Annotated in this window: 45 protein-coding genes (1 of these 45 only partly in view); 18 read left to right on the top strand and 27 right to left on the bottom strand. The window is 31.2% G+C overall.

The window, feature by feature from the left end:
• From V9L05_RS04390 to tpiA, 5 genes are all read right to left on the bottom strand, one after another.
• A protein-coding gene (locus V9L05_RS04390; protein ID WP_338814524.1) for a BspA family leucine-rich repeat surface protein crosses the window boundary here: on the bottom strand, positions 1-5,922 show its 5' portion. It extends 2,295 nt beyond the left edge of the window; the window shows 5,922 of its 8,217 coding nt (coding positions 1-5,922); its start codon is at positions 5,920-5,922; the stop codon falls past the left edge of the window.
• Between the two features lie 379 nt (positions 5,923-6,301).
• The gene (locus V9L05_RS04385; RefSeq protein WP_338814523.1) at positions 6,302-7,036 is read right to left on the bottom strand and encodes a YebC/PmpR family DNA-binding transcriptional regulator; all 735 of its coding nucleotides are present in this window, start codon (positions 7,034-7,036) and stop codon (positions 6,302-6,304) included.
• A 121-nt stretch (positions 7,037-7,157) separates the two neighbouring features.
• Entirely contained in the window at positions 7,158-9,443 is a 2,286-nt protein-coding gene (locus V9L05_RS04380) for a UvrD-helicase domain-containing protein (RefSeq protein WP_338814522.1), read from the bottom strand.
• 133 nt (positions 9,444-9,576) lie between these two features.
• Positions 9,577-9,927, bottom strand: a complete 351-nt coding sequence (locus V9L05_RS04375; protein ID WP_338814521.1) for a hypothetical protein — start codon at positions 9,925-9,927, stop codon at positions 9,577-9,579.
• A 245-nt stretch (positions 9,928-10,172) separates the two neighbouring features.
• Positions 10,173-10,943: a triose-phosphate isomerase gene (tpiA, locus tag V9L05_RS04370; RefSeq protein ID WP_338790143.1), complete on the bottom strand. Its 771-nt coding sequence runs from the start codon at positions 10,941-10,943 to the stop codon at positions 10,173-10,175.
• Between the two features lie 193 nt (positions 10,944-11,136).
• On the opposite strand from tpiA, the gene yaaA reads away from it, so the two are divergent.
• Complete coding sequence (gene yaaA, locus V9L05_RS04365; RefSeq protein WP_338790144.1) at positions 11,137-11,985, top strand: peroxide stress protein YaaA; 849 nt, start codon at positions 11,137-11,139, stop codon at positions 11,983-11,985.
• 228 nt (positions 11,986-12,213) lie between these two features.
• Positions 12,214-12,759 (top strand): hypothetical protein, encoded by a 546-nt coding sequence (locus tag V9L05_RS04360; protein ID WP_338814520.1) that lies wholly within the window; start codon positions 12,214-12,216, stop codon positions 12,757-12,759.
• A gap of 138 nt (positions 12,760-12,897) precedes the next feature.
• Here V9L05_RS04360 and V9L05_RS04355 read toward each other — a convergent pair whose 3' ends face one another.
• Both V9L05_RS04355 and V9L05_RS04350 read right to left on the bottom strand, forming a co-directional pair.
• Positions 12,898-13,401 (bottom strand): HNH endonuclease, encoded by a 504-nt coding sequence (locus tag V9L05_RS04355; protein ID WP_338814519.1) that lies wholly within the window; start codon positions 13,399-13,401, stop codon positions 12,898-12,900.
• A 307-nt stretch (positions 13,402-13,708) separates the two neighbouring features.
• Entirely contained in the window at positions 13,709-14,089 is a 381-nt protein-coding gene (locus V9L05_RS04350) for a DUF1573 domain-containing protein (RefSeq protein WP_338814518.1), read from the bottom strand.
• Between the two features lie 263 nt (positions 14,090-14,352).
• Here V9L05_RS04350 and V9L05_RS04345 point away from each other — a divergent pair, with 263 nt between their 5' ends.
• The gene (locus V9L05_RS04345) at positions 14,353-15,669 is read left to right on the top strand and encodes a HAMP domain-containing sensor histidine kinase (RefSeq protein WP_338814517.1); all 1,317 of its coding nucleotides are present in this window, start codon (positions 14,353-14,355) and stop codon (positions 15,667-15,669) included.
• A 102-nt stretch (positions 15,670-15,771) separates the two neighbouring features.
• Here the strand turns inward: V9L05_RS04345 and V9L05_RS04340 are convergent, their stop codons facing one another.
• Positions 15,772-17,103, bottom strand: a complete 1,332-nt coding sequence (locus tag V9L05_RS04340) for a citrate synthase (RefSeq protein WP_338790148.1) — start codon at positions 17,101-17,103, stop codon at positions 15,772-15,774.
• Between the two features lie 419 nt (positions 17,104-17,522).
• On the opposite strand from V9L05_RS04340, the gene rplU reads away from it, so the two are divergent.
• Together rplU and rpmA are read left to right on the top strand one after the other, a co-directional pair.
• Positions 17,523-17,834: a 50S ribosomal protein L21 gene (gene rplU / locus V9L05_RS04335; RefSeq protein ID WP_338763361.1), complete on the top strand. Its 312-nt coding sequence runs from the start codon at positions 17,523-17,525 to the stop codon at positions 17,832-17,834.
• Between the two features lie 107 nt (positions 17,835-17,941).
• Positions 17,942-18,214, top strand: coding sequence for a 50S ribosomal protein L27 (gene rpmA / locus V9L05_RS04330; RefSeq protein ID WP_338790149.1), 273 nt, complete (start codon positions 17,942-17,944; stop codon positions 18,212-18,214).
• Positions 18,215-18,347: 133 nt separating this feature from the next.
• Here the strand turns inward: rpmA and V9L05_RS04325 are convergent, their stop codons facing one another.
• From V9L05_RS04325 to V9L05_RS04310, 4 genes are all read right to left on the bottom strand, one after another.
• A complete protein-coding gene (locus tag V9L05_RS04325) occupies positions 18,348-20,063 on the bottom strand; it encodes a S8 family peptidase (RefSeq protein WP_338814516.1) in 1,716 nt (571 codons plus the stop codon).
• Positions 20,064-20,348: 285 nt separating this feature from the next.
• Complete coding sequence (locus tag V9L05_RS04320; RefSeq protein ID WP_338814515.1) at positions 20,349-21,497, bottom strand: glycosyltransferase; 1,149 nt, start codon at positions 21,495-21,497, stop codon at positions 20,349-20,351.
• Between the two features lie 189 nt (positions 21,498-21,686).
• Positions 21,687-21,836, bottom strand: coding sequence for a hypothetical protein (locus V9L05_RS04315; RefSeq protein WP_338790155.1), 150 nt, complete (start codon positions 21,834-21,836; stop codon positions 21,687-21,689).
• A gap of 352 nt (positions 21,837-22,188) precedes the next feature.
• Entirely contained in the window at positions 22,189-23,865 is a 1,677-nt protein-coding gene (locus V9L05_RS04310) for a formate--tetrahydrofolate ligase (protein ID WP_338814514.1), read from the bottom strand.
• Positions 23,866-23,982: 117 nt separating this feature from the next.
• Here V9L05_RS04310 and V9L05_RS04305 point away from each other — a divergent pair, with 117 nt between their 5' ends.
• Both V9L05_RS04305 and V9L05_RS04300 read left to right on the top strand, forming a co-directional pair.
• Positions 23,983-24,393, top strand: coding sequence for a sigma factor-like helix-turn-helix DNA-binding protein (locus V9L05_RS04305; protein WP_338814513.1), 411 nt, complete (start codon positions 23,983-23,985; stop codon positions 24,391-24,393).
• 206 nt (positions 24,394-24,599) lie between these two features.
• Positions 24,600-25,877, top strand: a complete 1,278-nt coding sequence (locus tag V9L05_RS04300) for a hypothetical protein (protein ID WP_338812774.1) — start codon at positions 24,600-24,602, stop codon at positions 25,875-25,877.
• 22 nt (positions 25,878-25,899) lie between these two features.
• Here V9L05_RS04300 and V9L05_RS04295 read toward each other — a convergent pair whose 3' ends face one another.
• Entirely contained in the window at positions 25,900-26,436 is a 537-nt protein-coding gene (locus V9L05_RS04295) for a hypothetical protein (protein WP_338814512.1), read from the bottom strand.
• 9 nt (positions 26,437-26,445) lie between these two features.
• Positions 26,446-27,369 (bottom strand): DUF58 domain-containing protein, encoded by a 924-nt coding sequence (locus V9L05_RS04290; RefSeq protein ID WP_338815410.1) that lies wholly within the window; start codon positions 27,367-27,369, stop codon positions 26,446-26,448.
• Between the two features lie 113 nt (positions 27,370-27,482).
• Between V9L05_RS04290 and V9L05_RS04285 the strand changes: the two genes are divergently transcribed.
• The 3 genes from V9L05_RS04285 (at position 27,483) to V9L05_RS04275 (ending at position 32,175) form a co-directional block, all read left to right on the top strand.
• Entirely contained in the window at positions 27,483-29,039 is a 1,557-nt protein-coding gene (locus V9L05_RS04285; protein WP_338814511.1) for a hypothetical protein, read from the top strand.
• Between the two features lie 99 nt (positions 29,040-29,138).
• Positions 29,139-30,698 (top strand): aldehyde dehydrogenase family protein, encoded by a 1,560-nt coding sequence (locus V9L05_RS04280; RefSeq protein ID WP_338790160.1) that lies wholly within the window; start codon positions 29,139-29,141, stop codon positions 30,696-30,698.
• A 343-nt stretch (positions 30,699-31,041) separates the two neighbouring features.
• Positions 31,042-32,175 (top strand): Fic/DOC family N-terminal domain-containing protein, encoded by a 1,134-nt coding sequence (locus tag V9L05_RS04275; RefSeq protein WP_338790161.1) that lies wholly within the window; start codon positions 31,042-31,044, stop codon positions 32,173-32,175.
• Positions 32,176-32,414: 239 nt separating this feature from the next.
• On the opposite strand, the gene V9L05_RS04270 is transcribed toward V9L05_RS04275, so the two are convergent.
• On the bottom strand, positions 32,415-32,765 hold the full coding sequence (locus tag V9L05_RS04270) for a translation initiation factor (RefSeq protein WP_338790162.1): 351 nt from the start codon (positions 32,763-32,765) through the stop codon (positions 32,415-32,417).
• A gap of 445 nt (positions 32,766-33,210) precedes the next feature.
• On the opposite strand from V9L05_RS04270, the gene V9L05_RS04265 reads away from it, so the two are divergent.
• The 4 genes from V9L05_RS04265 (at position 33,211) to V9L05_RS04250 (ending at position 38,138) form a co-directional block, all read left to right on the top strand.
• Positions 33,211-33,786: a YceI family protein gene (locus tag V9L05_RS04265; protein WP_338814510.1), complete on the top strand. Its 576-nt coding sequence runs from the start codon at positions 33,211-33,213 to the stop codon at positions 33,784-33,786.
• A 257-nt stretch (positions 33,787-34,043) separates the two neighbouring features.
• The gene (locus V9L05_RS04260; RefSeq protein ID WP_338790165.1) at positions 34,044-34,538 is read left to right on the top strand and encodes a DinB family protein; all 495 of its coding nucleotides are present in this window, start codon (positions 34,044-34,046) and stop codon (positions 34,536-34,538) included.
• 110 nt (positions 34,539-34,648) lie between these two features.
• On the top strand, positions 34,649-35,752 hold the full coding sequence (locus V9L05_RS04255; protein WP_338814509.1) for a hypothetical protein: 1,104 nt from the start codon (positions 34,649-34,651) through the stop codon (positions 35,750-35,752).
• A gap of 211 nt (positions 35,753-35,963) precedes the next feature.
• On the top strand, positions 35,964-38,138 hold the full coding sequence (locus V9L05_RS04250) for a TonB-dependent receptor (protein WP_338814508.1): 2,175 nt from the start codon (positions 35,964-35,966) through the stop codon (positions 38,136-38,138).
• 45 nt (positions 38,139-38,183) lie between these two features.
• On the opposite strand, the gene V9L05_RS04245 is transcribed toward V9L05_RS04250, so the two are convergent.
• The 3 genes from V9L05_RS04245 to V9L05_RS04235 all read right to left on the bottom strand — a co-directional run bounded on the left by V9L05_RS04245 (position 38,184) and on the right by V9L05_RS04235 (position 41,710).
• Positions 38,184-39,605 (bottom strand): Hpt domain-containing protein, encoded by a 1,422-nt coding sequence (locus V9L05_RS04245; protein WP_338814507.1) that lies wholly within the window; start codon positions 39,603-39,605, stop codon positions 38,184-38,186.
• Between the two features lie 67 nt (positions 39,606-39,672).
• Positions 39,673-40,713 carry a DUF4178 domain-containing protein gene (locus tag V9L05_RS04240; protein WP_338814506.1) on the bottom strand — a complete coding sequence of 347 codons (1,041 nt, stop codon included), beginning with the start codon at positions 40,711-40,713 and terminating at the stop codon, positions 39,673-39,675.
• A 178-nt stretch (positions 40,714-40,891) separates the two neighbouring features.
• Positions 40,892-41,710: an iron-sulfur cluster repair di-iron protein gene (locus V9L05_RS04235; RefSeq protein WP_338814505.1), complete on the bottom strand. Its 819-nt coding sequence runs from the start codon at positions 41,708-41,710 to the stop codon at positions 40,892-40,894.
• 587 nt (positions 41,711-42,297) lie between these two features.
• On the opposite strand from V9L05_RS04235, the gene V9L05_RS04230 reads away from it, so the two are divergent.
• Positions 42,298-43,785, top strand: coding sequence for a M23 family metallopeptidase (locus tag V9L05_RS04230; RefSeq protein WP_338814504.1), 1,488 nt, complete (start codon positions 42,298-42,300; stop codon positions 43,783-43,785).
• 400 nt (positions 43,786-44,185) lie between these two features.
• Here V9L05_RS04230 and hisS read toward each other — a convergent pair whose 3' ends face one another.
• A complete protein-coding gene (gene hisS / locus V9L05_RS04225; RefSeq protein WP_338814503.1) occupies positions 44,186-45,574 on the bottom strand; it encodes a histidine--tRNA ligase in 1,389 nt (462 codons plus the stop codon).
• Positions 45,575-45,861: 287 nt separating this feature from the next.
• Here hisS and V9L05_RS04220 point away from each other — a divergent pair, with 287 nt between their 5' ends.
• A complete protein-coding gene (locus V9L05_RS04220) occupies positions 45,862-46,428 on the top strand; it encodes a nitroreductase family protein (RefSeq protein WP_338814502.1) in 567 nt (188 codons plus the stop codon).
• 217 nt (positions 46,429-46,645) lie between these two features.
• On the opposite strand, the gene V9L05_RS04215 is transcribed toward V9L05_RS04220, so the two are convergent.
• From V9L05_RS04215 to smc, 3 genes are all read right to left on the bottom strand, one after another.
• Positions 46,646-47,428 (bottom strand): hypothetical protein, encoded by a 783-nt coding sequence (locus tag V9L05_RS04215; protein WP_338814501.1) that lies wholly within the window; start codon positions 47,426-47,428, stop codon positions 46,646-46,648.
• Complete coding sequence (locus tag V9L05_RS04210) at positions 47,421-48,617, bottom strand: AAA family ATPase (RefSeq protein WP_338814500.1); 1,197 nt, start codon at positions 48,615-48,617, stop codon at positions 47,421-47,423. The genes V9L05_RS04215 and V9L05_RS04210 overlap by 8 nt, the downstream gene beginning before the upstream one ends.
• Positions 48,618-48,686: 69 nt before the next feature.
• Entirely contained in the window at positions 48,687-52,223 is a 3,537-nt protein-coding gene (gene smc, locus V9L05_RS04205; protein ID WP_338814499.1) for a chromosome segregation protein SMC, read from the bottom strand.
• 329 nt (positions 52,224-52,552) lie between these two features.
• On the opposite strand from smc, the gene V9L05_RS04200 reads away from it, so the two are divergent.
• Both V9L05_RS04200 and V9L05_RS04195 read left to right on the top strand, forming a co-directional pair.
• Positions 52,553-53,080, top strand: coding sequence for a YsnF/AvaK domain-containing protein (locus V9L05_RS04200; protein ID WP_338814498.1), 528 nt, complete (start codon positions 52,553-52,555; stop codon positions 53,078-53,080).
• 131 nt (positions 53,081-53,211) lie between these two features.
• A complete protein-coding gene (locus V9L05_RS04195) occupies positions 53,212-54,033 on the top strand; it encodes a YsnF/AvaK domain-containing protein (protein WP_338814497.1) in 822 nt (273 codons plus the stop codon).
• 113 nt (positions 54,034-54,146) lie between these two features.
• On the opposite strand, the gene V9L05_RS04190 is transcribed toward V9L05_RS04195, so the two are convergent.
• The 5 genes from V9L05_RS04190 to V9L05_RS04170 all read right to left on the bottom strand — a co-directional run bounded on the left by V9L05_RS04190 (position 54,147) and on the right by V9L05_RS04170 (position 57,079).
• On the bottom strand, positions 54,147-54,374 hold the full coding sequence (locus tag V9L05_RS04190) for a 4a-hydroxytetrahydrobiopterin dehydratase (protein WP_338814496.1): 228 nt from the start codon (positions 54,372-54,374) through the stop codon (positions 54,147-54,149).
• A 65-nt stretch (positions 54,375-54,439) separates the two neighbouring features.
• Positions 54,440-55,228 carry an enoyl-CoA hydratase/isomerase family protein gene (locus V9L05_RS04185; protein ID WP_338814495.1) on the bottom strand — a complete coding sequence of 263 codons (789 nt, stop codon included), beginning with the start codon at positions 55,226-55,228 and terminating at the stop codon, positions 54,440-54,442.
• A 174-nt stretch (positions 55,229-55,402) separates the two neighbouring features.
• On the bottom strand, positions 55,403-55,657 hold the full coding sequence (locus tag V9L05_RS04180; protein ID WP_338790181.1) for a hypothetical protein: 255 nt from the start codon (positions 55,655-55,657) through the stop codon (positions 55,403-55,405).
• Between the two features lie 3 nt (positions 55,658-55,660).
• Complete coding sequence (locus V9L05_RS04175; RefSeq protein ID WP_338790182.1) at positions 55,661-56,158, bottom strand: YqiA/YcfP family alpha/beta fold hydrolase; 498 nt, start codon at positions 56,156-56,158, stop codon at positions 55,661-55,663.
• A gap of 21 nt (positions 56,159-56,179) precedes the next feature.
• Positions 56,180-57,079: an ATP-grasp domain-containing protein gene (locus V9L05_RS04170; protein ID WP_338814493.1), complete on the bottom strand. Its 900-nt coding sequence runs from the start codon at positions 57,077-57,079 to the stop codon at positions 56,180-56,182.
• Between the last annotated feature and the right edge of the window lie 592 nt (positions 57,080-57,671).

Below are 57,671 nucleotides of genomic sequence, written 5' to 3'. Positions count from 1 at the left end.
AATGTTTGAAGGTACTGTAATTGTTGGATTTTGAGTATCAGAAACCGTTACCGTTTGATTTGCTGTTGTTGTATTTCCGTTTCCATCGTCTGCTGTCCAAATTACGGTCGTTGTTCCAATAGGAAAAACAGAAGGCGCATTATTTGAAAAAGTTACTGTTCCACAATTATCTGTTCCTGTTGGTGTTCCTAAAGTAATGTTTGAAGCCGTACAAATTCCTATATCTGTATTTGCCGTAACATTTGTAGGTGTTGTAATTGTTGGGTTTTGTGTATCTGCTGTTCCTGTTGCTTTTATGGAAAAAATATAAGGATTTTCATCAGCATCATTATTTGTAATTTCGATGTTTGCTGTGCGAGTTCCTGTTACAGAATTAAATGTAATTGTAAAAGTTTGACTATTATTTGCTGCAATATCAAAAGGAAAAGAAGGCAATCCACTTAAAGCAAAATCAGAAGCATTTGTTCCAGTAATAATTAAGTTGCTAACTGTTAAAGGAGCAGTTCCTGTATTTTGGATAGTAAATGTTTTGACTATTGTATTTGAATTACAAGCTAGAATATTTCCAAAATCTGTATTGTCATTGATATTTGGTGTAATATCATTATTTGCAATATCAATTCCGTTTCCTTGTAGATTTATTTCTGATAAATTTATGGCTTTTTCATACGCTCCCATATCTACAGTAGTACCTTGAATACGAGCATTTCCAGCCAAATCTATAGTAACACCAGTAGAGTTTATAGCTGCATTACTTCCCATATCAAGAGCAGGAGAACCATCTTGAAGACGCAAATCTCCAGTAGTTGTATTTACAAATAGTGGGTTTTGGTTTATATTTCCTATACCTGTGTAAGTATTATTTTCTATAATGCTGTATGTTACTGCTAATGTAGCTGTTCCTCCTCCTCCAATTTTCATAGCTGTATTATTCCAAAAAATACAGTTACTAAAATTAATAGGTATATTGCTTGAACTCCATCGATCAATTTCTATAGCAGCTTCTGTTGCTCCTGTAAAAGTACAGTTAATAAATTTAATATCTTGATTTGCATCTACACCATCATATGCTATGTGTACATCGTTTTTATCAAAAATAGTATTTATTATTTGAGCAAACGTATTTCCTTCTGTTGCAGCAAAGAAAATTGCTCCTTTACGGTATTCCCCATGATTTTGAGAGAATGAACAGTTTGTTAGATTTACACCACTAGTACCATCAGAATATCCATCATTATATATTGCACTTCCAGAATGTGATGCGTAATTTTGAGAGAATGAACAGTTTGTTAGAGTTGGGATACTGACACTACCAATAAATGACCCATTATTATGCATTGCTCCTCCAACAGAAGACTTATTTTGAAAGAAAAAGCAGTTGGTTAGATGTGGACTACTAACACCTTGATATCCATGGTTATACATTGCTCCTCCTACTGCTATACTATTATTTTGAGAAAAAATAATATTCTTTAATGTTGGGTTAGAGCTATTTCCTAAACCACTTCCATCATTGTACCAGCCTGTACCACTTATCCCATTCCCACCTTTAACAGTAAATCCATCTACTTTTGTGGCAGAAGAAACATTTTTTGTATAAACTATGTGGTAAGCATTATCTGTATAGTTTTCATATACCAAATTAGGAAAAGTACCTGTAACAGCATCATTTCCACTTAAATCTCCACTCAAAATAGTAGTATTGGTAATGAAGTTACGAGCATCTAAAACAGTTTGTGTAATTTCTATTTCATTACCTGCAAAACCTCCATAGACTTCTACTCCATCTGGAATTTGAAAGGTAACTTTATGAATATCTGCCCCAGCGACCATGTTAACATCAACCTGCCTAGTAGGGTTATAAATACCTTTTGCGACATAGATTTTATCTCCAAAATTAGCTATTGATAATGCTTTTTCTAGGGTAGCATACGCATCGGTAAAACTCGTTCCTCCATTTGTATCATCTCCTCCTGTAGTTTTTACAAAAAAATCATTTGGTACACTAGTAGGACTTATTCCTTTAATAGCAAAGTTATAAGTACCTTCATCAGAATCAGTATTATTAACAGTAATAGTTGCAGTTTTTGTTCCTGAACCAGTAGGGGTAAAAATAATATCAAAATTAGCTGTATTTCCTACTACAATGGTAAGAGGAAAAGTAAGAGGATTTAGTACAAATTCACTAGCATTTGCACCACTTATAACAATAGAAGAAATGGTTAAGTCTCCTGTTCCTGTATTCTGAATGGTATAAGTAATAAGTCTAGAAGTAGCTACATTTCCAAAATCTGTATTGTCATTGATATTTGGTGTAATATCATTACTTGCAATATCAATTCCGTTTCCTTGTAGATTTATTTCTGGCGTAGGACATATAAGGGCATCTCCTGTTATAGTCCAGTTATTTGGTGCAGAAGTAAGTGTATTTCTTGCTGCTTGTCCTGCACAATAGGTAAGTCCTGCTGCTCCTAAGTTTATGTTTGGTTTTACATTTTGAGCTGCCCATCCTATAAGTGTTGCATCGTAATTGGCTGTGTTTAGACCTGAATTGTTGAGCATTGTACCCATTCCGTCAGAAAGAAAAACAATAACATTGCTTATATTCCAGTTGCCTAGAGTTTGATTAAAATTAGTAGCATTTCGAAACATGCCATACATATTTTTTACGTTCTGTGTATTCCAACCACTAATATTTTGATTGAATTCTCTAGCTTCTAAAAACATTGCGCTCATATCGGTTACATTTTGTGTATTCCATGAGCTAATATCTTGATTGAAAAGACGTGCGCCACGAAACATCGCATTCATATTAGTTACATTTTGTGTATTCCAATTATCAAGAGGTTGATTAAAGATAAATGTACCTAAAAATACAGCATACATATTTGTTACATTTTGCGTATTCCAGTTATTGAGAGGTTGATTAAAAACGAGATTATTATGAAATAAAGCACTCATATCGGTTACATGTTCTATGTTCCAGTTATTCATAGTCGCATTACCATCAAAGACATCACAGTCTTTAAACATTCTTGCCATACTTGTTACTGAAGATAAATCTGGACTATCAGTAGCATTGTAAGTGAGTTGAGAACAGTTTAAAAACGCATTTTCCATAGAAGACCAAACAATATCTCCCCATTCTTCAATAGTTCTAATTTTTGTTCTTTCTGTCGTATTACTATTCATATAAAAACGAGGGAAATCTCCAGTAATAGCGATTTCATACGTGCTATTATTTTCTAATCCTGTAATGGTATAATTTCCTGTCTGTGCTGTTGCAGAGCCATTTCCAACTCCTGTATTGGTTAAGTTTGTCCAAGTAATATCATAGTTGTAGCCTGTTCCATTTGTAGGAATTGTAATTGTTCCATCATCAGTTACCCAAGTGGTACGGAAAGGTCTAGTCGAACAAACAAAATTATCTCCTGTAATAGTCCAGTTATTTGATGCAGACGTAAGTGTATTTCTAGCTGCTTGTGCTGTACAATACGTAAGTCCAGTTGCTCCTAATACTATTCCTTGATTTATGTTTTGTGCTGCCCAGCCTATTAGAGTTGCATCGTAATTAGCTGTGTTTAGACCAGAATTATTGAGCATTTCTGTCATTCCATTACCACCAAAAGTTTGGACTATATTAGTAATATCCCAATTTCCAAGATTCTGATTGAATGCAGTAGCATTACTAAACATCTGATCCATACGAGTTACATTGCGTGTATTCCAATTTCCAATAGGTTGATTAAATGTAGTAGCATTCCTAAACATATGACTCATACTGTTTATATTCTGTGTATCCCAGTTGCTAATATCTTGGTTGAATGCAGTAGCATTATCAAACATACCATCTGTGTTTATTACATTTTGCATATTCCAGTTACCGATATTCTGATTAAATGTAGTAGCATAAGCAAATAGGTTATTCATACTAACTACATTTGGAGTATCCCAATTTCCGATATTTCCATTGAAAAGTGTGCAAAATTTAAACATGTTAAGCATATTTGTTACTAAGCTCAAATTAGGAATATCTGTAGCATTGTAAGTAAGGTTCTCACAGTTATAAAAAGCCCCTCCCATACTTGTCCAAGCTTGATTGCCCCATTCTTCTATTGTTCTTAGCTTCAATCTCTCACTATTTCTAGATTCCATGTGAAAACGAGGAAATATTCCTGTAATAGCAACTTCATACGTACTTCCATTTTCTAAGCCATTTATGGTATAAATACCTGTTCTATTTGTTCTAGAACCATCTCCTACACCTGCGTTGGTTAAGTTTGTCCAAGTAACAGTATAATTATATGATTCACCAAAAAAGGTTGGAATTATTATTCTATTATTATTGGTTACCCACGTAGTACGAAAAGGTATTGTTGCTGGATTATCTCTATAAATTCCTAAATCAAAATTAGAATCATTTCCTCTATAACGCATGTATAAAGTAGAACCTAAAACATAAGGGTCTTCATAATACCCACTATTATTTCCTGTATATCTTGAAGGACTAGGAATAGAAGTAAGTGTAGTTTCGTCATATTTGAACAAGTCATAGTTTCCAGTTCCATTATTGTCAATATACTGCATATATAATTTTCCATTCATAACAACAGGCTTTCCATTATATCCTCTTTCACTTCCTGTGTATCCTGACGGACTATTGATTATTGAAAGTGTAGTACCATCGTATTTTGCTAAATCATAATTGTTATCGTTTCCTTTGTACTGCATATAGAGATTATTTCCTATTGCAATAGGATTTCCCATATATCCTTTTGTTCCGTTTGCATGACTTGAAGGACTAGGGATAATTGAAAGCGTAGTGCCATCATATTTTGCCAAAACATAATTCAAATCATTTCCTCTATATCGTATGTACAAAGTAGAACCTATCACTAAAGGACTATCCGTATAACCCATAGCTCCATTTTCATATCCTGCTGGACTCTCAATAATAGTAAGTGTAGTACCGTCGTATTTTGCTAAGTCATAATTTCCATCATTTCCTGTATATTCCATGTAAATAACGTTATCCATCACAACGGCACTACCTGAATAACCTGCTGCATTTCCGTTGTGTCCTACTGGATTTGGAATAGCAGTAAGAGTAAGCGTAGCCTCATCAAATTTGAATAGATTCGTATTTCCTGTATTACTTGTATAACTCAAATATACATCTGTACCTATTGAAGCCACAACGCCATTATAACCTCTAAAATTATTTTCATATCCTGCTGGGCTAGGCACAAGTGTAATTGTATTTCCGTCGTAGATGGCTAAATCATCATTGCCATCATCTCCCAAATAACTCATATAAAGTTTGTTTCCTACAATTTGTCCTCCTTCATATCCTTTGGAATGACCTGAATAACCTGCTGGATTTGGAACAATAGTGAGCGTATTATTTTCATATTTTGCTAAATGATAATTGAAGTTATTCTCTTGATAGCGCATATAAAGCGTTGTACCTATAACAAGATTATTGTCTAATAGACCTTTTCCATCTGCATCAAAACCAGTCGGACTATCAATAATGGTAAGTGTAGTACCATCATATTTAGCTAAATCTCGGTTTCCATTATTTCCTATATATTTGGCGTATAAAGTACTTCCTACGACAACAGATTCTCCACTATAACCATTTAAAATACCATTATAACCAACTGGATTAGGTATTATATCTAATAAAGCACCATTAAACTTGGCTAATTGGTAATTAAAATTTGCATCTTGATATCTTGTATATAAAATATTATCCATACTTGTAGCACTCGGATAATACCCTCTACCACCTCCAGTATAACCTGTAGGACTAGGAAAAATACTTAGTTGTGCTACTGAATTAACAATAAAAATGAAGAAAAAGGAAATAACTAAAGTAGTTTTTTTCTTACCCAAAAATGAGAGCAGTAAATTATTCATGAAATAAATATATGAGAATGATGAAAGAAAATATCTTCTAATAAATAATGTGTAGTAGATTGAAAACGAACTTTTTACGGATATGCAAAGGTAAGATTATACTTTTTATCAAACAAACCTATTTATATTTATTCGCTTAAATAGTACGTCTTTAAATAAAGAGATTCGTTATTAAATTTTGATGTAAAAATGCTTTTTTGAGCTTTTATAGCCTTTTTTTAACAAGAGAGTGTAAATTATATTACATCAATACAGAATAATAAAAATAAATTATATCATAGTCTATAAAAAACCTCTCTAAAATATACTATTTTTAGAGAGGTTTGAGTTTTTATTCTTTGTGCTTAATTTTATACGAATAAAAATTATTATTCTTGCTTTATTCCAAATTATGATATACTTCTTGAATATCATCTTCTTCTTCTAATCTGTCGATGAGTTTCATTACTTCTTCTTCTTGCTCGTCAGTAAGTTTTTGAGTTGTTTTTGGAATACGCTGAATATTTGATTTTTTTGGTTCAATGCCTTTTTCATCTAAGAATTTTTGCATCTGTCCAAAGTCTTCAAATTTGGTATGAATGACAATTATTTCTTGTTCTACACCTTCTTCTATTTCAATAGTTTCTGTTGAGATGTCTTCTGCACCTGCATCAATGAAGTCAAGTTCTAGCTCATCCATATCTACTTTGTCGGCTTCAATTTCGAAAACTCCAGTTCTATCGAACATAAATTCTAATGAGCCTGTTTTTCCTAAAGCTCCTCCACAACGATTGAAGTGCATTCTTACCATAGCAACTGTTCTGTTTGAGTTGTTGGTAGCACATTCTACCACTACAGGAATTCCGTGCATAGCATAACCTTCATATACAATTTCTTCAAAATCGCCATCTTCTTTTGAGGAAGCTCTTTTAATAGCAGCTTCTACTCTATCTTTTGGCATATTGAAGCCTTTTGCATTTTGCATTGCCGTTCTTAGGCGTGGATTTGTGTCTGGGTCTGCTCCTCCCTCTTTTACTGCAATAGCAATTTCTCTTCCTACTTTTGTAAAGTTACGAGCCATTGCGCCCCAACGTGCAAATTTGGCTTTCTTACGATATTCAAATGCTCTTCCCATTTCTCTATTTTTTTATAAAAGTGTGTTCTAACTGATTAATCAAAATTATTTGCAAAATTAAAAAAAAATAGTTGAAGGCTGCTTATTTCTTATAAATCTTTGTTGTAGAAAAAAATATAAATTATTCCTCAACCACTCTCAACTTAGCAAAACTCAAAATAAGCGTTTTATCGCCTTCGGTATCAAAACCAATAATGGCACGTTTTCCACTTGTTGAAGAATCAATTTTTTTGACTGTTCCAAAACCAAATTTTGGGTGTTCTACTCGTATTCCTTCTACAATATCTTCTGATTTACTGGAAACAAAAGGTGTATTTTTGACTGAGCTAATCGGTTTTAAATTACTGCCTGTTTTTGTTGTCTCTGTGTCTTTTTCCTTCTCTTTTGCAGCACGATGACGCATAAAATTGGTCATGTGATTTGGGTTATTTCGTTGAATGGAACGAGAACGAGCATTGAATAATTCTTGGTCAATCTCAAACAAAAAACGTGAAGGTTCACACGAATTAAAACTACCAAAACGATAACGCTGTAAAGCATACGAAAGTGTCAAGCGTTCTTTTGCACGAGTAACAGCAACATAAAACAAACGACGTTCTTCCTCCAAATCTTGCTGCGAAGTTATCATTCTTGATGAAGGAAAAAGCTCTTCCTCCATTCCGACCAAATAAACATATTCAAATTCTAGTCCTTTGGCTGCGTGAATAGTCATCATCGTAACAGCATCTTCATCTTCACTGGCTTGATCGACAGAAGATAAAAGTGCAACTTCTTGTAAAAAAAGTGAAAGTGAAGTATCAGGTTCTTCTGTTGTAGCTTCACTGAGTTTGTTTTGTACAAATTCTTGTGTTGCATTCAAAAGCTCTTGAATATTTTCATATCTTGCTCTTCCTTCTAAGGTTTCATCATCAAAAAGTGCTTTTACAATTCCTGAATGTTGAGCTATATATTTTGCTGCTGTGAAAGCATCATTTTCAGAGGCAATAATTCGGAATGCTTCGGCAAGTTCTCCAAATTTTTCTACACTTGTTCCTGCTCGTCCTTTTCCTAAATAAGCTGATGCGTGGCGAGCTACTTTCGAAAGAGGAACATTATTTTCTCTTGATGCCAAAAAGACTTTCAAAACGGTTGTGTTTCCGATTCCTCTTTTTGGATTGTTGATTGACCTTCTCAAGGCTTCTTCGTCTTCTGGATTGACAGCCAAACGAAAATACGCCAACATATCTTTGATTTCTTTTCGTTGATAAAATGAAAGTCCACCAATGATTCTGTATTTTATATTTAGTCTTCGTAATGCTTCTTCCATTGTTCTGGACTGTGCATTGGTACGGTACAGAATAGCAAAATCGTTTAGTCTAGCATTTTTTTGCGCTCTCGTTTCAAAAATATTTCCTGCTATTATTCGTCCTTCTTCTTGGTCTGATGTAGCTCTAATTAATTCTATTTTTTCTCCTGCAATATTTTCTGTCCAAACATTTTTTGGAATCTGATTTTTATTGTTTTTTATAATCTTGTTGGCAGCTTCTACAATTGTTTTGGTAGAACGGTAATTTTGCTCTAATTTAATAATTTCTAAGTCTGGATAATCTCTTTCAAAATTCAAAATATTACGAATATCTGCGCCACGAAACGCATAAATACTCTGTGCATCATCTCCCACAACGCAAATATTGAGGTTTACGGCAGCTAATTTTTTGATAATTTTGTATTGAGCAATATTTGTATCTTGAAACTCATCAATCAAAATATATTTAAAACGATGCTGATATTTGTGTAGAATATCTTTATGGTCACGAAAAAGTACAAAGGTTTGATACAATAAATCATCAAAATCCATTGCATTGGCTTTAAAACAACGAGCTGCGTACGTTTGATAAATTTTTCCAAAATGTGGACGTTTTGCCATCGCATCTTCTGACAAAAATTCTGCATTCTGATTGTATTCTTGGGGAGAAATAAGTGAGTTTTTCAAACTACTAATTCGATTATACATCGCTGCTGCTGCATAAATCTTGTCATCTACTCCCATTTCTTTGACGATATTTTTTATCAAAGACTTCGAATCATCTGTATCATAAATACTAAAACCTTGACGGTAGCCTAATCTATCGCCATCATGACGCAAAATACGAGCAAACATAGAGTGAAAAGTTCCCATCCACAAATCTCTGCCTGTCGTTCCTACCAAATTTTCGATACGCTCACGCATTTCTTTGGCTGCTTTGTTGGTAAAAGTAAGAGCCAAGATTTGCCAAGGAGCAGTTCCGTTTTCTAATAAATTAGCTATTCTATACGTCAAGACACGAGTTTTGCCCGAACCTGCTCCTGCAATCAATAAACATGCGCCTTCGGTTTTGAGTACACCTAATTGCTGTTTTTCATTTAAGTCTTTTATAAAATCTATCATTTTCTGTATATTTTGTTTAACCGTCGTTGAGGTTCAAATGAAACCGTCAAACGAGGTTTTTTTTCGTTTCTATTCTACTAAGCAAAGTTACAGAAAAATTAGCAAGTCTTAGCAAGTCAAGATTTTATCCTTTCTATTTCTTGTACTTATCGATTAGATTTTCTTTGGTTATAAAATATTTTCCTTTAAACCAATCCCCTTGCATCTGATATGCTTTTCCATTTGTGTATAATGTATCAATTGTATTATCTGTTTTGTAAATCAAAAATTGATGTGTTTTCATAAATTTCACAACTTTTGCTTTTTTTGCTTTCTTTACTTCTACCATAAACTTCTCTTTGAAATCATCTTGCATTTCAATTTTAGTAGATGATTGATAAACTTCTATCTTTTCAATTTTATCTAATCTAGAAATAATTTGTTTATTTTTAGAAGAGCAAGAAAACATAAAAAAGGACAGAAGTACGACAATAATGGATTTCATAGTTTTTTTAGAAAATGAATATGTTTTTGATTGGATATTTTGTGGATGTGCATTTTTTACCAATTAAATCAAGTAGAAATAGTTAGGATAGGCTATTATTGATACTATAAACAACCAGTTTATGCTGTGTTTTAGTGTAGTTTATTTTTCTATAAAGTAGGATTTATAAAACCCTACTTTATAAAAAAAAGGTCTTTATTGGTGCTTTAACATGCCAGTAAACAATTATATCAATTACTTACTACTTAAAAAGACTTAGCAATCTCTACAAAATCTCTTGATGCTAGTGCAGCACCTCCAATAAGTCCACCATCTACATCAGGACAAGCAAAAAGTTCTTTTGCATTACTTGGTTTGCAACTTCCACCATATAAAATTGGGGTTTTGTCAGCAATTTCTTTTCCGTATTTTGTCGAAATATGTTTTCTTATTTCTGCGTGAATTTCTTGTGCTTGTTCACTAGAAGCAGTCTTGCCTGTTCCGATTGCCCAAATAGGCTCATAAGCAACTACTACCTTTTCAAAATCAGAAGACGATAAATGGAAAAGACTTTCTGAAATTTGTTTTTTTATAAAATCAATATGATTTCCTTCTTCTCTAAGTTCTAGTGTTTCACCACAACAAAAAATTGGAAGCATTTTATTAGAAAAAATTAAATCAATTTTTTGAGCAATTTCTTGATTTGTTTCTTTAAAATATTGTCTTCTTTCGCTATGTCCGATAATTACATATTCCACTTGATAGGAAGAAAGCATAGTAGCCGAAACTTCTCCTGTATAAGCTCCATTTTCTTGAGAAGCTACATTTTGCGCTCCCAAATGGATGTTTTTTGAGTTTTTGAAAAGAGACTTTATAGTAGAAATATGGATAAAAGGAGGACAAAGAATAAGTTTTACATCTTTTTGATTTGTTCCTAGCTCGTCATTACTCATCCCTACAATTTCAGAAGTAAGACTTTGTGCCTCTTCTTTAGTAAGATTCATTTTCCAGTTTCCTGCCACAATTTTTTGACGCATAATAATTTGGATTAAGTTTGGTGTATGTTTTGAATATAAAATTATTTTCTGCTTTTTTGTTAAAAAAGATCAATAAATACTAATTAAATAATCTGATTTTTTGTGTCAAACACATTACAGTTTAGAAATTATGTATTTTTGCAAAAATAAGAAAACTAAATTTCCCTTCTTACTACTCACAAAATAAATACGTATGATTGTTATACTTTCGCCTTCCAAAACACAAGAATTTGAAAATGAAAATCGGACTGATATGCAGACTCAGCCTGAGTTTATGTTAGATACCAAGGAACTTTTAGATGCGATTAAACAAAAGGAAATTGATGAATTACAGGAGGTAATGCAAGTCAGTGAAAGACTAGCTTTTTTAAACTATAATCGTTTTCAAGATATACAATTTCCATTTGATCCAAAGTATGATAGGCAGGCAATTGTGGCATTTCGTGGAGATGTCTATTCAGGCTTAGATTCGGATACACTTACAGATGAAGAGTTACATTTTGCACAAGATAATTTGCGTATCCTTTCAGGTTTCTATGGGATTTTGCGTCCTTTTGATTTGATTCAACCTTACCGTTTGGAAATGAAAACGCCTTTGAAGACACCAAGAGGAAAAAACTTATATGAGTTTTGGGGAAAATTTTTGACAGATTATTTCAATACTCGTTATCCAGATGAGGTTATGATTAATTTGGCTTCTCAAGAATACGCTAAAGCAATTATCAATAGACATTTTAAACTAAAAACTATAACACCTATTTTTAAAGAAGAAAAGGATGGAGAGTTAAAAACAGTGGCTATCTATGCCAAGAAAGCAAGAGGAACAATGGCTCGTTATATTATTCAAAACAAAATCAAACAACCTAGCAAATTAAAATTATATAATGAAGACGGGTATAAATTTGATGCAGAAATATCTACGGATAAAGAATGGGTTTTTACTAGACCAAAACCAAAAAAAATAGTAGAAACAGAAACTAAAGTAGCAAAAAAAAGAGGTAGAAAACCAAAAAATACAGCTTCTGAAACAGAAGAAGAATAAGTAAAAGTAGAGCAAATTATACAAACCAAGATTTGAGTAATAAAAAAGTATTCAGAATTTAACCTATTAAATTTCTTTGTTTTAGATTTCTTTTTTGAAAACAAACATAAAATTGCTATTTTGGTATCTTAGATTACATCTTACTTTGTTTTATTATATTTAGTAATAAGAATATAATTATTTGTTTTTTATTTTGTACTAATACAAGTCTTTTTAAATATCTCTGCTATGATTCATCACGTAAATAACGAATTTGGTTCTGTTTGTCTAACCGTAGAATATGACGAAAAATCACAATGGGTTTTTTATCAATGGAAAGGTTTTATTCGTATGCAAGACATCAAGCTAGGATATAATAAAATTATTGAACAAGTAGCAGAAAATAATGCCATTGCTGTGTTGGCAGATCATAGTCAGATTGTAGGACCTTGGAATGAAGCAAATGACTGGCTTACTAATGACTGGACTCCTCGTGCAATAGAAGCAGGAGTGTTTTACTGGGCAATCAATACAGGAAATGACCTTTTTTCAAATATTTCTCTAGAAATGTTTTTGAATAAAAATAGCCAAGGGCAATATAAAGTACAAGTTTTTGAACAATTATCAGATGCAAGTAAATGGTTGGCAAATAGAGTAATGTTAGACCCAACTCCTAAAAAGGTCTCTCAAATGCAGAATTCTGTAAAAAAAGAATTGCCTAATATAGCAAAACAAATAGAAGCTAAAAAAGAAAAAGCAGTTATGGATACAAAAACCAGTGGAAAAAGATTATAAAATAAATACAATTAAAAAACCTTCTCAAAATCACTTATCAAAAAATGAAATTAGGAAGGTTTATTTTTTATAAAATTTGAAGCAATCAAAATCTCTTTTGTATAGCTGTTTTTCATAGAATTATTTTAGAGAAATGGTTTAGGCATGTTGTAAAAATGGTTTCCAATTTTCATCTCCCATTCTAGAAAACTCACGTAAGAACATCACAAACGTAGGTCTGAAAGGCTTATAAGGCAATGTCATACCTACATCTTCAAGACTAAAATCGCTTTTCTTTGAATTACAATGCTGACAAGCACTTACCAAATTTGTCCAAGATGTTTTACCTCCTTGTGAGCGTGGAACAACGTGGTCTAAAGTAAGGTTTTTTGTGCTTTTGCAATACACACATTGATTTGCGTCTCGTTTGAAGATATTTTGGCGTGTAAGCATCACTCCTCTGTAAGGAATATTAACGTAAGAATTCAGACGAATAACAGAAGGAGCTGCAAAAGATTTGTTTACTGTTTGGATAAAACCATCAGGGACAGAGTTTACCATTTCAGCTTTTTGTAGATAAACAAGCAAAAATGCTTTGGCTACACTACAAACAGAAATTGCACGATAATCTGCATTCAATATTAATACTTTCCGACCAATCATGATTTTATAGTTTTGGATTAATGGACAATAAATAAAAGAAAAATCTAATACTACAACTTAAATTGCGTTTATTAAATTTTGTATATGCCAAAATTATGCAAATTAAGTTTGCTATAATATTAATTTCACGTAAAATTAATATTAATAATTCGTATTATGCCTAATTTTTATTATATACTTACCCAAAACCAAAAACTCAATAATAAAGTTCAAAATTCAATTACAAATTACGAAATGAATATTCAGCGCAGCTAATTAAAAATTATTTAAGCAATTCAATTCGTAATTTGTAATTGAAAATTCGTAATTACTCAACTACTTCTCCATTAAAACGAAGTACAACAGGCTCATTATCTCCAGCCATTGTAACGGTTACCGTTTTGCTGAAAGCTCCAATTTTGGCAGCATTGAAAGTTGCCTTTATGTTGCTTGATTGTCCTGCTGGAATAGCTTCTTTCGAAAATTCTACGCCTGTACAACCACAAGAACCTTTTGCAGATTGAATCACAATTGGTGTTTCACCTGTATTGACAAACTCATAGGTTGCTGTTACAGGTTTGTTATGTTGAATTTTTCCAAACTCAATGCTAGTTTGTTTCCAATTGATAGAATTGTAAGCAGGAGAAAAAGCGAATAAAAAAGAAAGTGTAACTAATGTAAAAAGAAAACCAAAAAATTGCTTTTGCATAATTTTGAAAATTTAAAGTGTTTATAAAAATAATGATTTGATAAATTAAGTTATCGTTGCAACAAGAACTTATACAAACATACGGCAAAACCTCTTTGTTTGCTGTTAATGACTTTCAAAGGTTTGTTAATGGGATGTTAATGGAATAAATTTAGATTTTAGAAGTCAGAATTTAGAAGTAAATTCAAAATAAAAAGGAACTAAAAATGTGTTTTATTTTCTCTTTTATCTCTTTATTTCTCTGTGCTTAAAATGTATTCTCTATGAACAAACGAACAATTACCCTCCTTCTAGTTTTTGCTTTACTTTCTATTTTTGGAATTATCTCTATTCAAATATATTGGGTACGACGAGCATTTGATGCAAATAGAAAACAAAACGAACAAAAAATACAGGTTGCTTTACAAAATATAGCCGAAAAAATTGCTGATTATAGCAAAACTACTTTGCCTTCTCAAAGTCCTATCAATCAGCTTTCTAGTGATTACTATACAGTTAGTGTAAACTGTGAAATTGATGCAGCAATTTTAGAGTATTTTCTCAAAAGTGAGTTTTCAAAGCGAAATATTCAAACAGATTTTGAATATGGTATTTATGATTGTGATAGCGAAAAAATGGTATATGGAAGTTATATTTCATTAAATCAAAAAAATAATGCCTCTAAAAATATCAAAAAAGAGCTTCCAAAATGGGAAGGACAGAATTATTATTTTGGGGTTCGTTTTCCTTCTGTTTCCTCTCAGCTTGTTTCAGAAATGGATATTTGGATATTTTTATCTATCATTTTGCTATTAGTAATTTTCTTTTTAGTCTATGGAATGTTTTTTATTATTACACAAAGACAGTTTTCACAAGCTCAAAAACAGTTTATCAATAATATTACTCATGAGTTGAAAACTCCCATTTCTATTTTGGGAATTGCTGCAAAGGTTTTGATAAATAATGAATTAGAAAATAACAAGTTAGAAAAAAAACAAAACCAAGAAAGAAAAAATCAATATGCCATTATTGTAAAAGAACAAACGGAAAGATTGAATTCTCAAGTAGAAAAACTAGTCGAACTTTTGATGTTAGAACGAAGTAGTTATGTTCCTCTATCTTTAGAAAAAATCAATCTTCAAAAAATTATTCAAGAAACAATACAGAGTTTTGAATTAGAAATTTTGGCAAAACAGGATTTTCAACATCCAATATTCAAAATTCAATTTGAAGATATAGAAAATGAAATTTTTATAAAAGCCGATAAAGTTCATTTTCAGAATATGATACATAACCTTTTAGAAAACGCTTTTAAATACAATCAAAAACAACCTGTTATAAATATTTCTATTTTAAAACTATCAAAAAACAAACTCATTCTTTCCATAAAAGATAACGGAGTAGGAATTGATAAAAAATTCCAAAAACGTGTTTTTGATAAGTTTTTTAGAGTCCAAAGTAACGATATTCATACAACAAAAGGGTTTGGATTAGGACTCAGTTATATTAAGCAAGTAGTAAAAGCGCATAGTTGGAGAATATATTTGGAAAGCAAAGTAGAAGAAGGTTCAACTTTCTCTATTCATATCGTCTATTCTTAAAATTTTGTTTTAAGAACACTAAAAAAAGCCTAAGTTAAAATTGAATATTTCAATCTTACTTAGGCTTTATCTTTCTTTATTTTATTCTAAAAAATTAGCTTCTTAAACGAAATCTTCTTGAATAATGTCAGCGTGATCTACTTTTTTACGGTCAGACATAGGAACAAAAGCTCTTTCATTTTCGCCAATATAAATTTGACGAGGACGACCAATAGGATGTTTCATTTCTAACATTTCTTTCCATTGAGCAATCCAACCTGGTAAACGTCCCATAGCAAACATTACCGTAAACATATCTGTCGGTAAGTTCATGGCACGATAAATAATTCCAGAATAAAAATCTACATTAGGATACAATTTTCTTTCAATAAAGAACTCATCTTCTAACGCAATTTTTTCTAATTGTTTAGCAATATCTAACAATGGATCTTCAATACCCATTTTAGATAAAATATCATCACATGCTTTTTTCAAGATTTTAGCTCGTGGATCAAAGTTTTTATATACACGATGTCCGAATCCCATCAAACGCATTTCACGATTTTTTACTTTGGTCATAAACTCTTCAATCGTTGCTCCACTGCTATGGATAGCTTCTAACATTTCGATAACTTCTTGATTTGCTCCACCATGAAGAGGACCACTCAAAGCATTTGTTGCAGAAGCAACAGAAGCATAAATATTAGCTAATGAAGAACCTACAATACGAATTGTTGATGTAGAACAGTTTTGCTCATGGTCTGCATGAAGAATCAAAATCTTGTTCAATGCACTTACCATTACAGGGTCAATTTCATATTCTTGTGTAGGCAAAGCAAACATCATTTTCAAGAAACGTGCTCCATAATTCAAGCTATTGTCTGGATAATTAACAGGGTGTCCCATTTCGTTTTTGTAAGACCAAGCTGCAATAGTTGGAACTTTAGCGATCAAACGAACGATAGACATATATACTTCTTCTGGAGAACGATTAGATTTCATCGACTCAGGATAGAATGTACTCAAAACCGAGATAAGTGAAGACAACACAACCATCGGGTGCGAAGTAGTTGGGAAGCCATCAAATATTTTACGCATATCTTCATGGATAAGCGTATGATTAGTAACATCATTTTGGAATTTTGTAAGCGAAGCTTGGTCTGGAAGCTCTCCAAAGATAATAAGATAAGCTACTTCCAAAAAACTTGCTTTCTCTGCTAGTTCTTCTATATTATAACCACGATAACGCAAAATTCCTTTTTCGCCATCTAAAAATGTAATTGCGCTCGTTGTTGAACCTGTATTTTTATAACCAGGGTCAAGTGTAACAAGTCCTGTTGTAGCTCTTAATGTTCCGATATCTATACCTACTTCTCCTTCTGTTCCTTCCACAAGAGGGAGTTCATATTCTTTTCCTTCGTAGTTAATTGTAATTGTCTTTCCGTTCTGTGACATACGTAATATAGGGTTTGTTCTGAAAGTTGTGTTCTAAAATATTCTTACTTATTAGAAGGTGTATTATAATAAAATGCCTTTACTAATATAAGATGAAATAAGTTGTTTTTACAGTTCTGTGAATAAGTTCACAATTTAACCAAAAAAAAGGCACAAAAACAAGTTTGAATGGTTTTTGTAGCTAAAAAATAATAACTAATTAGACAATAAAAATAAATCATGGTAGGTGATAGAGCAGTAAAACAACTTTTTAATTAAAAATGTTTTCTTTTTTTATAAATAGATTATACAATAAATGAAACGGATTTTTACTAAAAATAAATTGGGTTTTAAGCCAAAAAACATCTTCTTATCTTTGGAGTTCTGAATAAAAAGTGATAAGTTTGCACTCTATTTGTAATTTAAACAAAGTTTATCTCATGTACGCAATCGTAGAAATAGCCGGACAACAGTTCAAGGTTGAAAAAGATCGTTTTATCTATACACACCGTCTTCAAGGAAATGAAGGTGACGAAGTAACTTTTGACAAAGTTCTTTTGGTAGAAGATAACGGCACTGTTAGTATTGGCGAGCCTCAATTATCTGGGGCTTCAGTGAGTGGAGAAGTTCTTGCTCAAGTAAAAGGCGACAAAGTAATCGTTTTTAAGAAAAAACGTCGTAAAGGCTATAAAACAAAAAACGGACACCGTCAGCAATTCACTAAAGTCTTGATTAAAGACATTCTAATTTAGTTTTAATTTATTTATTTTATTTACAATTTTTTTATTTTATCTAGTTCGTTTTTTAGAATAAGCGTATAAAAGAAAAAATAAAATCCAAACTTTAAAACAATACAGATATGGCTCACAAGAAAGGTGTCGGTAGTTCACGAAATGGACGAGATTCGGAAAGTAAACGTCTAGGTGTAAAAATTTGGGGAGGGCAAGTAGCCAAACCAGGTAGCATCATCGTACGTCAACGTGGAACAAAATTTCATGTAGGTGAAAATGTAGGAATTGGTAAAGACCATACTATTTTTTCTCTTATTGATGGCGAAGTAACGTTTCACAAAGGATACAAAAAACGTTCTTTCGTTTCAGTAGTTGCTAAATCAGAAACTGCCGAAGCATAAATTTATTTTGTGTTATCTTGTTGGTAAGAATACCAACCACAAGAAGATTAACATACAAAAAAACCTATACTAGAAATGGTATAGGTTTTTTTAGGTCTTATAATTTGTAAAACTACTGACAATCTTTTTCCAATTAGTCTTTCAAAATTTTGATTGTTCCTTGGTAATTTTGTCCTTCTACTCTTATGATATACATCCCTTTAGGTACAACAGGAAAGGCAATTTCTTTTTTGCTTGTAGTTAAGACATCAGTCAAAATCAATTTTCCTTGCAGATTATATATTTGAAGATTTAATGTTTGATTAGAGACAAATAATTTTTCATCTACTTCTATATTCAAACTATTTGCTACTGGGTTAGGAAAAACACGAATTTGAGATTCTTTACTCGTTAAATCTTCATTTTCTTGTCCTAGAATAATCTCAATTTGATTTAACCTTTGAAAGTTAGGAATACCATAACCATATTCTTCAGTTGGATTAAAGTAACTGTCTCCAGCTCGGCGAACAGCAAACATGATTTGTTTTTGAGTAAGATTAGGATTTTTCTGCATAAAACCTGCTACTAGACCCGCTAATAATGGAGCTGCATAAGAAGTTCCACTACCAGAAGTAAGTTCATCATCGATATTCCAAAGTACAGCTCCTTGTCCCATTGCCATGACATCAGGTTTTATTCTTCCATCTACTGTCCTTCCAAAAGAAGAAGTACCATCTCTTTGCTCATTCCTATCTACTGATCCAATAGCTAATACAGAAGGAGCATCAGCAGGAAAAGATATTTTCCCCCATGCATCACTTCCACTATTTCCTGCACTAGTTATAACTACAATTCCTTTTTCAGTTGCTATTTCGGCAGCCCTAGAAATGAGAGCTGTTTTGCCATCTAAATCTTCTTGAGTATAAGTATAACCCACACCACTAAACTCAGGGTAATCTACATAACCTAAAGAAGATTGAATAATATCTACTCCCAAACTATCAGCTTTTTCTGCTCCTACTGCCCAAAATGCTTCTTCAATAGGCATTTCTTGACTTGTATCTTCTGTTCTGAATAGATAGTAAGTTGCTTCTGGAGCAGTTCCTATCATTTGTCCTTCCTTTTTTGAGAGCATTGTGGAAAGAACTTTAGTTCCGTGTGAAGAACCTTGATAGACATTTCGTCCGTTTCCAACTACGTCATAAACAAAAGGAATATCAGCATGAGAGAAAGCAGAAAGTGCATTTGCATTAATAAAGCCACCATCTAAGACAGCAATATGAATTCCTTGCCCCAAATATCCTTGTTCGTGCATCTTATCTACACCTAACATCTGAATTTGAGCTAAAGAATTACCGTAATCAAAATTTTCTTCTGTGCCTTTTATTTCTGCTATTTTATTTACTTCAAATTCTTGACAAATCTCTTCTTCTGTGGCTTGTACTTCACAAGTTGCCGAAATTCTAACTCTTCGATTTGGGTCATTATGAAGAACTATTTTATTTACTTTTTCTACAAAAGCTAAGTTTTCTATTTCTGTGAAGGTATCTTCATCTGCCGTTACGATAGCTGCATTAAACCATTTTATGCCATGACTTACAGTTGCCCCCAAATTATTTATCTGATTGATATAATCAATATTGACAGGTAAATCTTGCTCTGTGATAGAAATTCCTTGTTTAGTTCTTCTATCAATTGCCTTTTGAGTAAGAAATTCTAAAGGACGGCTAATTGAAAAAGATGTTCCATTTTTATCTTTAAAATAAACTAATCTTTCTTCACTGGTTTGAGAAAAAACGGTATGAAAAAATCCTGTACCAAAGAAAATAACAGTGATTAATTGTACAAATAGTAATTGTTTTAGTTTCATATATAATATGTCGTTAGTTTGAGCTACTTTTTTTAAGTATAAATAATATTCGGAAGAATATAGTATTTACCAAAGGCTAAATTGCATAATTACAAATATAGCATTTATTTATTTTTAAATAACTCAAATCCCTTCTAACATCTTCTTTATTGCCGTCTTTGTCTGATTTATTTTAGACTATTTAACCTTTATTTGGGGAAAAGATAATCTTTTATTGCTTCTTTATTTTGATAAATAAGAAAACACACAACTATTTTAATAACTATTACCTTGAACATACAAAATCTAAATTTCATCATAAAGTTCCAAAATCTTTTTTGCTAGATTTTCCCACGAATACTTCTCTTTAAAATCTCTTAGATTTTCTCCATAATCAATATCTTTTTTATTTTTAAAAAGCTCTTCTATTGCATTCTGAATAGCTTTTGGCGTTGGACTTTCAGCTATTGTTCCTGCATTATAAGGCTCTATCAAATCACGAAGTCCACCCACATCAGTAACCACAGAAGGGACTTCAAAATGAAAGGCAATTGCTGAAACTCCACTTTGAGTAGCGTGTCTATATGGCAAAACATTGGCATCAGCAGCCGAAAAAAGTAGATTTACTTCACTATCTGAAACATAACGCAAACGAGTATCGATATTTTGTTTTTTGGGATGATTGTCTAAAATAGTTTGAAGTTCTTTATTTTCATTATCTGATAAGTAGGATTCTCCTGCAATAATCAAAAAGTAACTATCATCAAGGTTTTTAAAGGCTTCTAAAAGCAAATCTAATCCTTTATATTTTCTTACAAATCCAAAATAAAGCAGTATTTTCTTGTTCTCAATTCCTTCAATTTTTGAGAGTTCTAATTTTTGTAGAGCTTCTTTTCTAGCTATTTTTTCTCCAAAATGTTCATAAATTGGATGTGGGTGGAAAATATATTTTGCATTTGGTTTTCGTTCTAAAAGGTCTTTTTCAACAGACTTACTCATGACGATATAGGCATCAGTATTTTTTAAAAAATACTTTGTAAAGGCTTCATCAAAAAAACGCTTTTCGTGAGGAATCATATTATCTACAATGACAATAGATTTTGTTCCTTGTTTCTTTAATTTTTTTGCAACTGTTCCTAAAGCAGGCGCAAAAAAAGGCAACCAGTAGCGCATCAAAAGTAGAGTAGGCTCTTCTTTTGACATTTTGGAAGCCGTTTGCAGATATGAAATAGGATTTATACTACTAATTGTTCGCTGTGTCGGAATTTGGTCTGCATTGTCTTCCGAAGTAGAATATTGAGTCTGACCTGGAAAAAGAAATTCAGGATATTGTGTAGTAAAATTATAAGCAGAAACAGGAATATCAAGTTTTTCGAAACTACGATATAAAAGAGCATTGAACTGTGCAATTCCACCACGGAACGGATAAAAAGTAGATAAATAAGCTATTTTCATTGTACATTATTTTGTTGGTCTCGCTTCGCCAAAATACCAAACAAGGCATTTTTTTTAGTTTGCGAAATGTAATAAAAACAAAAACCATCAACTAGAAAATGCTAATTGATGGTTCAAAGGACGGTATTTTTTATTTTAAAGTAAAGTTTTATTCGTATTATTTGTTTTCTTTATTTTTCTATGATTATATTATAGGGCAGGTAAAAAATGAGGTACTTCTGTGCGATTAGATGGAGTTAATTTAGCCTTGCTTGTTGTAGCATTTGGATATTTTGAGCTTTGTTTGTCTGTGTTATATTGCAAACGCATCATTACAAAAGCCATAACTATCAGTAACATTAATGCCCCAATCGTGACATTCTCTTTTTGCTGTAGAAAGATGTATTTTTTCATTAGGCTGTAAGTTGTTTAAAATAAAGTAGTTAATAGTGATATTAGATTGTTAGTTTTTTTTCAAGTTTATAACTATAAAAATTTTACTGTAGCACTTTGTTGTACGAAAATAAAAAATAGTTGTTGCTGCAATTGTCTGTTTTTTTAAAATTTATCTTTAAAAAAATATAAAACAATCTTATTTATCTTTATTCTTCTACAAAATAACATCCTAATGATTACTCATAAGTTACATTACTTAGGCAGATTGATTAAGTTATTGATTTACTAGTCTATGAGTGGAAATTTCACCATTTTTCTAACTCAAACCTTCTACATATCCATCTTTTATATCTATTTGTAATGCTTGTGGCTCTTTTGGTAACCCTGGCATTCTCATAATTGTACCCGAAACAGCTACGATAAAACCAGCTCCACTGTTGATAACTAAATCTTCAATATTTAAGGTAAAATCCTTAGCAACTCCTAACTTATGAGCATCATCAGAGAATGAATATTGAGTTTTGGCAATACAAACAGGAAAGTTTGAGAAACCTAGATTATTTATCTTAGAAATCATTTTTTGAGCTTTATCAGAAAGTGAAATGTCATTTGCACCATAAATTTTTTGAGCCACTTTTTTGATTTTAGTTTCTATATTGTCTTCATTTTCATAGGTAAACTCTAAGGGTTTTGATGGATTATTCTGACAGACTTCTACCACCGTTTTAGCTAACTCTTCTGCTCCTTTTCCTCCTTCTAAAAACCCATTATTGATAGCAAATTTTACATTTTTAGAATTACAAAATTCTTTTAGGAACTCAATTTCTTCATCAGTATCAAAATCATATTTATTAAAAGCAACTACTACAGACTGACCAAAAGACTGCATATTTTCGATATGTTTTTCTAAGTTTTTTGTTCCTTCTTTAATTCCTTCTAAGTTTGGCTTCTTGATTTCTGATTCTGCAACATTACCATGAAGTTTTAAAGCCTGAGAAGTAGCTACAATAACTGTAATCTTGGGAGATAATCCAGATTTACGACACTTAATATTCATAAATTTTTCTGCTCCCAAATCTGCCCCAAACCCTGCTTCTGTAACTACATAATCAGCAAAATGAAGAGCCATTTTTGTAGCCAAAACAGAATTACAACCATGAGCAATATTTGCAAAAGGACCTCCATGAATAATGGAAGCTGTATTTTCAGTTGTCTGAACCAAGTTGGGTTGAATAGCATCCTTCAAAAGCACTGTAATTGCACCTTCAAAACCCAAATCTTTTACAAAAACAGGTTCTTGACCTACTCTATATCCTAAAAGAATGTTTCCTATTCTCGTTTTCAAATCTTCTAAATCATTTGCCAAACACAAAATAGCCATAATTTCGGAAGCAGGTGTAATGTCAAAACCCGTTTCGGTTGGAATTCCATTGCTAATGCTTCCCAATCCTGTAACTACATTTCTAAGTGAACGATCATTGACATCCAAAACTCGTTTCCAAAGAATTTGACGAAGCTGATTTTCAGAACCTCTATTTTGAAATTGATAATTATCCAGTAAAGCAGCAATCATATTATTTGCTGAAGTAATCGCATGAAAATCGCCAGTAAAATGCAAATTGATATTTTCCATCGGCAAAACCTGTGCATAACCACCTCCTGCTGCGCCTCCTTTCATTCCAAAACAAGGACCTAAAGAAGGCTCACGAAGTGCTACAATAGCTTTTTTTCCAATCTGTGCTAATCCTAACCCCAAACCTACTGAAGTTGTGGTTTTTCCTACTCCTGCTTTTGTAGGTGTAATGGCTGTCACTAAAATTAAGTTTGATTCTTTTTTATCAGAGTTATTTTTGAAATCAAGTAAATCTAAAGGTAACTTGGCAATGTATTTTCCGTAGGGAATTAATTCTTCTGTCGGAATATCTACATTTTTAGCTATTTCTGAAATAGGTAAAAGATTGCTTTGACGAGAGATTTCGATATCTGATTTCATAGAAGGAATTTTTTGTGTTATTTAAAATCTAAAGGAAAATTCAAGGAATAAAAAAAATAGTTAATTGGAAACTTTTAAATCATTTTGAGTAATTTTGAAACAAAAATATTAAAAAAAATGTCAAACTCTCCTTTTTCTACTCAAAACGAAGAATTAAAAAACAGTATTCAAACATTAATTCTTTTACATGTTTCTCAAAACAAAATTTCAGATTTGATAGCAGAAGCCTATAAAAATACACCCAAAAAATGGCAGGAAGAAATCTTTTATTTACTCAATAATAAGTTACAAGACGAAGAAAATAGAAAAGAATATTTAGTAGAAGAATTAAATTCTGATTTTTTAGAAAGCATATATGATAGTCAGATTTGGCAAAAAATAAATCAACTTTCTTTTGAAGACAAACTACCTTATTTATTGCATCATATTTTGGGTTGGAACAATGAAAAAATAGCTCTTTTACTTGATATTTCTATTTCAGAAGTAGAAATTTTATTAGTCAGTGTTTTGAAAAAACTAAGTGAATGAGATATTTCTTAATACTGGTCACTTCTTATACTAAAAGAAGTATTTAAATTGTAGAGTTTAAAATTGCCGTATTTTGCTGAATATCAACTCTGTACGGCAATTATATTTTGCAAAAGTCCTATATTTGTTTTTACCACAAAATAAATAATTAGATTTTGTAAAATACACTACAATGATAAAAAAAAATAGCCACAAAAATAGTTTCTTTGACAAAAAAATATTTTGAACAGGAATTTTCAGCTACTTCTACTCTTTTTCAGAACTCTTTTTCAGAATTAGATATTTCTAATGTAGATGAATCTGATACATTACTTTTTGAAAAAATGCAAACTGTATTTTTTCTAGGTCAATTACTAGGTTTGCCTACCTTGAAAAGTATTTTAGTCAAATTTGGTATCACAAGTAGTCAAGTATCCATCAATTACAAAAAGTTGTATAAAAAACTGACAATCAACAAAATACGTGTACTTTATGAATATGTATTTAAAACTCAAGTGGTTCATTTATTGAAAGAAATGGCTTCAAAAGATAGTAGTATTTGGTCAAAAAAAAGAGTTACGGCAGTTTTAGATGACAGTATTTTTCGTCAATGGCTCTCTGAGTTAGGTAGAGAAAATGATTATTTTGGAAGTTTCTTTAGTGGACAGTATCGTGCTACTACTCTAGGCTTTAAAGTGGTTTGTTTTGGATTATATATTGAAGATGTTTTTTATCCTTTATTTTTTGATTTTGTTAGAAAAAAAGAAAAAGCTGATAAAAAAGAACCTATTCAAATAGCTAAAAAATTAGTGAATCGTTGGGGAAAGTTACAAGAAAAATTAGCTAAAGAAAATAGTGTATTACCTTCTATTCATTTTAGTTGTGATAGTGGCTATAGTGATGTTTCATTGAGTGAAGAATGTACCAACCAATCAACAAGTTTGATTTATATTAGTGTACCTAAAAAAAATCATATTATTATAGTAAATAATAAAAAAACAAACTCAAAAGAATATATAGATCGTGTTTTTTTAGAACAAGAAAAAAAACATCAAGAAGCGCAAAGACATCTCAAGGAAGAAGAAAAAACACCTTTTACTTTACGTCTAAAAGCGTTCTATCAATGCCAAAAAAGAGAAGTTGTTTTATTATTTTTTAGGTTAAATGGCTCAAAAAAAGTAAGTGTTATATATACCCCAAATTTGACCGTTTTTGCAAAAACATTACGAAGACATTGGTTCAATAGAACCTATATAGAACAGTTTTTCAAAACACTCAAACACGTATTAAAAATTAGTGAACCTAGAACAAAAAATAAAGAAGAATTTGAAAATAAACTTTTAAAATTTGCATTTTTGGCGATTGAAGTTCAAAAAATAGTCCGATTTATTAGAAGAAAATGTAAACAATTTAAACAAAAAGGATTTATTTCTTTACAAAGGATACTCTGCTCTAACAAAGAAATACTAGACCTTTTGCAAAATCAAATCAATATAAAAACTTGATAATCAAAATAGTAAACTAAAATCAAACTCTACAATTTAAAATTGCTGTAAACTGAGTTTGTTCAGTAACAGGCAAAATAACAAACTCTAAAGTAGGTTCTTTCCCATATTTTTGCTGAGTCTCTCCTGCTAATATAGAAACAGAATATAAACCATTAGAAATTTCAATTTGTGCTTTTCTAAAGACTAATAACCTTTCAATAGTTTCTAAATTAAATTTATGTAAATAAGGAATAGTGAAAAGACAAATTTTTCCTTGTGTTACTTCTAATAAATATCCGTCTTGACGTATTTGTATATTGTTTTCAGCCTTTTCTAATTCAATATTTTTACCTGTTAAATTGAAATAAATCGTATAAGGATAATTTTGGATTCTAGCAAGCGCAATCATTTTACCTTTTTCAACTACTTTATCTCCAAAATCTGTAGTCGTAAAATTAGAAATTAAATTATCAGGCAAATTATTTTCTTTTTTATAATCTAAGAGTGTAAACGGATCAGCTAAAATAAAATAATCTCGTAAATCATTTAATTCTTCGACAAATTTATATGTATTCATAATTTTTAGTTACTTCATTTTAGCTCGTTTTATCAGATAAGGTAAAAGAATTTTATCCATTGGCTGACGAATATCTACTTCTACAAAATCAATTTTATATTGTCCACTTTTGAGTTTTAGAGCTTGTTCTTTGGCTTTGGTTTGCTCACGATAATATTCTCTAACTTGTGCAGGTTGAAGTTTTATTTTTTCGCCTGTTTCTACATCTGTAAAAATATAAGGACGGTCTTCAAAATCAAATTCGGTTTCTGTTTTTGAATCTTTTACATGAAATAGCAAAACTTCATGATGACGGTGTTTTAAGTGTTGAAGAGCTGCAAAAAGCTCATCAGTATCGTTCATATTGTCTAGCATATCACTAAAAATAATGACTAACGAACGTTTGTGTAATCGCTCTGCTATTTCGTGCAACACTTTTGCTGTCGATGTTTTTTTATTGTTGGGAGCTGGAGCATCTAAAAGTCGCTGAAACTCCAAAAAAAGTGTGTGAATATGTTTTGAAGTCGCTTTTATAGGCGTTTGAAGCTCTAATTTATCCGAAAAAGTGGTCGCACCGATAGCATCACGCTGTTTTTGAAGCATATAAGCAATAGAGGCAGCAGCCATAATTGAAAAAGTGATTTTGCCATTTTCGTACTTGCCTTCTCGTGGATAATACATAGAAGGCGAAACATCTATTAAAAGCTGCGCTCTCAAATTGGTTTCTTCTTCATAGCGTTTTACAAAAAGTTTGTCGGTTCGTGCATAGACTTTCCAATCAATATGACGAGTGCTTTCTCCAGTATTATAAAGACGGTGTTCGGCAAACTCTACTGAAAAACCGTGATAAGGTGATTTATGAAGTCCTGAAATAAATCCTTCTACTACTTGGCGAGCCAAAAACTCTATATTTCCGAACTGACGAATGGCTTGTATATCTAATTCTTGCATAATTTTTTTTGTGTTTCATCAAAAATACAAACAAGTTGCTAACTTTATTCAACTTACTCAAAAAATGACTTATAAAAAATCGCAAAAAACATTCTTTTTAGGATAATCTTCTACTAATGAAATCTACTTTTTACAGAAATTACGAAACGTCCAAAAATCTATATTTCCTACTTTCTATTCTTTTAATCAGCTTACTAAGTTCATTTTTAAGAGGTTATGCGCTTTTTCAAACCGATTTTGCAAACGGTTGGGATGGTTATTTTTATTTGGTACAAATGCAGTCTTTAGCCGAAACAGGAAATGCACATACAAATGATCCTTCTATTATTTATTGGTATTTGACAGGATTTTATTTTTTATTTCAAGATTATGTGGTGGCTTATAAAGTTGGAATTTCTGTGTTGGTAGGAGTTTTTACATTTTTAGTTATTGTTTTGATTCAAAAATATTCTACTAAAAAAATGGCTCTTTTTGTAGGAATTATGATTTTATGTAGTCCTCATCTGACCTATTTTGTATCTCAATATCCTAAAAATCTGTTGGGAATTATTAGTTTGATTTTGTTTTGGCTAGTTTTTCCTAAAGAATTTTCATCAAAACACAGAAATCTAATTTATCAAATTATACTTTTAGTATTTGTTCTGATTCTCAATTATTTCTCTCACAAACTCACTTTTTTTATTGCTCTTCTTTGGCTTGGAGTCTTTTTTTTAGCCAAAATCAATCAAATCAAACTCATTTTTATAGGAATTTTGATTTTAATTGTAATAAGTTTTTTAAAAATAGATTTGACAGAATATTGGTCGCAATGGCGAAGAATACACGATGCTTTGGGTGGATTTTCATTTGTGCCATATAAGTTTTGGGCGAGTTTTGGAAATGAACGAATTTCTGTTTTTTGGAGAATTGAAATTATAATTTCAATTTTTGTAGTGCTTTTTTGTTTAGTTACACTTCTTTTTGATAGAAATAAAATAACTCTATTTCACAAAGTAACTGCAATTATACTTTCATTACTTCTTTTGCCTGTCTTGAAATGGGATTTGGAAGGAGTTAGTTTTAGATTGTTTATGCTTTTTGGTGTTTTGTGGGTGGTTTTGATTCCTGTTTTGGTAGAACAGGCATCTTGCCTGTTCAGTAAATTAAACTACAATATTATTTTTTTACACAGACTGGAAGTCTGTGCTACTTTATTTTTAATTATCCTCTCTTTTTTCTCTTCACAATCTTACAAACCAACTCTTCACGAACCAACAAATCAAACCTATAAAGTTATAACAGATAATTTTGAAAAACAAAGTTATGGGTTAGAGTCAAAAGTCAAATTGTTGATTTTACACAAATCGTTTGCTGAATATTTTACTTTCAGAACTAAAATTGATGCATTACCTTGGCTTCCAGAGCCTACATTAAAAGAGGAGATTTCAGAAGAAAGTCTGTATCGTTTGGCTACGCACATCAGAAAAGAAGAGTTTGAGTATTATCTAAAGGATACTGAAAAAGTAAAACGTTTGGGTTTGAATTATTTTTTGCTCAAAGAAATAGATTATCAAAGAATGCTTTTATCTGTCAAAAATGAAAATGATACAGTATTGATAGAACGAATGACCAATCATAATTATAATCCTTCTCGTGTTCGTCCTTTGTTTTTATTGGAACAAAAAGAAAAATAAAATCTCAAACCTTCCTCAAATTTCTAAATCAAAAATGGTTTTTGTTTCTTTGTAAAAAATTAGAATAAACTACACATTCAAAACCAATAGAGAAACACTATGGCAACAATGACAGAAACATCTTCGATACAAAATGTATTGAACGAATTAGGAATAAAAGAACACAATGCTTGTTATTCAACAGGCTTAAATTGGGCTTCTACTGGCTCAAGAGAAACTAGAAAAATATATTCTCCTGCTGACGGAAAACTTATCGCTTCAGTTGATATGGCAACAAAAGAAGATTATGATACAGTAATCAAAACGGCACAAGAAGGATTCAAAAAATGGCGTACACTTCCAGCTCCTGCTCGTGGTGAAATTGTTCGTCAAATAGGAGAGGCTCTTCGTAAGCACAAAGATAATTTAGGCAAACTCGTAAGTTATGAAATGGGTAAAATTTATCAAGAAGGCTTGGGCGAAGTTCAAGAAATGATTGATATTTGTGATTTTGCTGTCGGACTTTCTCGCCAACTTCATGGATTTACGATGCACTCTGAGCGTCCAAAACACCGTATGTATGACCAATATCACCCACTTGGTGTAGTTGGAATTATTTCAGCATTTAACTTTCCTGTTGCTGTTTGGGCTTGGAATTCGATGTTGGCTGCTACTTGTGGTGATGCTTCAGTTTGGAAACCATCTGAAAAAACTCCATTTACAGCTCTTGCTTGTCAGAATATCATTACAGATGTTTTGAAAGCGAATGATGTTCCAGAAGGAATTTTCTCTGTAATTATTGGTGATGCAACTATCGGAAAAGCAATGGCAGAAGATGAGCGTGTACCTTTGGTTTCGGCAACAGGTTCTACTCGTATGGGTAAATCAGTTGGCGCAGCAGTTGGACAACGTTTGGGTCGTTCTTTATTGGAATTAGGTGGAAACAATGCAATTATTGTTACTCCAGAAGCTGATTTGGAAATGGCAATTCGTGCTATTATTTTTGGTTCTGTTGGAACGTGTGGACAGCGTTGTACTTCTACTCGTCGTTTGATTTTGCATGATTCTGTTTATGATACAATCAAAGAACGTTTAGTTAATGCGTATGCAAAACTTCCTATCGGAAATCCATTAGAACAAGGAACTTTAGTAGGGCCACTTATCGACAAAGATGCCGTTAAAGGTTTTGAAAATGCTCTTAAAGAAGTTCAAGCAGAAGGTGGAAAACTTATCTGTGGTGGTGAAGTTTTAGAAGGCGAAAAATATTCTTCTGGAACGTATGTAACTCCTGCCATTGTAGAAGCCAAAAATGAATACAAAATGGTACAGGAAGAAACGTTTGCACCAATTTTATATTTATTAAAATATTCAGGCGATGTAGAAAATGCAGTTGCTATGCAAAATGATGTTCGTCAAGGACTTTCTTCTTCTATCTTTACTAAAAATATGTTAGAAGCAGAAGGATTTTTAGCGCATTGGGGTTCTGATTGTGGAATTGCAAACGTAAATATCGGAACATCAGGTGCAGAAATTGGTGGTGCTTTCGGTGGTGAAAAAGATACTGGTGGAGGACGTGAATCAGGTTCTGATGCTTGGAAAGTATATATGCGTCGTCAGACAAATACAATCAATTATGGAACAGAACTTCCTTTAGCTCAAGGAATTAAATTTGATATATAAAGTATAAATAATGTCGTCGGTGGGGACACCGACAACGGCATTTTTTTTCAAACCTATAAGGATTTCAGAATCCTTATAGGTTTTTTGTTTTGAGGTTAAATAGGAAGCAAACATTAAAAAAGCGATATTTTAATGTTTGCTCATTTAAGCGCATCATTTTTAATGTCATAATACTAACCACACCTTAAAAAAACAATTTTTTGATGTATACTCTCTCAATTACATCAACTTTGACGTAAAATACTGACCAAACATTAAAATATCGCTTTTTTAATGTTTACTTCAAAAAAAAACGTACCTTTGAGGTAAATATTTTACCAAACATTAAAAATCAGTTATTTTAATGCCAGAATTACTTTATTCTATAAACCCAGATAGAAATATACCTTGGAATGATTTACCACCATTACCAATTAAAGAGGAATTGTACAAAACTATCGAAATTCTTGAAAAGTTAGGAAATGCTAAAGCTGCTCTAGCAAGACTTCACGGAAGAAGTGCTGTTATACCTAATCAGGGCTTGCTTATCAATACGATAAGTTTGCAAGAGGCAAAAACTTCTACTGCTATTGAAAATATTTTTACTACTGATGATGAATTATATAAAGCATATAGTGAAAAAAATAGCGAATCAAATACCAAATCAGCACCTAAAGAAGTATTGAGATATAGAGAAGCTCTATGGTCTGGATATAATTATTTACAAAAAGAAAATTTATTTACACGAAAGTATTTTATTCAAGTATATCAACAAATAAAACAGACTACAGATGAAATAAGATTACCTTTTTCAAATACAGTAATCAAACAAGGAGGAACTGGTGCAAATGCTGGTAAGGTAGTTTACACTCCTCCTCGTGGAAAAGGAGTAATTGAGAGTAAATTAGACAATTTGATTGATTTTGTTAATGATGATGAAAAATATAAAATAGACCACTTATTAAAAATGGCTATAGCTCATTTTCAGTTTGAAGCAATTCATCCATTTACTGATGGAAATGGTAGAACAGGACGAATTTTTAATATTCACTACTTAACTAATAAGGGTTTACTTGACTTCCCTATATTATATTTAAGTAAATATATTCTTGCACACAAAGACGATTATTATGAAAATATAATGGGTGTTTCACAGCGAGGGAATTGGAAAAACTGGCTACTTTTTATGTTGAAGGCAATAGAAGTAACTTCAAATAATACTTTTGATATGATAAATGATATTGTACTATCTAAAAATTCGATTTTAGAGTATATAAGTAGCGAGGGCAAGTTTAAAGATGTAGAAAAACTTTCAGAATTTCTATTTATGCAACCCTTTATTAAGGTATCACATTTGGTAGGTGGGGGACTCTATGCTGAAGGTACTGCAAGAAAATACCTAAATACCTTATCAGATTTACGAGTATTAGAAAAGAAAAACATAGGAGGTAAACAGTATTATCTAAACAATGAATTATATAGAATTTTGTCTAAATAGATTTGACGCTTGCTAAGATCGGATTACTGACTGTTATCAACGTCTTTTTGAAATCGCATTTTTAAACCTATAAGGATTAGCTTTGCTCTTGTCAGTTCTGAAATCCTTATAGGTTTTTTGTTTAGAGCATTTTACACTTTCTGACTTTATATTTTGAGGTCAAATAGCAGGCAAACATTAAAATATCTATATTTTAATGTTTGGGCTGTTTTTTACATCAATTTTAAGGTTGAAATAATTTACATTCCTTTAAATCCTTTCTCTTTAAGAAAATTTTTTACTTTATCTAATAGTTCGCCTTGAATTATTATTTCTCCATCTTTTGCAGAACCACCTACACCACAATGATTTTTGAGTTGTTTGGCTAATTCTTTTAAATCTTCTTCTTTTCCTTCAAAATTTTCTATCAAAACAACCGTTTTACCTTTTCGTCTTTTACGGTCTAGACTTACTTTTAGTCTTTGCTCTTCGTTTGGAAGTGTTTCTATTTCCTCTTGTTCTTGAAATTCAAAATCTGGATTTGTGGAAAATACCATTCCACCACCACTTCCATCTGTTGAAATTCTTTTTTTCTTTTTATCTCTTGCCATAATTATTGATTTTGAATTTATGTTTTATCTAGCAAAAATAGTAGATTTAAAGTTACTAAGACCAATTTATCATTTTTATTAAAAAAAGCCAATTTTACAACTTTAAAAACATAATTCATAGTAACTAGCGTTACTTAACGATTAAACAAGAAAGTATAAATAAAGACATAAGATATATCTCAATCTTTGTGGTTTCTCAGAGTTTTGAACGATTATATAAATTTGATTGGCAAGTGATTTTTATTAAAACAAAACTATCTTTTAAGAGTTTTTATAAAAAAATAAAGTCAAAATTGTGTTTTTAGGTACAGTAATGGTAAATTACTTTATCAGACAATAATAAAAGGGGAAAATCAAAAGCATATAAATTTTGTTTTTGAGTATAATTAGATAATTCAAAACAATACTTTTAATCATTTTTTTTTAGCTTAATTCAGTTTACATTATGAAAAATAATATTTTATTTCTTCCTCTTATCCTCCTTTTTATGTTCGGATTTACATTTTCAAACTCTTCTACTATTGAAGAAACTATCAATACTACCTATAAAGTAAATCAGACAATTGTTTCCTCTATTACTTTCAAAATCAAAAATGCAGGAATTGGCGTTGATGGAAGTTTTAAAGGTTTTCAAGGAACAGTTGACTTTAACCCTGACAATCTTGAAGCGAGTAAATTTGATGTGAGTGTTGATGCAAAAACCATTGATACAGATAATGGAACACGAGATAACCACTTGAGAGAAGAAGAATATTTTGGTGTAGAAAAACATCCGAAAATTTCGATGAAATCAACAAAAATAGAAAAAATAAGTGATGGAAAATACAAAGCAACATTTAATCTTACTTTAAAAGGAACAACAAAAGCAGTTTCATTTCCTTTTTCGTATAGCAAAACAAGTACAGGCTATAAACTAAATGGTTCTTTTGAAATAGATAGAAGAGATTTCAAAGTAGGAGGTTCTAGCTGGATTCTATCTGATGATGTAAAAGTATTTATTGATTTGGAAGTAAAAAACTAACTCTAATAATTAAAAACGATTACAGTATTTTGAAGTAATACTATTCGTTTTGCATACTTTTTAGTTAGATTAGTTTCTAAAATGTTATTAATTCTTATACTTTCTGTATTTTTACAGAAATATAATTACCCTTTTTAACTGATTTGATTGTAAGAATCAATTTTAAAAAGGGTTTTTCATAGTTTATAAGATGTTTAATAATTACCAAGCATTGGGGAAATAATAAAAATGACACTTTTATCTCAAAAAAATCTTTTATGAATCATTCGAATATAGCTGTTTTGAAGCAGCTCAAAGATCTTCTCAATCAACTTTCAGATAAAGAATATGCTCAACCTTTACCTATAATTTCTCAAAATACAATAGGAAAACATGTCAGACATATTTTAGAATTTTATACATGTCTGTTTACAGGAATAGAAAATAAGTCAATAGACTATGATGCACGAAAACGTAATCTTGAATTAGAAAACTATACAGAGAAGGCATTAGAAACTTCAAATCTTATTGCTGAAACATTACTAAACTTAGACAAAGATGTAGAATTAGAACTTTTTGCAACACTTCCACATCAAAGAGTAAAACTGACTTCTACTGTCGAAAGAGAACTTTTATATGTATTAGAACATACCATTCATCATTTTGCAATTATCAAAATTGCTGTCAAAAATGAATTTCCTCATGTGAAAGTGGCTGACGATTTTGGCGTGGCTTATGCAACACTTCAACATCAAGAAGTAATTAAGAATTAAAAATTACGACTTGCCAAAGAGACGAAGCCAATTACGAATTAAATTAAAATTATTTCTACTTTTTAGTAACTAGCCGTTGTCGGTGTCTCCACTGATGACATCATTATAACATGAAAAAACCTTTATGGTGGATAAAACTGACTAATTTTGAATATTGGTCATTTTGGTTTTTCTATTTGCCTACAGTACCTTATGGTTTGTACTTGGCTTTGCGTTCGGGTTCGTTGGCATATTTTACCTCTGTCAATCCTGCTGTTCCTTTGAGTGGAATGCAAGGACAACCCAAACAAGATATTCTCAAACTTTTAGATAATAAATATCTTCCCAAGTCGCTTTATTTTAAGCATAATTCGGAATTTGAAATTGTTAAATCTGAAATAGAAAAAAAACAAATTGAATTGCCTTTTATCATAAAACCTGAAGTAGGAGAGCGTGGAAAAGGTGTAGAAAAAATAGAATCCTTTGAAGAATTAAGAGATTATTTGAAGGAATACATGCAGGAAAATAAAGCTGATTTTATTATTCAAGAATTTTTGAAAGAACCAATAGAATTAGGAGTTTTGTATTATAGATTACCAAATAATTTGAAATACAAAGTAAATGAGCTAAATAATAATAATCAAAATAAAGGACGTTTAAAGAAATTCAAAAATTCTGCAATTACTTCTATTGTACAAAAAGAATTTCTGACCGTAACAGGTAATGGGAAAAAAACTTTGGAAGCACTTATTGAAGACTCTGATAGAGCAAGATTTCAAAAGAAAAGATTAGAAAAAGAGTTTGCCCAAGAATGGAATATGATATTGCCAAAAGATGAAAAAATCGTTTTAGAACCTATTGGAAACCATTGCAGAGGAACAAAATTTTTGGACGGAAATAAATACATTACAGAAAAAAATTTAACTACTTTTGATGAAATAATGAAGCCATTAGAAAATTACTATTATGGAAGATTCGATATAAAAGTTTCTTCGCTAGAAGATTTTAAACAAGGAAAAGGAATTAAAATAATGGAAGTAAATGGTGTAGCTTCCGAACCAGCTCATATTTACGATCCAAAAATGCCAATTTTAAAGGCTTACAAGGATATTTTTTGGCACATGAAAATTATTCAAGTAATTAGTTGTCAGAATAAAAAAGATGGAACTCCGTATGCTTCTTTTAAGCAAATTTGGAAAATAGTGAGTGATGAATTCAAGAAAACCTTTTTTTAATTCAATTTTATAGGTGAATTAGTCAATTATTTCACTTGTTTGCCAAAATATAATAATTAAACCTTTTTTCTTTCTTGATTTTGTGATTAATTTGCTTTGATAATTATTAGAAAAACGGAAACTTTATAAATTATTACGCTGAAAAATATACCAAATGAACTTAGTTTTAAAAATAGTTCTTTATAAAAGATGTCTAATTCTTTTTTTCATTTTGTCATTTATATTTCAAAGTTCTAGTTTTGCCCAAACTACTACTCAAGATAGTTTACAAAATTTACTTTATAAATTTTCTTTAGACGAACTCACTCGTTTAGATAATCAAAATCTAGTCACAACAGCTTCTAAGAAATCTGAACGTATAGAAGATGCTCCTTCTGTAATATCAGTAATTTATAAAAAAGATATTGAGAACTATGGAGCTACCAATATTTTGGATTTACTCAGAAGAGTTACAGGAATTTATGTGGCTGGTTCTGGATTTATTCCTGATAATATGATTGCCTTACGTGGCGATGCAACAGTACATTATAGTAGCCGAGTTTTGATTTTGCTTGATGGAAGACCAATTAGAGACAACAGTAGTGGAGGTCTGCGCATGGCTTTTAATTTAATGTATCCGATTGAGCGCATCGAACGTATTGAAATTATACATGGAGCAGGTTCGGTTTTATATGGAACAGGAGCATATTTAGGAGTAATAAACGTAATCACGAAATCAATAGGTGAAGAACCTCTAAGTGTAAATATACAAGGAGGAGGCTTTGGTAGATTGCAGACAAGTATTACAAAAGGATTTAAAAAAGAAAATTTTAAACTGTCTTTATCAGGACAAATTATTCAAGAAAAAGGCTGGGATTTTACAGCAACAGATGGAATTCCTCAAGTCACTCGCACTATTAAAATGCAAGAAAATGGATATGGACTTAATGCACAATTAGAATACAAAAAATTCAAGATTCAAGCCTACAATGGACAAGTTACACAAAGAGCTATGTATTTTGCTGGTGCTTGGTCAGCGTTTGATATTATAAATGGAAATGATACCACTTTTAGTTATAAAGATTATAATGGAATTCATAACCTAACTTTTGCAGACGCAGGATATAAAATTGATATTTTGGAGGGTTGGTCTTTGAATGCAAACGTTACATTGAATCACAATATTTTTAGAGAAACAGCAGAAGATGCCCTTGATGATATTGCAGTTACGAGTGCTACAGACGTTTTGGGCGAAATTTTCTCTTCTGTAGATTTAGGCAAGAAAGGAACTTTTGTAGTAGGTGGACTTATTAATCAGGCTTCTGGAGAGCAAACTTTTCCTGTTAGTTTGAAACAAGAAAAAACAGCAGAACAACCTTTTGAAGCTGTAGGTTTTGGTTCTTTTAATATCTATAATTCAAATATTGGTAAAAATCCAAATTCTCCTTTTATTATTGAACCCTACAATGAAATTTATTACTCTTTGTATGCTCAAGCTGATTATAGAATTATTCCTCAACTTAAGTTAGTAGCTGGAGGACAGTTTAATAAAGCTCCTAATGTAGATATTGATTTTGTTCCTCGCTTAGGTGTCATTGCTAATCTTTCAGAAGAGTTTACAGCAAAATTTTTATATAGTGAAGCATTTAGAAATGGTTCTGCAATAGAGCGTCTTATTCGTGTAAACTTTGTTTTTGGAAACGAAAATCTAAAACCTGAAAAAATTCGTACAACTGAACTAAATCTTTCTTTTAAAGATTTAAACAAACGTTTTTCTACTTCGCTTACTTATTATTACAATAATCAACAAAATTTGATTGTTCGTTCTCAACAAGCAGCACAAGATGAAGACCTGCCTACTTTTGAATATTATATAAATAGTGGTTCACGAAAATCACAAGGAATAGAACTTGAAATAGGTTATTCTCCTATTGAAAGACTAGAATTGACAGCATCAATAAATGTAAATGATAGTTTTGATGAGCTAAATACAAGAAGTCCATTTTCAAATCAAGATACAGTTTATGTGGCACAAAATATACAAGCTGTTCCACAATCAAATGCCAAAATTGGTTTTGATTATAAGTTTAGAAATGGAATTTCTATTGGTATTTTTGATTGTTTTTGGTCAGGTGTTACTCGGGTTTCACAAAGTCCATATAGAAACACGTTAGCAAAAGAACTAAATCCTCCAATACATTCTTATCACCGTTTGACAGCAAACTTGAATGTAAATGTAGGCGAACTTTTTGATGTTATTTCACTTAATAAACTCAGATTTTCTGTTTATGGAGATAATTTACTCAATCAACAAATTATGATGGTTGAACCACAAAATAATGTAAATACACTTCCTGCCTATGGTGGAAGAGCTATTTATGGAACTGTAAAATATGTTTTTGAGTGATTTTTAGTAATTGTCTGACACTTTTAAGTGTCTGACAATTATATACTAAGACATTTCTTTCTCCAATTCTTTCAATTTTGCTTCTACTTGCACTTTTATAACAGGAATAGCTTGTAAGACAAACTCTAGTTTATCTTTAATTTGTGCGATTGTCCAGCCGTTTTCTTGACTTGATTCTATTTCTGAAAGTGTTGTATTAAATTTTGTTAGACCTGTATAAGCTGTACATGATTTGAATTTATGAACAGTTTGACGGAGTGTGTCTAGTTCTCCATCATTAAATTCTTGTTGCAACTGTGCTGGATATTCTCTTAAATTTTTATCCAAAATTTGTAACATACTTTGAACAAGCATTGGCTCATTATCTACAATTTCATAGATTTGAGAAAGATCAATTTTTTCGTGGTAACTCATAGTATTAGTGTTGGTAAAGGATAGTAGTTGTTGCCAAATCTGAAAAGGATATAAAGGATAAATCAATAAATTTGTTTCATTGTTTATCAAATGCTGCTCTTTTTCTAAAAAAGTTGGTTCGACAAGAAGGCAGGCTGAAAATGAATCTTTTTTTGTATTATTTTTAATAAAACTCTGCTCTATAAAGATAAAATCTATTTTAGAAAAATCAAATTCCGAGTTTTGGTTTATCTCAATTTCTACAAATTTTCCTCCAGCTAGTTCTACTATATTTTTAATTAGTTTTTGATGTATAGAATTTTTCCCTAGATAAGAAATTGTTTTTTGAGCAGATAAGAAAGTCTTTATTTTTTTAGGAAAAAGACAAATACCACTTATCTTTTCGAAAGAATCAGATAGAGAAACTAGATTTTCAAAATGATTTTTATATTCCTTCTCAGAATTAGACTCAGAATTAGATTGAATAAAGTTTTGTGTAGCCGTTTTTTTGAGATTATCAGCCAACAAGTTTGTCCAATCTACTCGTAACTGTTCATTGAGTGCAGTTAATTCTTTTTGATGGTTGATTTCTAAGAGTTCAGTATCTTTGGTCAGTTGCCATTTTTCATTTAAAAACTCCACCTCTTGCAGCTTTTTATTTTCCTCTGCATTTTTCAATGATGTATAATAATCAGTTTTATCTTCTAGTAAACATTCTAAATAAGGAGTTGCATCTTTATCTGTTTTTTTTTTGATGGTAAATAAAGCATCTACAAAAAAAGTTTCTTCTTCAAAAAGAAGTTCTAGGTTATTAATAGAAAGACTTTTTTCTTCCTTGTTTGTGTTCTTAAATAGAAAATCAATAGCTTCTTTATGCGCTCTGAATAGTGTGAAGCGTTCAAAAAAATCAATATCTTCCTTTTGATTGATTTGCCAAATGGCTTGACAGGTATTTTGAATAATTCCTTTTTTGTCTAAATAGAAAATTTGAATGCGATTCGCAACAAAAGAGAGTTTGCGAGCATTAAATTCAGAAACCAAAGATATATTTTTTGATAGGATTTCTTTAGGCACTTTTAAAAATGAAATAGAAAAGGAATACAATAAAAAGCTAAATTCTACTTAAAGTTACAAAAAAAATCTATTCTTTTGGCAAAACATTCGAAAACTCAAATGGAGAAATCACTTCTCCTACGGTTGCTTTGTAAGTTTGCCCTTCTAGTTGTTCAATACGCATAAAAAAGGTCATTGTTTCATCAAAGTATTCCCAAATAGTGAGCTTGTTTGCACTTGTTTTGGCTGTTAATTCGTGTCTCCAACCTGTTTTTGTATTTTCTCTAAAATAATCTATCTCTTGATGATTTAGAACTGATGGAGGACGTAAATTTGTCTGAATTTCCTCTTCTAATTCTCTATCAATAGAATGAATATTTACTTTTCTAGCTAAAATAGTATGCAATTGAGTACCTTCATTTCGTATGTACAAATGCAGTGTTTCTTTTTCATTTACTAAGCGAAACTCTTTTCCACTATTTCCATTATCCCAATCGTATTGCCATTCCTGTACAGTTTCCCATGTCGTCAAATCAAAATCTACTAAGTATCCTGCTTTTATATTTATGATACTTAATCGCATTGGGTCAGCTTCTGGAGAATCTAAAATACGAGGCGCAATTGGACGTATTTTGCTAATACTGCGTTTTTCTAAGTTTATAGAATTATCTTTTCCAGTATCTTTTTTCTGTAAATCATAAGGTGTGCGAAGCATAAAACGTGAACCTTTCGCAGAAGAATAAGAAGAGGAAGAAATAGAGTCTGCTGTTGTAGGATTTTTGAGACCATAACGATACTTTACAAGCACATGACGAAGTGTTTGGTCTGCTATTTTGTTGTTATGAGCTTCTATCATAGAGGGAATCCTGAATAAATCAATAAACCACCAAATACCAAAACCACCTGCCGTAAACCAATATAAAAATTGTAAAATCCATTGATTGAGATAAGCATAATGTGTCCCAAAGACAAGCAAGTGCAAAATGTATCCTATGGAAGTCGTACGTGCATTTCGGTTATATTCTTCAAAAAATTCTCGTTGAGCTTCCTGTGGGAGTTCTGAAAGTTGAGCAGTAACAGCATAAGGAAGTTCACGAGTGAGTGAAGGTGGTAATATTAGATTTCCCATTTATTAACTTAATCTTTTTTACTTGTGATGTAATTTATATTCCTAATTTTTTAAATTTGTTTTCATCTATCTACAACTTACGTAAAAAAAAATTAAAGGATTATAGAAAAAACCTGATTTAGGAATATTTAGTGATTAAAACTAGAAAATCTATTTTCATGACTTAATTTTCCAATTCCTAATTAAATTTACTCTTTTCTACAATGTTTTGTTTTAATTTTAATTCTAGTTTTAGAGCTTTGGGTAGTAAAATTCTATTTTCTATATCTGCATGTATTTTCAATTCTTCTTCAAAATCTTTTAATTCTGCATATAAAACTTTTATTAAAAGAGGTGTTTTTGCTGTAATTTTATAGTTACAGGTAAGTTCTCTAATTCCTTTCATTTCATCGTCATCTTGTTGATGCTGACGTAAAAAACGTGAAATAGAATGTTCTTTCATTGGGTAAAACACTTTTGTTATTTGTATTTTTCCATAAAAAGCATTGTCTAAAAGACTAATATAATCGAAGAGCGAATCTTCTTCTTCAAAAATATGATGAATAAAATCTTCTGCAAATAAAGGAAAAGCAATTTTTAAATCTCCTATGATGGATTTATATTTATTTTCAAATCCACTACTATCACAATCACAAACCAGTTTTGACATATAAGGCAAACTACGACGCATAAAAATACGATGAGAATGCTTCAAATAATCAATAACAAGTTGTACAGGATAATGAGAGATACTTTGATATATTGCTTTTGATGAATTAGTGTTTTTACTAACTGCTAACTCTAATTGTTTTATTAAAAGTGCAGCATCAATTCCTTTTTCAGCACAACTTTGTGCTAATGTTTGATGAGCATGATTATAAAAATCTATTCCAAAATAATGAAGCACAGCAGCATACACATAGTTTTTAGAAACTAAATGGGTTATGTTTTCAGTAGGTTGGAGAGTAGTATTATTTTCTCTATTATTTTCTTTCTTACTATTATCTCTATTTTCCATAGGCTTCTTGTTATTTGAAAGAACAATTTACTAATCTACAAAAATATAGATTTTTGAGCAAACCTGAATGCTTTTTTAATAGGAAGAAAAATTAAGTTGTTGTGATTTAAATTTATTTTGAGAGTCTTAAAAAATTAAAATCATAGAATAAAAAGTAGTTTATTCCTATTATAAAACAGATAAGTACAATAAAATAATTAAATGAATAAGAATATTTGGTAGTGTTTATAAAATAGTTGTAAATTGCGCATTCATTTATAAGGTAGCTAATCAAAAAATAGTTCCCTTAATAAATAAAAAATATTGAAAAGGTCTTGTTTAGAAATTTAATTTCTATTTATAGCTTTTTACGTTAGATACTATCTACTCACAAAAAAATATTCTCAAGGACTTATTAAATTGATTTTTAGACTATATAACTCAATAAATAAGTGGTATGATTACTCATAAAAAAATAGATAAGTTTTGTAGCCAAACAATAGGTTTTTCTATAAAATTTATGAAAATAGAATTTCCCTTTTAATGTATACTATTTCTATTTGATAAACTATTGATTTTTATGCCTTAAATCCCAATTATCTTCCCAAATGGACTCGAATAATTACTCAAAAAAAATATTTTATTATGCTTTACATTATAATAAAGCAATAAAATTTGTTAGTTTCTTTTTTATTCTATTCACTTTTTTAGCTCAAAAAAATAACGCTACAGCTCAAAATAACACACAAAAAGATAAAAATAATCAAAGCGATTTTCAAACTATCATTATTCCCAACTTATTAATTCTTCCTACAAACACAGAAATAGATAAAGAGAAAACGGAAAAAATAGCTTCAAAAGACAATACAAAAGATGAAAAAATAGATTCTCTAAAATTAACTGTGGCTATTTCAAAGACCGATTCTATAGATGCTTTTGGTAATTTAAAAAATAATGTAGATTCTGCATTATTTATGTCAGCTTCTGAAAATGGAAAAATCAAAAGTGATTCTGTAAAAGGAATGACTTCAAAAAAAGTAGAAAACTCAGATGTAATCAATACAACTGCACCTTCTATTGGTGGAGATAGCTATGATGATGAAAACTTTCGTCCTGCAAATGCCACACTTCTAAATCTCTCAGATACAACCATGTTACGACTCAGTACGCTTGGTGGAAGTTGGGGATACTCGCTTTTTTTAGATACACTTGCTATCAGTATGAATGCCAGAAAAAGTTTGTTTAGAGAAGATACAAGTAATTATGATAATGTCAAGATGAGTAATATTGTCATGATTTCAGAAGAGATTGCAATTGACTGTGTTTGGATTACGATGCGCCAGTATTACAAAGTTTGGGATTCAAATTCAGTAAATCCTTACGGAATTGATGCTTCTAAATTTAGAGATACTGTTCAGATAGCTCTTTATGATTCAGCAAAAAATCAGTATTGGTCTGCACCAATGGCAAGCAATAGAATAAATTCAAACTTTGGTTATCGTCGTTATCGTTGGCATCATGGAACAGATTTAGACTTGGATACAGGAGACCCTATTTATGCTGTTTTCGATGGAATAATTCGGGTAAAAAAATACGGTAGAGGATTTGGAAATCATATTGTCATACGGCACAGCAATGGACTAGAAACTGTTTACGGACACCTCAGCGCAACAGATGTAGAAGTTGGAGATTATGTAAAAGCAGGTCAGATGATTGGAAAAGGTGGAAGCACAGGACGAAGTACAGGACCTCACTTGCACTTTGAAATGCGTTATGAAGGAAATTCAATAGACCCAGCCACTATTTTTGATTTTGAAAAAAATGAAATCAAATTAAAAGATTTTGAACTAACGGCTGCCAATTTCAAGCACTTAGGCGCACGTGTAAACAGTACACACACACACGAAGACGACGGAGAAGATGATGCCGACGAAACGCACAGCGTAAGAAGAGTAGTTTATCACAAAATAAAAAGTGGAGATTCGCTTTGGAAAATTAGTCGTCAGTATGGCGTTACTATCTCCTCAATCTGTAAGCTCAATAATATTAGTACACGAGCTAACTTAAGATTGGGAAGACGCTTAAGAGTACGATAAAAAAGTTGTAAGTGATTAGTTATAAGTGGTAAGAAATAACAAAAAAATAACCTTTCAAAAACTATGTTTTTGAAAGGTTATTTTTTTGTTTGCTGCCGTTGTTGGTGTCTCCACCATAGTCGTAAGGCTATAAATGAAATAGAGTTATTTACTCCTTTAGGAGTTGTATATTGGTAGAAAAAAGAGAAAGCTACAACCTCATTTACTCCTTTAGGAGTTTCATAATGGTAACATTTCGTCTTTAAATGTCATAAATTCTACCAATATAGTTCCTACGGAACAAGGAACAATTATTTATTCTCATTTTTTCTAACAATATGAAGTTCCTACGGAACAGAGTTACAATAAAAATTTTAACCTTACGGCTATGGTGACTCCACCAACGACATCATAATGATTTTTATACTACAAATTTCTCAATCAACTCATCAATAGACATCATTTCTTGCGAACCTTCAATCATATTTTTGACAGCTAGTTTTCCTGTCTCCATTTCATTTTCACCTACAATTACACAAAAAGGAATATTTCTTTTATTGGCATAATCAAATTGCTTTTTGATATTTTTATTTTCTGTATAAACTTCAGTAGCAATATTTCTATCTCTAAGTCTTCTGACAAGTGGCAAACTCCAAATTCTTGCAGATTCATCAAAGGCTAAGAAAATGACTTTTGTAGATTCTGAAACATCTTTTGGGAATAAACCTAACTCTTCCAAAACATCATAAATTCGCTCAATTCCAAATGAAATTCCTACACCTGAATATCCTTTTAAACCAAAAATTCCTGTAAGGTCATCATAGCGACCACCTCCACCAATGCTGCCCATTTCGGCTTCGTCTGCTTTTATTTCATAAATACAGCCTGTATAATAGCCTAAACCTCGTGCAAGAGTTGGATCTATTTGTAAGTTATTGACAAACGGAATTCCTTGTAAAAACTGTTGTACTTGTTCTAATTCTATAATTCCAGCTTCTCCTGCTGCATTTCCACTAAAGAACGATTTCAAGTAATCTAATTTTTCTTGATTGAAGCTGGTATTTTTTTGAGTCATAAACTCTACAAATTCGTTTATTTTGGAAATAGCTTCTTCTGAAAGTTCTCTTTCTTTGAGTTCCTTTGAAACTCCTTCCCAACCGATTTTATCTAATTTATCAATTGCAACAGTAATGTCAGTCATTTTCTCTGGAAAACCGACTACTTCGGAAAGACCTTGTAAAATTTTTCTACTATTGAGTTTGATAGTAACTTTTAGATTCAATTTTTCAAAAACCTCATCAGCCATTTGTAATAATTCGGCTTCATTAATCAAAGAATCTGAACCCACAACATCGGCATCACATTGATAAAACTCACGATAACGCCCTTTTTGTGGACGATCGGCACGCCAAACAGGTTGAATTTGAAATCTACGGAAAGGAAAAGTAATTTCGCTTTGGTGCTGAACTACATAACGAGCAAAAGGAACTGTCAAATCATAACGCAGACCTCGCTTACTTACTTTTGTTGTAATTTCTTTATAATCTAATTCTTCTACTTTTTTCTGACTCTCTTTTTTGCGTACATCTTTCAAAAAATCGCCTGAATTAAGCACTCTAAAAAGAAGTTGATCACCTTCATCACCATATTTTCCTGTCAGAGAATCTAGGTTTTCCATGGTTGGTGTTTCTAAAGGCAAGAAACCATATTTTATAAATACTTTTTTTATAGAATCAAAAAGCCATTGGCGTTTGAGCATTTGTTCGGGCGAAAAATCACGCATTCCCTGTGGAACAGAAGGTTTTTTCATAACTTATTCTTGATATTTTCTCGTAAAATTTTCTTTTGAATGTTTTAGTATGACAAATATACCAAAAAAAGTAGGTTGAAAGTTCCAAATTTGAATTTACTCTACCAAAATCTCTTTCAAATTTATGTACAAGGCTTTCAAAATGCCAATTTCAAAATGAGCTTTTAGATTGGTAATTTGCTTTTTCTATGCCTGTTTAGTTTTGTATTCTTTTAAACATTTTTCATCACATTTTTATTTAAATAGTGTGATATTTCATTTTTTAACCTAAAAAACATTTTTATTTTATGTCAAATTCCATTTTACCTATTATTGAAGAGCGTTGGAGTCCAAGAGCTTTTTCATCAAAATCTATTTCCAAAGAAGATTTGAATCTACTTTTCAAAGCAGCAGGAAAAGCAGCATCTTGTTTTAATGAGCAGCCTTGGCGATTTGTCTATGCACGCAAAGAAGATACAGAAAATTTCGATAGATTAGTAAGTTGTCTGACAGAATTCAATCAAGTTTGGGCAAAAAATGCTGCTGTTCTGGTTGCTACTTTAGCTAAAAAAAACTTTGAGCAAACAGGCGAACCAAACAAACATTCTTGGCATGATGTAGGACTTGCTATGGGAAATATGAGTTTGCAAGCGATGTCAATGGATATTTATTTGCATCACATGGCAGGTTATGAGAGCGAAAAAGCAATAGAAAAACTAGATATTCCCACTGATTTTGAACCTGTTAGTTTTGTAGCAATAGGTCATTTGGGAGATAAAGAACAACTTCCTAATGACTTAAAAGAAAAAGAGTCTCCAAAATCTCCTAGAAGAGATTTAGATGAAATTACTTTTGTCGGACAGATGGGGACGTAAAATAGTATTTGTAGGCTAGAGTTATTCTAGCCTATATTTTTTACTCCACCAAAATCCCTTTCCAATCCACAGGCAGCACCTTCGAAATACCAATTTCAAAACGACCTTTTGGGATTAGCTATTTATTTTTCGGTGGCTAAATTGCTTTTTTCTATGGCTGTTTGATAGATGATTCATTTCAATATTAGACAGAACAAGATTAAAAGTTACAAAAAACTTATTGTATTTTAATTCTAGGAATATATACATCAAAAGCAATTTCTTTAAGTTGCTTTTCTATTTCGTCAAAGTCTGTATTCCATAAACTAGCTTCTTTTAATTTAGATTTTAATTCAATATATTCTTCAGAGTTTAAAATAACACAAGAAGTAGTAGCAGAATATGCTTCACTAGGCAATCCTTGTTTCATTATCCCTTCACAGGCTTTAACAATTTTATTTTTAGTTCTTATTGTGTTATTTGAACTATTGATATAATTGGTAACTATATCAATTTGACTTTGCAAACTTTCTTGGATTTGATTACCTATTTCAAATCTTACTTTAACAAGTCTATCAGAATCATTCAAATCCAAGACATCTATGGTAAGTTTTCCCAATTCATCTTTTCCCTTTATTCTATAACAGTATAACCATAAATGATCTTTTGGATTGTTTAGAGTAGGATTTATGATTGGGTGTTTTTTAGTATCATGAGTTGATTTTTTACCATTACACCTTTTACAACTAGGCAATAAATTTTCCCACTCTATAACTTCACTCGGATAGGTATGTTTATCATGAAAATGCTCAACTTCCATGTATTTACTTTCTTCTCCTAGTTTTACTTCACAATAGCAACATTTATTAGATATATCACTCAATGCTTTTTTGATGTAGCTTTTTATCCAAACCGATTTAGTTTTGCCTTGATCTTTAGAATTGATATATTCTTCTGTCAGAGATTTCACTAATTCATCAGTAAGTTCTATTGGTTTGTCTGTTCTTTTAAGTTTAATCATCACTTCCTAGACTTGCTAATTGTATTTTTAATATTTTATTTAATGAGTTTTCTGGATGCAACATTTTATTCAATACATCATAAGCCTGTTTTGCTTTTTGATAGCTTTCTTCTTTCATTGCTTCATCAAACTGATTTATCATAGAAGTATAAAAATCTGTTCTAGTTTCTGTCATTCCCATTACATCTCTCAAAATTTCTTCTACTGTCCAACCTTGACAGCCATATTCTTCATTAACAATATTATTTCTATATACTTTACCTTCTTCATCAGCAATTAATGCAATAATTTCAGAAGGTTTAGCTATTTGAATAACATGAGGACTATGAGTTGAGGTAAATATTTGTGCATTTGGCAATATTTCTTTTAAAATCAAGTACATCTTAGCTTGCCATTCGGGGTGCAAGTGTAAATCTATTTCATCAATGATAATTATTCCATCAAAATCTTCTACTTTTATTCCTGGATTTTTATATCTAAACTCAATCTCTTTTATTAAGCCTAAAATAACTGCTAGACAAGATTTATAACCTGATGATAAATATTCAAAATGAATTTTACCATTAGGAGTATTCAACATTAAATCATAAAAATCTGGGGTAACGCTATCAAAAAGGACTGTTTCGTTTAATTTACCAAAACAAGAAATTGCTAATTTATAGTTACTAGTCTGAGTTGGAGTCAAACCTTGTTGTTTAACATGCGAAAATAAATAACGGTGTATAAACCATTTTTTTATATCTTTAGGTTGAACACCTTGAACAACTTCACTAATATAGTTTGATTGATGTTTCTGAGCATCTGCTGCTACTGCATTTAAACTTGAATAAGGAATATCTCTATGTGTCTTAAATACAATAATTTTTTCAGCAAAATTTGTTAAAGTTTGATTTAGATGTATTCTAGAACCACGACGAGGCTCAAAGTTACTGGTTTGAAATGGATATGTGCTAGTTTGTCGAACCTGATTATTAGTATTAGACAAACGAATATTCCAAGTACCTTTTTCCGTATTTGCAGAGCGTTTAACTTGTGGTTCTTGAGAAAAAGATTGAGCCAAACAATCTAAAATAGTTGTTTTTCCAATTCCATTTTTTCCACATATAATATTAAAATTACTATTGAAATTTAGTCTTAAATTCTGTATAGCTCCAATATTATTTATTACTATTTCTTCTATTCTTATCATTTTTATTTTTTATTAGAATATGAAACCAATATACAATTATTTTTCTGTATCATAAAAACAAAAAAATGATTACTCCACCAAAATCCCTTTCAAATCCACAGGCAAGACTTTCGAAACACCAATTTCAGGCATCGTAACGCCATAAACGACATCAGTACTTACCATTGTACGCTTGTTGTGGGTAACGATAATAAACTGTACTTCTTCTGAAAACTTCTTGATAATTCTATTGAATTTATCAATGTTTGCATCATCTAAAGGCGCATCTACTTCATCAAAAATACAGAAAGGAGCAGGACGCAATAGATAAAGCGCAAACAAAAGTGCAACGGCTGTCAGCGTTTTTTCTCCACCCGAAAGCTGTTTGATAGTAAGAGGTCGCTTTCCTTTTGGCTGTGCAATAATCTCAATTTTTGAAGAAAGTGGGTCATCAGGATTCGTCAAAGTCAAATCACAATTATCTTCTTCTGAAAAAAGAGAACGAAAAACACGAATAAAATTCTCTCTAATTTGATTAAAAGCATCTAAAAAGGCTGTTTTGGCAGCCTCATCAAGTTCTGCAATCGTATCTTCTAAGAGTTTTTGAGCGTCGAAAAGGTCGCTTCTTTGTTCTGTAATAAAATCATGTCTGCCTTTTATTTCATCATAAGCCTCTTTTGCTGTGGCATTTATTGTCCCTATGCGTTGCAAACGACGTTTTGCTGCTTCTATTTCGTCTATTAATGTTTCGTCTGGAAGCTCATCTTCTTCTGTTTTGGCTTCTAAAAGCTCATCTGTCAATTCAATTTCAAATTCGGCTGAAAGTCGTTCTCTTGTTGCTGTCAGTTTTAGTTTTGTTTCATTGAGTTTGTTTTGAAAAGACATCGTTCTTGTATCGCAGTTTTCACGCTGTCTTTGCAATTCCTTTATAACTTTTTCTACTCTCGTTATTTCTTCACGCAACTTATAAAACTGACTTTCAATTTCTGATAAATCGCCTTGTAAATCGCCTTTTATTTCTTCTAAAGAAGTTATTTCTTCAATCTGTAACGTAATTTTTTCTTTAAGCTGATTTACTTCTTCTGCAATTTCTTGAAGCTGTTGCTGACTTTGGGTAATGCGTTCTTTTCCAGTCAAAAGAGAAGTTTGTTTGAATTTTATTTCTTGTTTTAGATTTTCTAATTTACTTTCAAACTGAATAAAAGACATGTTTTTTTCTTGCAACTCTTCTGCAATTTCTTGGAAACGCTCATTTTGATTAGAATATTTATCATTCAAATCATAATAGCCTCTTTCGGCTTCGATTATGGCTTCTTTTTTCTGACTTACTTTTGGTTTTAATTTTTCAATTTGTTCTGCCAAAATACTCAAACGCTCTTGCGCTGCTTGTTTTCGCTCTTCGCTTCGCCTAACATTTTCTTGCATCTGTTCGGCTTTTGCTTGAAGTGATATTTTTTGCTGCGAAATAGTATTCGTTTCTTTTTGAAGGTTTCGAAGCTCATCAAATTGAGATTGTTCTTTTAAGTCTTCAATTTGATTCAAAAATTCATTTCTTTGATTTTCTAAAACAGAAATTTCTTCTTCTAAAGTCAGAATTTCTTTGTTCAATTCTTCTAAACGCTGTTTTCTACCGAGTTGAGAATTCTGATTTGCATTTTCTTTTCCTTTTCCACCTGTCCAATTTCCACCCGTACGAGCTACAAACTCACCATTTTTGAGTGCAATCGTAAAACCTTCAACATCATTTGAATTATCATTTTCACTAAAATATACATTATGAAAAAGTGAATAGGCTAATTTTTTATACGAATCGTCAAACTGAATAACTGCCAATGCTGCTACAGCATTATCAATTGGAGGAAGACTTGGAATAACACTTTCTAATTTTTCCAAAACAAAAAAGTTTGCTTTTCCTTTTTCGTTTTCTGTCAGTAAAGAAATAGCTTTTCGTGCTTCTTCTTCAGTTTGGACAACATAAAAATTAAGATACGGCTCTAAAATTGAAAAAAGGGCATCGTTATATTCTTCTTGTGCTGTGAAAATATCAGCTAATAAAACGGCTTTTTCAGACCAACTTTCGTTTTTATTCAAGAATTTAAGAGCGTTTGAAAAACCTTCCATATTCTCTACTAGAGATTTGGTAAGATTTTGTTCAGCTTTCAAACTGCTTTCTTTTCGCTGTTTTGTTCCTATTTGCTCTTTTAAAGACTCAATTTGAGTAGTAAGCGAGTTTATTTTTTGTGTTCTTTCAGCTTCAATTTTTTCTAGTTCTGAAATTTCATTATTTCTATTCTTTAATTCGTTTTCAATTTCCTGTACTTTCTTTAATGTAATTTGCAATTCATCAGCTTGTCCAGAAAAATCTAGTGCAATTTGGTCATTTTCTTGTTTTGAGCCACTTTGTTGATTTTCCTTTAATTCAATTTCTTTTTGAAGAATGAGAATATCATTTTGAAGTGTTTTGAATTTTTCTTGTGCTGCTTGCATGGCAGAGCGCAAATTTTCAGTTCTTACTTTTTCTTCTGAATGAGACTTTTTGAAGTTTTCTAAAATACTTTGAGTTTCTAGAAATTGCTTTTCTTGACTTTCAAGATTTTGTTGCAAAGTCTCCAAACTGCTTCCTGCTTGTTTCGTTCCAGTTTCATCTTCCAGTAATTGCTCTTCAATTTGATTGCGATTACGACTTAAAAACTGAGTTCGGTCTTCATTTCTAACTTTTTCGTTTTGAAGATGATTTATTTTTTCTATCTGAGAAGACAAATAACGTTTCTTTTCAGAAATAATTTTTTCTTGTTCTTGTGCTGTATTTTTTTGCTCTTCAATAGACTGCTCTAAACTTTCTTGTTCGGCTGTGAGTGTTTCTTTTTGTGCTAGAATCTCATTAATTTGAGTATTCAAATCGACAAAATCATCAGAATTACTTTTTACTTGACGTTTGGCAAGTGCAATACTAAACTTCTCGTAGGCTTCTTTAGTAGAAAAATATTTTTCGGCTTGCCGAGCTTGACGTTCCAAACCTTTCATATTTTTATCAATTTCGTGCATCAAATCCTCTACACGTTCCAAATCGGATAAAGTTGCTTCTAGTTTTGCTAGTGTTTCTTTTTTACGCTGTTTGAACTGAGCCACACCAGCAGCTTCTTCAAACATCACTTTTCGTGCATCTTCTCTATCGGTCAGAATATCATCGACCATTTTTAGCTCAATGATGGCGTAACTATTAGAAGTTGCACCTGTATTCATGAGCAAATTTGTGATGTCTTTTCGACGGCAAGGTGTACCATTCAAAAAATATTCACTAGAACCCGAACGAGTATAACGTCTTGTAATACAAACTTCTTTATACTCTGGTGGCAAAAGTTGTCTATTATTCTCAAAATATAATGAAACTTCGGCAGCATCAGCAGCCTTTCTTTTTGCTGTTCCATTAAAGATAATATTTGACATTTTATCGGAGCGCAAATGACGAGTACGGTGTTCGCCCAAAACCCAACGCATGGCATCAATAATATTTGATTTTCCACAGCCATTTGGTCCTACGACACCTGTAATTCCTTCGTCAAAACGAACGACTACTTTATCTCCAAAACTTTTAAATCCTTTTATTTCTAATCGAAGAAGTTGCATATATTATTTTCCTGTAGCCAATATTTTCAGATATATTAAACTGGAAAAGGTTTGTCTTTTCCCTATAAGCACAAAATACGATTGTAAAATTACGAAAAAATAATAGGCTTATCATAAATTATATTCTCTTATAAAAAAGCTACTCATAGAAATAATAGTAGGCTTCTGTTGAATAAATTAATCATTTTAATCAATTAATTTTAAATTTATTCAAACAAAAGCAAGTTCAAATTTGTATATATAGCAAGAATTTCATAAAGATGGCAATTACTTTTTTTTGCTCTCTTAATTATTTTTTCAAAATTCTTATTTTTTTATCTTAATTAATTATGCCTACCTACTCAACAAATAAAAAACAGGATAAGTCAGAAAAAGACTTATCTATTTCTTCACTAAATTTAAAAGAAAAATTAGATGCTGCTCAGGCTTACGAAGGACGCAAGAAGCAGAATACTAATGTGAAGGATTTGAATATTACTATATTTGAAGAGGGAGAGGAAATTGTTATTCCTGTCTTAGAAGAAGAACTTCATATAGACAAGGAAGTAATCGAATCGGGTAAGATTCGCATTATTAAAAAAGTAAATGAAGAAAAAAGCACAGTAGAAGTTCCTATCAAGCATACAGAGGTAAGTGTAGAACGCAAACCGAAAAATGAGTATGTAGATGTGAATCATCAAGCTATTCGCTATGAAGGAGGTACTATGATTGTATCTGTTTTGAAAGAAGTAGTTGTGGTTCAAAAAAAGATTCTTCTTGTGGAAGAGTTGCACATTAACAAAACGCAACATAAAGAAATTCATACAGAAGAGATAACGTTGAAATCCGAACAAGTTTCGGTAGAACGTTCAGAATAATTAAATTATCAATCAAGAAAACAATCAGAAAAAACATTAGAATGAGGTATTTTATGCTCTTGTGGCTCTACCTCTTTGTCTAATTTTTATTTATATATTTTTTAAACTTAATTTTTTAAACGTAATTTATTATGAGTAACACAGTAATCGGAATTTTCAGAACAGGAGAAGAAGCACAATATGCAGCCAATCAATTGATGAAAAACGGCATTGAAGCAAATGATATAGATTTATCAGCACGTCCAGCAGGTAAAGATTATACCTATGATGACGACTATCACAATGAAAATGCAATTACACGTTTTTTTGAAAATCTTTTTGGAGATGATGAAGATGAAAAACGTAAAGCAATGTATTGTGATGTAGCAGCACGTAATTCACTTTTGACAGTACACGCAGATTCTAAAGAAGAAGCTGCACAAGCACTCACAGTATTAAACAACTGTGGAGCTATTGATATCGAAAGTGATTATGAGTATTATCAAAAAGCAATTTCAGATGATCATACAGATTATTCTTTAGAACATTATAATAAGTATAGAGACAATGGATATGCTAATGTAGAAGGCGAACAATCGGCTAAAGTAATCAAGGAAGAAATGCATGTTGGCAAACGTGATACTGAAACAGGTCGTGGAGCAAGATTGCGTAGTTATTTGGTAGAAAAACCAGTAGAAGAAACAGTACGTTTGCGTGTAGAACATGTTTATGTAGAACGTGAACCAGTAAATCGTCCTGCTACAGAAGCAGATTTTGCCAACTTTAAAGAAAGCGAAATCGAAGTAACAGAGCATGCTGAAAAAGCAGTTGTTTCAAAAGATGCTCGTGTAGTGGAAGAAGTAAGACTTGGAAAAACTGCCGAAGAACGTCAAGAAACTATTAAAGATACTGTTCGTGAGACAAAAGTAGAAGTAGAAGAAGTAACAGCAGATGGTGAAACTCGTAGAGTATAAACTATCTAAAGTCTAGCTTTCTTTCTATTAAGTACAGAAAGTAATATAAAAAGACCTCTTATTCTAAAATAGGAGGTCTTTTTTGTGTTTCAATACATTTTTGAAAACAGATATTAAATTTTATCAATCGCTTCTGCTAATTTTTTGTCTTTTGCAGTAACTGTGTTTCCTTCATCATGGGTAGTGAGTTCAATATCTACCTTATTATAGACATTGCTCCAGTTTGGATGATGACCTTGTTGTTCTGCCAAAAAAGCAACACGAGTCATAAAAGCAAAGGCTTCTTGAAAATCTTTGAATTCGAATGTTTTGGTTAGTTTGTTGTCTTTTTCTTGCCACATATTGTTTTGTATGTTTCAAGACCCTAAGGGTTTTTAGAAACCCTTAGGGTCTAAATTAAATGAATTTATTTTGTCAAAGAAGCTACAATCATTTTCAGAATACTTCTAGTTCTTGGCGACCACCATTGTTTGAGCATTGGTTCTAGTATTTCGTCCAAATTATCCATATTCATTCCTGCTAACATTCCTCCACGCAAATTCGACTTACTTAAAGACCATGTTTTTCCATCAAAATTAGCGTAATCTTCCATTTTTTCTTCTGCGTGTGCCAAAACTTTATCAGCAGCAACTACTTCATCAACCAATCCAACTTCTTTTGCTTCACTTGGACTGATTAACTTTCCTTCTAAAAGGAATTGATAGGCTGTTTTGTTTCCTATCCAAAAAGCATATAAGTCAAAAATTACTTTTGGTACAACAATTCCAACAGGGATTTCATTGAGTCCAATAATATAATTTCCTTCTGCCATCACACGATAATCTGCACAAACTGCCAATACACAACCACCAGCAGGGCTATGACCAGTAATAGCTGCAATGAGTGGCTTAGGAAAAGAAGCAATTACTTTTGTCATTTTCATGAAAGCTACCCAAAATTCTTTTACATCTTCCTCATTCATATCATAGAGTTGTTTCAAATCTAATCCTGAAGAGAAAAAATGCTGTTTTCCTGTCATGATTACACCATTTACATCCTCATCATTTGTTGCCTGTTCGAAAAAGGTATGTAAGTCATTAATCATTTGACGATTAATCGGATTTGCTTTTCCTCTATTTAATTGTAATGTTACAATATTATCTTTACTTGAAACGGCTAAAGTTTCAAAGTTGGTTTGTAGGGTTTCGTTTGTCATATTTTTATAGTGTATTTCAGACTTTCTAGTCTGTGCAAGAATTGTATTGAATATTTTATATTTATTAAAGGCTAGAAAGCCAGTGTTATTTTTAAAGTATAATACTACTAAAAAAAAATCAGAAACAGAAATTAGGCTTGCATACTATTTTGTTCGTTGAGTTTTTCAATAAAGTTATATAAACGCAAAAAATCCGAATACACTTATTCCTATAGACAAAATTAGAACTATAATTAGTGTAATCACTTTTATAAATATCTTTTTAGATTCAGAAAAATGATGTCCAGCAAAGCCAATCAACATTCCAAAACCTCCCAATATAATGGTAAAAAGTGGAATCATTTCTTTATATTCATCTATTTTCAAACCTACGTTTGCTAGTATGGCAAAAGGTAAAATGATTGTGAGCAGTTTGAATAATTTGTTCATATATTATCTTTTTAAAATTTCTTTTGCCCAAATTACAATTTTTTCAAATGCTTCTATAGTAAATCCGTGTCCTTCATCTTCTATTATTTTTGGAATGATTTCTTTTCCCTCTCGTTTGTCTTTTTCCATAAACAAAAGAGTTCTTTTATAATCAATTTCTTTGTCTTGATTTCCTACAGCCACCATACAAAGTGAACTTTCAAGTTTTGTAATTTTCGGTTTGGTTTTTTCTTTTCCTCTCAAAGAAACAGCAGGATTTAATAATAAACAAGGAATAGCCAATTCTTCACTTAGCCAAAAAGCTAAAAAACCACCATAGGAAGAACCAACCAAAAACTGGATTTCATTTTTCAAACAATACTCCTTCAAAATTTCAAAACGTTTTGGTTCTTTACCATAATCCAAATGTAAAGCATGCATTTCAAATCCATAATTTCTCAACAAATCTATTTTTTCTTGATTTGGACTTCCTCCCATTCCATGTAGCCAAAGTGTTTTCATCTTTTGTAGTATTCTAATTTTTTAGTAAATCATTTTTTTTAGGTTCTTGTAAAAATCATTTTTATCAGCATTATCAGGCAATCCAGAAACTTGTCCATCTCCAAGTTCCATAATTATCCATTCTCCATCTATTTTTTGAGCAATATCCATTGTGAAAAAATTACTATCTATTTCTTGTGCAATTTGAGTAAATTTTTTCAAATCAGGTTTTGTGTCTCCATATTCTCCTTCATCCCAATAATTGAAAATATTTACAATTTTCTTATTCAGAAAGAAAATTCTAAATTCTTTCGTCAAAGGCAAACTACTTTTAGAATGCTGTGTCAAAAACTCAAGCTCTTCAAACTTACGAAAAACTAAACCTTCATTCAATTGCTTCCCTCTAAGCTGAATAAATTTTTGCACACTATTTTTTATTTTGTCTTTATCTGATGCTTTGGGAATAAAACAGGCTTCTTTCCAATGATATTTTTCAGACTTTACATAATCCTTTATAATGATAGAATTTTCTCCAAACTGATTTGTTAGTTTATAAATTTCTTCAAAATCAATTACATCATTTAGCTTCATCCAATTAGAAATAGGAGTGTGATTTTCTATCTTAGAATAAGAGTTAGGTAAATAATGACAGTGTTCATATTCCTTTGGTGAATTAATCAACTGAATGTTTTTCTGTAAAAGAGCATTATAAAGCAATTCGTAAGTTTTAGACTGCACCATCCAACCACGATAAAGAGCCATTTCTTTTTCTTCTTTTTTTGAAATAAAATGTATTGCAGAATTAATATTGCCCTCTTCTAATTTCTCAAAACTCAAAAGGTGAGTTTCAAAACCTGCATTTTTGGCAGCTTTCTGTTCTGTTTCATAATCAGCATCTATAACTTGGGGGTTAATTATGCTATCACAATATATTATTTTCATTTAAGATAGATTGTATTAGTAAATAAACATGTATGAACGAGGGGATACACCTTGTATGAGAATCTTATCTAAAGTAATAAGAGATGACTACATGTTAAAGAATATATAGTTTTGTCAAACTCTCTAAACAGATTTCTAAAACTCTTGTCTCTGTATAATAAGTAACAATTGGCTTATATTATCTATATCATTAATCAGAATACGTATCATTTAAAAGAAAATAATGATTTAGTCTTAAGTAAATATTTAATCAATAATTTTTTATTAAAATCACAACTCCTTTGTAATCAATAGTTTGGTTTCTTTAAAAATTTGAGGTAACAAACTAAAGCCTAAAAAAGTTTCAAAAAGTCTTATTTTTTTATAGAAATAGTTTGCAGAATTAAAAAAGGTTCTTACCTTTGCACTCCCAAACGAGGGAAAAGAGACAAATATAGTAAAGGATTTAAAGCGAAAGAAAACTTTAAAGATTTTAGAAATAAAATTTGGTAGTTTAAAAAATAAGTTTTACCTTTGCATTCCCTTTCAGAAACGTTGAAAGAAAAAGTAAGTAAAAAGATAAAGAGTTGAAATAAAAAGAATAAATAAAATA

Origin of the sequence: Bernardetia sp. Wsw4-3y2 (assembly GCF_037126295.1) — a bacterium.
Lineage (GTDB): Bacteria > Bacteroidota > Bacteroidia > Cytophagales > Bernardetiaceae > Bernardetia.
This window is presented reverse-complemented; position numbering and strand designations above follow the sequence as displayed.

Coding starts and splice junctions, on each gene's coding strand:
- V9L05_RS04385 (WP_338814523.1), bottom strand. CDS start 7,036: ATGGGAAGAGCATTTGAATATCGTAAGAAAGCCAAATTTGCACGTTGG.
- V9L05_RS04380 (WP_338814522.1), bottom strand. CDS start 9,443: ATGATAGATTTTATAAAAGACTTAAATGAAAAACAGCAATTAGGTGTA.
- V9L05_RS04375 (WP_338814521.1), bottom strand. CDS start 9,927: ATGAAATCCATTATTGTCGTACTTCTGTCCTTTTTTATGTTTTCTTGC.
- tpiA (WP_338790143.1), bottom strand. CDS start 10,943: ATGCGTCAAAAAATTGTGGCAGGAAACTGGAAAATGAATCTTACTAAA.
- yaaA (WP_338790144.1), top strand. CDS start 11,137: ATGATTGTTATACTTTCGCCTTCCAAAACACAAGAATTTGAAAATGAA.
- V9L05_RS04360 (WP_338814520.1), top strand. CDS start 12,214: ATGATTCATCACGTAAATAACGAATTTGGTTCTGTTTGTCTAACCGTA.
- V9L05_RS04355 (WP_338814519.1), bottom strand. CDS start 13,401: ATGATTGGTCGGAAAGTATTAATATTGAATGCAGATTATCGTGCAATT.
- V9L05_RS04350 (WP_338814518.1), bottom strand. CDS start 14,089: ATGCAAAAGCAATTTTTTGGTTTTCTTTTTACATTAGTTACACTTTCT.
- V9L05_RS04345 (WP_338814517.1), top strand. CDS start 14,353: ATGAACAAACGAACAATTACCCTCCTTCTAGTTTTTGCTTTACTTTCT.
- V9L05_RS04340 (WP_338790148.1), bottom strand. CDS start 17,103: ATGTCACAGAACGGAAAGACAATTACAATTAACTACGAAGGAAAAGAA.
- rplU (WP_338763361.1), top strand. CDS start 17,523: ATGTACGCAATCGTAGAAATAGCCGGACAACAGTTCAAGGTTGAAAAA.
- rpmA (WP_338790149.1), top strand. CDS start 17,942: ATGGCTCACAAGAAAGGTGTCGGTAGTTCACGAAATGGACGAGATTCG.
- V9L05_RS04325 (WP_338814516.1), bottom strand. CDS start 20,063: ATGAAACTAAAACAATTACTATTTGTACAATTAATCACTGTTATTTTC.
- V9L05_RS04320 (WP_338814515.1), bottom strand. CDS start 21,497: ATGAAAATAGCTTATTTATCTACTTTTTATCCGTTCCGTGGTGGAATT.
- V9L05_RS04315 (WP_338790155.1), bottom strand. CDS start 21,836: ATGTTACTGATAGTTATGGCTTTTGTAATGATGCGTTTGCAATATAAC.
- V9L05_RS04310 (WP_338814514.1), bottom strand. CDS start 23,865: ATGAAATCAGATATCGAAATCTCTCGTCAAAGCAATCTTTTACCTATT.
- V9L05_RS04305 (WP_338814513.1), top strand. CDS start 23,983: ATGTCAAACTCTCCTTTTTCTACTCAAAACGAAGAATTAAAAAACAGT.
- V9L05_RS04295 (WP_338814512.1), bottom strand. CDS start 26,436: ATGAATACATATAAATTTGTCGAAGAATTAAATGATTTACGAGATTAT.
- V9L05_RS04285 (WP_338814511.1), top strand. CDS start 27,483: ATGAAATCTACTTTTTACAGAAATTACGAAACGTCCAAAAATCTATAT.
- V9L05_RS04280 (WP_338790160.1), top strand. CDS start 29,139: ATGGCAACAATGACAGAAACATCTTCGATACAAAATGTATTGAACGAA.
- V9L05_RS04275 (WP_338790161.1), top strand. CDS start 31,042: ATGCCAGAATTACTTTATTCTATAAACCCAGATAGAAATATACCTTGG.
- V9L05_RS04270 (WP_338790162.1), bottom strand. CDS start 32,765: ATGGCAAGAGATAAAAAGAAAAAAAGAATTTCAACAGATGGAAGTGGT.
- V9L05_RS04265 (WP_338814510.1), top strand. CDS start 33,211: ATGAAAAATAATATTTTATTTCTTCCTCTTATCCTCCTTTTTATGTTC.
- V9L05_RS04260 (WP_338790165.1), top strand. CDS start 34,044: ATGAATCATTCGAATATAGCTGTTTTGAAGCAGCTCAAAGATCTTCTC.
- V9L05_RS04255 (WP_338814509.1), top strand. CDS start 34,649: ATGAAAAAACCTTTATGGTGGATAAAACTGACTAATTTTGAATATTGG.
- V9L05_RS04240 (WP_338814506.1), bottom strand. CDS start 40,713: ATGGGAAATCTAATATTACCACCTTCACTCACTCGTGAACTTCCTTAT.
- V9L05_RS04235 (WP_338814505.1), bottom strand. CDS start 41,710: ATGGAAAATAGAGATAATAGTAAGAAAGAAAATAATAGAGAAAATAAT.
- V9L05_RS04230 (WP_338814504.1), top strand. CDS start 42,298: ATGGACTCGAATAATTACTCAAAAAAAATATTTTATTATGCTTTACAT.
- hisS (WP_338814503.1), bottom strand. CDS start 45,574: ATGAAAAAACCTTCTGTTCCACAGGGAATGCGTGATTTTTCGCCCGAA.
- V9L05_RS04220 (WP_338814502.1), top strand. CDS start 45,862: ATGTCAAATTCCATTTTACCTATTATTGAAGAGCGTTGGAGTCCAAGA.
- V9L05_RS04215 (WP_338814501.1), bottom strand. CDS start 47,428: ATGATTAAACTTAAAAGAACAGACAAACCAATAGAACTTACTGATGAA.
- V9L05_RS04210 (WP_338814500.1), bottom strand. CDS start 48,617: ATGATAAGAATAGAAGAAATAGTAATAAATAATATTGGAGCTATACAG.
- smc (WP_338814499.1), bottom strand. CDS start 52,223: ATGCAACTTCTTCGATTAGAAATAAAAGGATTTAAAAGTTTTGGAGAT.
- V9L05_RS04200 (WP_338814498.1), top strand. CDS start 52,553: ATGCCTACCTACTCAACAAATAAAAAACAGGATAAGTCAGAAAAAGAC.
- V9L05_RS04195 (WP_338814497.1), top strand. CDS start 53,212: ATGAGTAACACAGTAATCGGAATTTTCAGAACAGGAGAAGAAGCACAA.
- V9L05_RS04190 (WP_338814496.1), bottom strand. CDS start 54,374: ATGTGGCAAGAAAAAGACAACAAACTAACCAAAACATTCGAATTCAAA.
- V9L05_RS04185 (WP_338814495.1), bottom strand. CDS start 55,228: ATGACAAACGAAACCCTACAAACCAACTTTGAAACTTTAGCCGTTTCA.
- V9L05_RS04180 (WP_338790181.1), bottom strand. CDS start 55,657: ATGAACAAATTATTCAAACTGCTCACAATCATTTTACCTTTTGCCATA.
- V9L05_RS04175 (WP_338790182.1), bottom strand. CDS start 56,158: ATGAAAACACTTTGGCTACATGGAATGGGAGGAAGTCCAAATCAAGAA.
- V9L05_RS04170 (WP_338814493.1), bottom strand. CDS start 57,079: ATGAAAATAATATATTGTGATAGCATAATTAACCCCCAAGTTATAGAT.